This window comes from Sphingobium olei, assembly GCF_042678845.1.
Taxonomy (GTDB): Bacteria; Pseudomonadota; Alphaproteobacteria; order Sphingomonadales; family Sphingomonadaceae; genus Sphingobium; species Sphingobium olei.
The window spans coordinates 1-53641 of sequence record NZ_JBHTLS010000006.1 but is presented as its reverse complement, the minus strand read 5'-3'; the positions used below and the strand labels follow the sequence as shown (position 1 = coordinate 53641).

General features: G+C 64.3%; 63 protein-coding genes (1 of these 63 cut by a window edge). 18 read left to right on the top strand and 45 right to left on the bottom strand.

Going from position 1 to position 53641, the window contains the following annotated elements:
- Positions 1–898 carry the 5' portion of a GGDEF domain-containing protein gene (locus ACFQ24_RS01575; RefSeq protein ID WP_185707285.1) on the bottom strand. 524 nt of this gene lie to the left of the window's left edge, so the window shows 898 of its 1422 coding nt (coding positions 1–898); the start codon lies at positions 896–898; the stop codon falls past the left edge of the window.
- 241 nt (positions 899–1139) lie between these two features.
- On the opposite strand from ACFQ24_RS01575, the gene ACFQ24_RS01570 reads away from it, so the two are divergent.
- Positions 1140–2168 (top strand): magnesium transporter, encoded by a 1029-nt coding sequence (locus ACFQ24_RS01570; protein WP_185707287.1) that lies wholly within the window; start codon positions 1140–1142, stop codon positions 2166–2168.
- 80 nt (positions 2169–2248) lie between these two features.
- On the opposite strand, the gene ACFQ24_RS01565 is transcribed toward ACFQ24_RS01570, so the two are convergent.
- The 5 genes from ACFQ24_RS01565 to ACFQ24_RS01545 all read right to left on the bottom strand — a co-directional run bounded on the left by ACFQ24_RS01565 (position 2249) and on the right by ACFQ24_RS01545 (position 6035).
- A complete protein-coding gene (locus tag ACFQ24_RS01565; RefSeq protein ID WP_185707289.1) occupies positions 2249–2422 on the bottom strand; it encodes a hypothetical protein in 174 nt (57 codons plus the stop codon).
- Positions 2423–2429: 7 nt separating this feature from the next.
- Positions 2430–2999, bottom strand: coding sequence for a hypothetical protein (locus tag ACFQ24_RS01560; protein WP_185707291.1), 570 nt, complete (start codon positions 2997–2999; stop codon positions 2430–2432).
- Between the two features lie 119 nt (positions 3000–3118).
- Positions 3119–3901, bottom strand: a complete 783-nt coding sequence (locus ACFQ24_RS01555; RefSeq protein ID WP_380908636.1) for a universal stress protein — start codon at positions 3899–3901, stop codon at positions 3119–3121.
- A gap of 165 nt (positions 3902–4066) precedes the next feature.
- Complete coding sequence (locus ACFQ24_RS01550; protein ID WP_185707295.1) at positions 4067–4888, bottom strand: universal stress protein; 822 nt, start codon at positions 4886–4888, stop codon at positions 4067–4069.
- Between the two features lie 109 nt (positions 4889–4997).
- On the bottom strand, positions 4998–6035 hold the full coding sequence (locus ACFQ24_RS01545; protein ID WP_185707297.1) for a zinc-dependent alcohol dehydrogenase family protein: 1038 nt from the start codon (positions 6033–6035) through the stop codon (positions 4998–5000).
- A gap of 222 nt (positions 6036–6257) precedes the next feature.
- On the opposite strand from ACFQ24_RS01545, the gene ACFQ24_RS01540 reads away from it, so the two are divergent.
- Entirely contained in the window at positions 6258–6812 is a 555-nt protein-coding gene (locus ACFQ24_RS01540) for an NAD(P)H-dependent oxidoreductase (RefSeq protein WP_279606770.1), read from the top strand.
- A gap of 77 nt (positions 6813–6889) precedes the next feature.
- On the opposite strand, the gene ACFQ24_RS01535 is transcribed toward ACFQ24_RS01540, so the two are convergent.
- Both ACFQ24_RS01535 and ACFQ24_RS01530 read right to left on the bottom strand, forming a co-directional pair.
- A complete protein-coding gene (locus ACFQ24_RS01535) occupies positions 6890–7876 on the bottom strand; it encodes a zinc-dependent alcohol dehydrogenase family protein (protein ID WP_185707620.1) in 987 nt (328 codons plus the stop codon).
- 46 nt (positions 7877–7922) lie between these two features.
- Entirely contained in the window at positions 7923–8435 is a 513-nt protein-coding gene (locus ACFQ24_RS01530) for a GNAT family N-acetyltransferase (protein WP_185707299.1), read from the bottom strand.
- 302 nt (positions 8436–8737) lie between these two features.
- Between ACFQ24_RS01530 and ACFQ24_RS01525 the strand changes: the two genes are divergently transcribed.
- A complete protein-coding gene (locus ACFQ24_RS01525; protein ID WP_185707301.1) occupies positions 8738–10114 on the top strand; it encodes a bifunctional enoyl-CoA hydratase/phosphate acetyltransferase in 1377 nt (458 codons plus the stop codon).
- Positions 10111–11334, top strand: a complete 1224-nt coding sequence (locus ACFQ24_RS01520; RefSeq protein ID WP_185707303.1) for an acetate/propionate family kinase — start codon at positions 10111–10113, stop codon at positions 11332–11334. The genes ACFQ24_RS01525 and ACFQ24_RS01520 overlap by 4 nt, the downstream gene beginning before the upstream one ends.
- 71 nt (positions 11335–11405) lie before the next feature.
- Here ACFQ24_RS01520 and ACFQ24_RS01515 read toward each other — a convergent pair whose 3' ends face one another.
- The 7 genes from ACFQ24_RS01515 to ACFQ24_RS01485 form a co-directional block, all read right to left on the bottom strand.
- Positions 11406–12371: an alpha/beta fold hydrolase gene (locus tag ACFQ24_RS01515; RefSeq protein WP_185707305.1), complete on the bottom strand. Its 966-nt coding sequence runs from the start codon at positions 12369–12371 to the stop codon at positions 11406–11408.
- Positions 12364–13131 (bottom strand): DUF6544 family protein, encoded by a 768-nt coding sequence (locus ACFQ24_RS01510; protein ID WP_380908625.1) that lies wholly within the window; start codon positions 13129–13131, stop codon positions 12364–12366. Before ACFQ24_RS01510 ends, ACFQ24_RS01515 begins: the two co-directional genes overlap by 8 nt.
- A gap of 615 nt (positions 13132–13746) precedes the next feature.
- On the bottom strand, positions 13747–14160 hold the full coding sequence (locus tag ACFQ24_RS01505; RefSeq protein ID WP_185707318.1) for a group II truncated hemoglobin: 414 nt from the start codon (positions 14158–14160) through the stop codon (positions 13747–13749).
- Between the two features lie 176 nt (positions 14161–14336).
- Complete coding sequence (locus ACFQ24_RS01500) at positions 14337–14786, bottom strand: hypothetical protein (protein ID WP_380908623.1); 450 nt, start codon at positions 14784–14786, stop codon at positions 14337–14339.
- Positions 14786–15193: a response regulator gene (locus tag ACFQ24_RS01495; RefSeq protein ID WP_185707622.1), complete on the bottom strand. Its 408-nt coding sequence runs from the start codon at positions 15191–15193 to the stop codon at positions 14786–14788. The genes ACFQ24_RS01500 and ACFQ24_RS01495 overlap by 1 nt, the downstream gene beginning before the upstream one ends.
- Positions 15194–15280: 87 nt before the next feature.
- On the bottom strand, positions 15281–15895 hold the full coding sequence (locus ACFQ24_RS01490; protein ID WP_185707322.1) for a response regulator transcription factor: 615 nt from the start codon (positions 15893–15895) through the stop codon (positions 15281–15283).
- Entirely contained in the window at positions 15888–17384 is a 1497-nt protein-coding gene (locus ACFQ24_RS01485) for a PAS domain-containing sensor histidine kinase (RefSeq protein WP_185707324.1), read from the bottom strand. The genes ACFQ24_RS01490 and ACFQ24_RS01485 overlap by 8 nt, the downstream gene beginning before the upstream one ends.
- A gap of 440 nt (positions 17385–17824) precedes the next feature.
- Here ACFQ24_RS01485 and ACFQ24_RS01480 point away from each other — a divergent pair, with 440 nt between their 5' ends.
- From ACFQ24_RS01480 to ACFQ24_RS01465, 4 genes are all read left to right on the top strand, one after another.
- The gene (locus ACFQ24_RS01480; RefSeq protein WP_185707326.1) at positions 17825–19087 is read left to right on the top strand and encodes an MgtC/SapB family protein; all 1263 of its coding nucleotides are present in this window, start codon (positions 17825–17827) and stop codon (positions 19085–19087) included.
- A gap of 515 nt (positions 19088–19602) precedes the next feature.
- Positions 19603–20112 carry an Hsp20/alpha crystallin family protein gene (locus tag ACFQ24_RS01475; RefSeq protein ID WP_380908621.1) on the top strand — a complete coding sequence of 170 codons (510 nt, stop codon included), beginning with the start codon at positions 19603–19605 and terminating at the stop codon, positions 20110–20112.
- A 7-nt stretch (positions 20113–20119) separates the two neighbouring features.
- On the top strand, positions 20120–21667 hold the full coding sequence (locus ACFQ24_RS01470) for a bifunctional aminoglycoside phosphotransferase/ATP-binding protein (RefSeq protein ID WP_185707330.1): 1548 nt from the start codon (positions 20120–20122) through the stop codon (positions 21665–21667).
- A 43-nt stretch (positions 21668–21710) separates the two neighbouring features.
- Positions 21711–24533, top strand: a complete 2823-nt coding sequence (locus ACFQ24_RS01465) for a cation-translocating P-type ATPase (RefSeq protein ID WP_380908619.1) — start codon at positions 21711–21713, stop codon at positions 24531–24533.
- Positions 24534–24574: 41 nt separating this feature from the next.
- On the opposite strand, the gene ACFQ24_RS01460 is transcribed toward ACFQ24_RS01465, so the two are convergent.
- A complete protein-coding gene (locus ACFQ24_RS01460; protein WP_185707332.1) occupies positions 24575–24970 on the bottom strand; it encodes a cupin domain-containing protein in 396 nt (131 codons plus the stop codon).
- A gap of 224 nt (positions 24971–25194) precedes the next feature.
- Here ACFQ24_RS01460 and ACFQ24_RS01455 point away from each other — a divergent pair, with 224 nt between their 5' ends.
- A complete protein-coding gene (locus ACFQ24_RS01455) occupies positions 25195–25626 on the top strand; it encodes a nuclease (protein ID WP_185707334.1) in 432 nt (143 codons plus the stop codon).
- Positions 25627–25716: 90 nt separating this feature from the next.
- On the opposite strand, the gene ACFQ24_RS01450 is transcribed toward ACFQ24_RS01455, so the two are convergent.
- A complete protein-coding gene (locus tag ACFQ24_RS01450) occupies positions 25717–25890 on the bottom strand; it encodes a hypothetical protein (RefSeq protein ID WP_185707336.1) in 174 nt (57 codons plus the stop codon).
- A 542-nt stretch (positions 25891–26432) separates the two neighbouring features.
- Between ACFQ24_RS01450 and ACFQ24_RS01445 the strand changes: the two genes are divergently transcribed.
- Together ACFQ24_RS01445 and ACFQ24_RS01440 are read left to right on the top strand one after the other, a co-directional pair.
- Entirely contained in the window at positions 26433–27872 is a 1440-nt protein-coding gene (locus ACFQ24_RS01445; RefSeq protein WP_380908616.1) for a mechanosensitive ion channel domain-containing protein, read from the top strand.
- Positions 27873–28109: 237 nt separating this feature from the next.
- The gene (locus ACFQ24_RS01440; RefSeq protein WP_185707338.1) at positions 28110–28346 is read left to right on the top strand and encodes a hypothetical protein; all 237 of its coding nucleotides are present in this window, start codon (positions 28110–28112) and stop codon (positions 28344–28346) included.
- 235 nt (positions 28347–28581) lie between these two features.
- Here ACFQ24_RS01440 and ACFQ24_RS01435 read toward each other — a convergent pair whose 3' ends face one another.
- Positions 28582–29181, bottom strand: a complete 600-nt coding sequence (locus ACFQ24_RS01435; protein WP_185707340.1) for a retropepsin-like aspartic protease family protein — start codon at positions 29179–29181, stop codon at positions 28582–28584.
- A gap of 245 nt (positions 29182–29426) precedes the next feature.
- Between ACFQ24_RS01435 and ACFQ24_RS01430 the strand changes: the two genes are divergently transcribed.
- From ACFQ24_RS01430 to ACFQ24_RS01420, 3 genes are all read left to right on the top strand, one after another.
- Positions 29427–29564 carry a hypothetical protein gene (locus ACFQ24_RS01430; protein WP_185707342.1) on the top strand — a complete coding sequence of 46 codons (138 nt, stop codon included), beginning with the start codon at positions 29427–29429 and terminating at the stop codon, positions 29562–29564.
- A 125-nt stretch (positions 29565–29689) separates the two neighbouring features.
- A complete protein-coding gene (locus tag ACFQ24_RS01425; protein ID WP_185707344.1) occupies positions 29690–29938 on the top strand; it encodes a YdcH family protein in 249 nt (82 codons plus the stop codon).
- Positions 29938–30282, top strand: coding sequence for a TraR/DksA family transcriptional regulator (locus ACFQ24_RS01420; RefSeq protein ID WP_185707346.1), 345 nt, complete (start codon positions 29938–29940; stop codon positions 30280–30282). Before ACFQ24_RS01425 ends, ACFQ24_RS01420 begins: the two co-directional genes overlap by 1 nt.
- A gap of 59 nt (positions 30283–30341) precedes the next feature.
- Here the strand turns inward: ACFQ24_RS01420 and ACFQ24_RS01415 are convergent, their stop codons facing one another.
- From ACFQ24_RS01415 to ACFQ24_RS01390, 6 genes are read right to left on the bottom strand one after another with little or no spacing between them, the layout of a single operon-like run.
- The gene (locus tag ACFQ24_RS01415) at positions 30342–31001 is read right to left on the bottom strand and encodes a hypothetical protein (RefSeq protein ID WP_185707347.1); all 660 of its coding nucleotides are present in this window, start codon (positions 30999–31001) and stop codon (positions 30342–30344) included.
- A gap of 7 nt (positions 31002–31008) precedes the next feature.
- A complete protein-coding gene (locus tag ACFQ24_RS01410; RefSeq protein WP_380908634.1) occupies positions 31009–31530 on the bottom strand; it encodes a DUF2726 domain-containing protein in 522 nt (173 codons plus the stop codon).
- A gap of 19 nt (positions 31531–31549) precedes the next feature.
- Positions 31550–31750 carry a hypothetical protein gene (locus ACFQ24_RS01405; RefSeq protein ID WP_185707351.1) on the bottom strand — a complete coding sequence of 67 codons (201 nt, stop codon included), beginning with the start codon at positions 31748–31750 and terminating at the stop codon, positions 31550–31552.
- Positions 31751–31798: 48 nt separating this feature from the next.
- Positions 31799–34834 carry a MobF family relaxase gene (gene mobF, locus ACFQ24_RS01400; RefSeq protein WP_185707353.1) on the bottom strand — a complete coding sequence of 1012 codons (3036 nt, stop codon included), beginning with the start codon at positions 34832–34834 and terminating at the stop codon, positions 31799–31801.
- A 3-nt stretch (positions 34835–34837) separates the two neighbouring features.
- A complete protein-coding gene (locus tag ACFQ24_RS01395; protein ID WP_380908612.1) occupies positions 34838–37141 on the bottom strand; it encodes a type IV secretion system DNA-binding domain-containing protein in 2304 nt (767 codons plus the stop codon).
- Positions 37131–37421 carry a hypothetical protein gene (locus ACFQ24_RS01390; protein ID WP_185707357.1) on the bottom strand — a complete coding sequence of 97 codons (291 nt, stop codon included), beginning with the start codon at positions 37419–37421 and terminating at the stop codon, positions 37131–37133. Before ACFQ24_RS01390 ends, ACFQ24_RS01395 begins: the two co-directional genes overlap by 11 nt.
- Before the next feature lie 479 nt (positions 37422–37900).
- On the opposite strand from ACFQ24_RS01390, the gene ACFQ24_RS01385 reads away from it, so the two are divergent.
- Positions 37901–38119, top strand: coding sequence for a hypothetical protein (locus ACFQ24_RS01385; protein WP_185707359.1), 219 nt, complete (start codon positions 37901–37903; stop codon positions 38117–38119).
- Between the two features lie 118 nt (positions 38120–38237).
- On the opposite strand, the gene ACFQ24_RS01380 is transcribed toward ACFQ24_RS01385, so the two are convergent.
- Both ACFQ24_RS01380 and ACFQ24_RS01375 read right to left on the bottom strand, forming a co-directional pair.
- Positions 38238–38462, bottom strand: coding sequence for a hypothetical protein (locus tag ACFQ24_RS01380; RefSeq protein ID WP_185707361.1), 225 nt, complete (start codon positions 38460–38462; stop codon positions 38238–38240).
- Between the two features lie 365 nt (positions 38463–38827).
- Positions 38828–39319, bottom strand: coding sequence for a hypothetical protein (locus ACFQ24_RS01375; protein WP_279606775.1), 492 nt, complete (start codon positions 39317–39319; stop codon positions 38828–38830).
- A 624-nt stretch (positions 39320–39943) separates the two neighbouring features.
- Here ACFQ24_RS01375 and ACFQ24_RS01370 point away from each other — a divergent pair.
- On the top strand, positions 39944–40153 hold the full coding sequence (locus tag ACFQ24_RS01370; protein ID WP_185707871.1) for a hypothetical protein: 210 nt from the start codon (positions 39944–39946) through the stop codon (positions 40151–40153).
- 4 nt (positions 40154–40157) lie between these two features.
- Here the strand turns inward: ACFQ24_RS01370 and ACFQ24_RS01365 are convergent, their stop codons facing one another.
- The 18 genes from ACFQ24_RS01365 to ACFQ24_RS01280 form a co-directional block, all read right to left on the bottom strand.
- Entirely contained in the window at positions 40158–40724 is a 567-nt protein-coding gene (locus tag ACFQ24_RS01365; protein WP_185707365.1) for a hypothetical protein, read from the bottom strand.
- Between the two features lie 198 nt (positions 40725–40922).
- Positions 40923–42002 (bottom strand): DUF2493 domain-containing protein, encoded by a 1080-nt coding sequence (locus ACFQ24_RS01360; RefSeq protein WP_380908609.1) that lies wholly within the window; start codon positions 42000–42002, stop codon positions 40923–40925.
- Positions 42003–42777: 775 nt separating this feature from the next.
- On the bottom strand, positions 42778–43380 hold the full coding sequence (locus tag ACFQ24_RS01355; RefSeq protein ID WP_380908607.1) for a hypothetical protein: 603 nt from the start codon (positions 43378–43380) through the stop codon (positions 42778–42780).
- Positions 43381–43409: 29 nt separating this feature from the next.
- Positions 43410–43739 (bottom strand): hypothetical protein, encoded by a 330-nt coding sequence (locus ACFQ24_RS01350; RefSeq protein WP_380908605.1) that lies wholly within the window; start codon positions 43737–43739, stop codon positions 43410–43412.
- Between the two features lie 56 nt (positions 43740–43795).
- Entirely contained in the window at positions 43796–44125 is a 330-nt protein-coding gene (locus ACFQ24_RS01345; protein WP_125964385.1) for a single-stranded DNA-binding protein, read from the bottom strand.
- Positions 44126–44890: 765 nt separating this feature from the next.
- The gene (locus ACFQ24_RS01340) at positions 44891–45085 is read right to left on the bottom strand and encodes a DoxX family membrane protein (RefSeq protein WP_380908603.1); all 195 of its coding nucleotides are present in this window, start codon (positions 45083–45085) and stop codon (positions 44891–44893) included.
- A 639-nt stretch (positions 45086–45724) separates the two neighbouring features.
- Positions 45725–46273 (bottom strand): DUF736 domain-containing protein, encoded by a 549-nt coding sequence (locus ACFQ24_RS01335; protein ID WP_296625956.1) that lies wholly within the window; start codon positions 46271–46273, stop codon positions 45725–45727.
- 215 nt (positions 46274–46488) lie between these two features.
- Positions 46489–47064 carry a hypothetical protein gene (locus tag ACFQ24_RS01330; RefSeq protein ID WP_380908601.1) on the bottom strand — a complete coding sequence of 192 codons (576 nt, stop codon included), beginning with the start codon at positions 47062–47064 and terminating at the stop codon, positions 46489–46491.
- A 57-nt stretch (positions 47065–47121) separates the two neighbouring features.
- A complete protein-coding gene (locus ACFQ24_RS01325; RefSeq protein ID WP_380908599.1) occupies positions 47122–47361 on the bottom strand; it encodes a hypothetical protein in 240 nt (79 codons plus the stop codon).
- A 136-nt stretch (positions 47362–47497) separates the two neighbouring features.
- Positions 47498–47896, bottom strand: coding sequence for a type II toxin-antitoxin system VapC family toxin (locus tag ACFQ24_RS01320; RefSeq protein WP_380908633.1), 399 nt, complete (start codon positions 47894–47896; stop codon positions 47498–47500).
- 11 nt (positions 47897–47907) lie between these two features.
- Positions 47908–48168: an antitoxin gene (locus ACFQ24_RS01315; RefSeq protein WP_380908597.1), complete on the bottom strand. Its 261-nt coding sequence runs from the start codon at positions 48166–48168 to the stop codon at positions 47908–47910.
- Positions 48169–48255: 87 nt separating this feature from the next.
- Positions 48256–49194 (bottom strand): hypothetical protein, encoded by a 939-nt coding sequence (locus tag ACFQ24_RS01310; RefSeq protein ID WP_380908596.1) that lies wholly within the window; start codon positions 49192–49194, stop codon positions 48256–48258.
- Positions 49195–49254: 60 nt separating this feature from the next.
- A complete protein-coding gene (locus ACFQ24_RS01305; protein WP_380908594.1) occupies positions 49255–49950 on the bottom strand; it encodes a hypothetical protein in 696 nt (231 codons plus the stop codon).
- A gap of 192 nt (positions 49951–50142) precedes the next feature.
- Complete coding sequence (locus ACFQ24_RS01300) at positions 50143–50340, bottom strand: hypothetical protein (RefSeq protein ID WP_380908592.1); 198 nt, start codon at positions 50338–50340, stop codon at positions 50143–50145.
- 41 nt (positions 50341–50381) lie between these two features.
- On the bottom strand, positions 50382–50693 hold the full coding sequence (locus tag ACFQ24_RS01295; protein WP_380908590.1) for a DUF7673 family protein: 312 nt from the start codon (positions 50691–50693) through the stop codon (positions 50382–50384).
- Positions 50694–50697: 4 nt separating this feature from the next.
- Entirely contained in the window at positions 50698–51099 is a 402-nt protein-coding gene (locus tag ACFQ24_RS01290) for a DUF6915 family protein (protein ID WP_380908588.1), read from the bottom strand.
- Positions 51100–51101: 2 nt separating this feature from the next.
- Complete coding sequence (locus ACFQ24_RS01285) at positions 51102–51572, bottom strand: DUF6878 family protein (RefSeq protein WP_380908586.1); 471 nt, start codon at positions 51570–51572, stop codon at positions 51102–51104.
- Positions 51569–52087 carry a hypothetical protein gene (locus tag ACFQ24_RS01280; protein ID WP_380908584.1) on the bottom strand — a complete coding sequence of 173 codons (519 nt, stop codon included), beginning with the start codon at positions 52085–52087 and terminating at the stop codon, positions 51569–51571. Before ACFQ24_RS01280 ends, ACFQ24_RS01285 begins: the two co-directional genes overlap by 4 nt.
- 168 nt (positions 52088–52255) lie before the next feature.
- On the opposite strand from ACFQ24_RS01280, the gene ACFQ24_RS01275 reads away from it, so the two are divergent.
- Together ACFQ24_RS01275 and ACFQ24_RS01270 are read left to right on the top strand one after the other, a co-directional pair.
- Positions 52256–52603, top strand: coding sequence for a hypothetical protein (locus tag ACFQ24_RS01275; protein WP_237367238.1), 348 nt, complete (start codon positions 52256–52258; stop codon positions 52601–52603).
- A gap of 1 nt (position 52604) precedes the next feature.
- Positions 52605–53171, top strand: a complete 567-nt coding sequence (locus ACFQ24_RS01270; RefSeq protein ID WP_380908582.1) for a type II toxin-antitoxin system VapC family toxin — start codon at positions 52605–52607, stop codon at positions 53169–53171.
- Between the two features lie 96 nt (positions 53172–53267).
- On the opposite strand, the gene ACFQ24_RS01265 is transcribed toward ACFQ24_RS01270, so the two are convergent.
- Positions 53268–53641 (bottom strand): DUF736 domain-containing protein (locus ACFQ24_RS01265; RefSeq protein WP_380908580.1); only part of this gene is annotated, 374 nt, incomplete at its 5' end.

The window sequence follows — 53641 nt, the reverse complement described above, 5'->3', positions numbered from 1 at the left end:
GTTCCTCGACCAAATCACTTGCGAGGGCGTTGCGAGCCCCCAGGCCCGCCGTGACCGGCAAACAGGTGAAGAGAAGGACCGCAAGGAAGAATTGAAGATAGAGCACCTGCTGATCCTGCGCATTCGCGAACATCACGATAGGGCCGTGTCCGGTGAGCGTCGCCGACGCGCCGATCAGGGCGATGAGGAGAACCGAGAGCTTGGTTCCCAGCCTGCCGGACCTGAAGCTCACGAGCATGACGAAGGGGAAGAGTACGAACAGAAGGGGCTTGTGGCCGGCGAAGAAGACAGCAGCCGCGCTCAGGACGACCAGGGATTGAAGAACCGCAAATTCCAGGCTCCGTTTCAGCGAGGCGGCGGCGAAGCAGCGGATGAGTTCACCTCGCAGGACGGCCACGATGGCGGGGGTGAAGATGAGCAATCCGAGCGCGTCCGCCAGGTACCAGGTCATCGCCGCGTCGGAGAAGCTCTGTTCGAAGACCAGAGCGGCGGTAATCCCTCCTCCAGCCGCGCTCGCTGCGGGCGCGATCAGCCCCGCCCAAAGCATGAATGTGCCGAGCGCACGGGGCTGGCCGATCAGGCTCGCGATACCGAGTTTACTTCGTAGCGCGATGGCGGCAAGTGCGACTTCAAGAAGGTTCATCGCTCCATAGAGCAGGCCGCCCAGAAACACGCCTCTGGTCACGAGATTGGCAGCGAGGTTCGCGATGAGCCCTGCCACCAACACCGAGGTCCAGCGCGGCTTGTCGTCGACCAGGAGAAGCGCCAGGAGCGCGGCATTTGCTGGCCAGAAAACAGCGATGCCCGTTCCGTTGGCGGTAAGGGTAATGGTGGCCGTCGCAAGCAGAAAATAGAGGACGCCCGCGAGGAGCGCGCGGTCCCAACCGCGATCATGCATGGTGTTTAAGAAACTCTGATTTGGCACAAACCGGCAGTTGCCGAAAAATGGTTATCGACTCATTGCCGCGGCCCCGCCGAGCGGAGATTTTCAGGCAGTCGGTTCTGGATTGCGACGCCAGTCGAGGGCATCGGCCCCGAGCCGTTCCGGGGCGGTGAACATCACCGCCGTAGTGCTTGCCGCGCACGACGCCATATGACCAGAGTGGCTTCCCCTCTCCATGGGCAATCGGAGCGACTTGATGGCAGACGCAAATGCCCAAAGCTCGGCAGCGCCGACCGCCTCGCGCGAGGCAACGAGCGCGGTGAGATCGGCGCGCCGCATCCACGACCTCATCGCGCGCAAGGTACCGACTGCCGCGCCGGATGATCCGATTTGCCAGGTTCGCTCGGGCATGGTGGGCGGCGCTTGGGATCTCGTCGAGGTTGTGGCGATCACAGGTGAGGACGGGCGGTTAGCAGGTGTCGTCGACACCCGCGATCTGTTGGCCGCGGCCGATTCGGCGCAAGCAGTGGGCGCCCTGATGTGTCCATGGCCTGTCGTCGACATCGAGAGCACGCCCGAACGGACGGCGCTTGCCGCCCACCGCCACAATGTCCCGGCACTTCCGGTGGTCGACAGCGGCGGCGTTTTCCTCGGATGCCTGCGCGCGGAAATCCTGATGGACATCCTGTGGCAGGAACACGCAGAGGACCTCCACCGCTTCGCAGGATTGCAGCGCGAGACACGGGGCGCACGCCGAGCCTTTCTCCTCGACTCGCCGTTGCAGCGCTTGCGCGAGCGCGCTCCCTGGCTTCTGGCCGGAGCGTTAGGGAGCATGCTCGCGACATCTCTGATGGCGAGCTTCGAGGCGGCGCTTGCCGTCAACGTCAGCATAGCCTTCTTCATTCCCGCGATCGTCTATTTGGCGGACGCAGTCGGCACGCAAACCGAGGCCATCGCAGTGCGCGGGCTTACGCTTGAGCATCGCGCGCTTGGCCATGTCGTCGTTCGGGAGGCGGCTACCGGGCTGCTCATCGGCATCCTGCTGGGGCTGATCGCTTTGCTGGGCATCACTTTCGCATTCGGAAGCAGTGAACTCGCGTTGGCGGTCGCGCTTGCCTTGGTCGCGGCCAGCGCCTTTGCCAGTGTCTTTGGCGTCACGCTCCCATGGCTGCTCGATCGCGCCGGTTTCGATCCCGCCTTTGGCGCAGGACCACTGGCGACGATCGTCCAGGATCTGGCAAGCATTCTACTTTACCTGTCGATGGTTCAATGGCTGGTGCTGTGAGCATCGGATATGCCACTGGAATGCCGCGGCCGATAAAGGCGCTTCTTCCATCGTCGTCGGCCGCGCCTGGGTGTCGAGCGCTACGCGTCGAGCACGAGGACGAGTTTATCGCGGCTCAGGATGATGCGCTCCGCGGCCTGCGCGGTTAGGCGCTGGCCGATCCGGAATTGCCCCAGCCGTTCGAGCGGCGACCAAGGCGGCTGCGAGCCGCCGGCGCTCGGCAACCGAAGTTCTTCAGGCCTGAGAGCATCCATCCACTGCTCAGCGGGCAAAGCGCGCAGGCCGACTGTCGCTGACTTGCGCCGGGCTTTCGTCACGGAGAAGCTGGCGAGCGATTGGCGTGAGCGTATAGACCGCCTGTCGCTGGCCACCGCGATTGTGATGATCGACGCAATAGCCTTGATAGTGACGGACGATAAGACCTGCGCGAACGAGGTCGGATACCGCCCGGCTGACGTTGGTCTTGCCGGAAGCGCGAAGTCGCTCACGAATTTCGCTGTCGATCGCTATCACCGCTGCCGCGGGGTCGTCAGGCAGGGCAGCAGCGCGGGCAAGCTCTTCCCGTATGCGCGAGGCGAGCGCGACCCGCTTTGGCTCGCGGTGCCCCATCGGCATCAGCGCGTCACACAGCCAGTCGCGGATCGAGACAGCACGGCCTTCCCGCTGAACGGTCGGCCCCGCGCTTCCTCCTGGGCCCGCGACCTTGGCGATGAGGTTGAGGACCATGAAGGCGTAGCGCGGTCGCGCCGAGTTGCGGGCGAGGACCTCGAGCAAGCCCGGCATGTCCAGGCGGGGCGCTTCGGCGCAGGCGTGGATCGGTGACTGGTACATGCCGCGAATCATGCACAACCAGAACGAAAAGTGAATCGCTTCTCGTCCGAGGCACGCGACTTTGTCGTCTATGACACTTTGCCCGAGGGTAAAGTGTCATGCAGGGCTCTTTGCGGGCGTTACCGGGCGAGGAAAAGCGGCACCGGGCTTTGCCTCAGCAGACTACGTGTCACTCCCCCGAACAGGGTCTCGATCAGGCGACCACGGCCATAACCGCCCATGACCATGTAATCGGCGCGGCGGTCGCGGATTTCGGAGACCAGGATGTCGGAGACCGAGCGGCCAAGAAGCTTTTCGAAGCGGATCAGCGGATGAATGTCGTGCCTGGACAGGTAAGCGGCTGCGTCGCGCGCCGAGGTTTCGAGCGCGCCATCATCGACCTCGAGCAGGATGACCGATTCAGCAAGCTGCAGCAGCGGCACCGCGGCGCGTAGCGCCGCAGTGCAGGCTGCGGAACCGTCCCATGCCACGATCGCCCGTCCGCTCGGCCGGAAACACGGCGAGGCTTCAGGCACGGCGAGGATCGGCTTGCCCGAGCGCATGATGAGCTCGCTTGCGAGCTCTCTCAGGTCATGGCGCGATGAGCCCGTCAGGGTGCGATTGACCACGATGACATCGGCGAGCGCGGCTGAATCCTCGATCGCCGGAGCAAGATCTCCGACAACCGAACTCAGATCCCACGAGGCATCCTCGCGGCCGAGCCGGTCGCGAAGACTTGCGACATTCACGTCCTCCCGCTCACGCTCGTCCTGCAGCAGCATCGCGCTTGCGTTAGCCGCCAGCGGATCTCCGACCAGCGCCGGCATCGCAACGACGTCGAGACAGATCAGATGTCCTTCGATCGCGCGCGTCAGATCGAGGGCGGCCTGCAGCCGACTCTCCTGGCCGCCGTCGTCATGCACCAGCAACAGAACATTCTTCATGGGGGCTCTCCATCGCGCCACGATCGCGGCAGAGTGCTGATTGCGCCGGCCGCGTGCCATCAGGAACTATACGGATGCGAGCACGGGTTAGTTTACGCCCAGATCCCTGCGCTCCCCCGCGATGTCTTTTCCGCCAAGGCCACTCTAATGAGCAAAGAGGAGCGGCAAAGCCGCGCCGCCGAGGAGGTCACGCGTCACGCCGCCCAGGATCATCTCGCGCAGGCGCGAATGACCATAGGCACCCAGCGCGAGCATCTGGGCGCCATGCTGGCGCGCCGCCCGGACCAGCATCTCCGCGTCCGAATCCCCGCCGCCACTAATGGCCCGGACCGTGGCGCCAAAGCCATGCCGCGCGAGATGATGCGCGATGTCGGCTCCGGGCTCCGACCCGTGCCCCTTGGTCGAAGGCCGCCCATCGAGAACGAGCACATCGGCCTTGGCGTTCACCGCTGCGATCGTCATCGCCTCCCGCAAGGCATGGGTGGCCTCGCGCGTCGCGTTCCAGCCAAGGGCGAACTGATCGATCGCCCGAGGCTTGTGGCCGCTCGGCAAGATCAGGACCGGGCGCCCCGACTCGAACAAGATGCTTTCGATGATCTGCCTTCTGATCAGCGGATAGCCATAGGCTTCCTCAGGACCAAAAAGCACGAGATCGGCGTAGCGTGCCTGAACGCTGGCGCTGGTGTAGATGCCTTCCGGCAGATCGGAGATCGTTCTGATCTCGATGCGAGCGCGCGATGCCCATTGCGCGATCCGCTGCTGCTTGGCGTCCACTGCGCCCAGGAAGTCCCGCAGGACGATGAAGGGCGGACCATACATGTACCCGTATTCGGGCGAGGGTATCACCGATAACACCAGGAGCGTGAGCCTTGCGTCGTGAAACTCCGCGAAGCTCAGCGCATCTTGCACGAACTGTTCGTCACTGTCGCTCGTGTCCACGACGGCGAGAAGATCCTTGATCGCCATGCCTGCCTCCGTTCATCAAGTTTCGTTGTGCTGAAGCCGCCCGGACTCTTCACGGCTCAGATCGGTCGTTGCATTCCAGCCGATGGACGCGCCGATAGGAAACTGTCGCTCACGGCGTGATGATCACCTTGAGCGCCTGGGTCTGCGCCGCCTCCGCGAACGTGTCATAGGCGTCGAGGATCTGCGCGAGCGCAAATCTGTGCGTGATCATCTGTTCGGGCCGCAGCCGCTGCGCCGCGACCGTCTTGAGGAGCATCGGCGTACTGACGGTATCGACAAGCCGGGTCGTGATCGTGATGTTGCGCGACCAAAGCTCTTCCAGGTGCAGATCCGCCTTGGCTCCGTGCACGCCGACATTGGCGACGACGCCGCCGGGCGCCACAAGCCGGGTGCATAATTCGAATGTCGCAGGAATACCGACCGCCTCGACCACTGTGTCGGCACCCCGGCCGTCGGTGAGTTCCATGACGCGGGTCACAGCCGCCTCGGCGGCGCCATTGATCGTGCCGGTCGCCCCAAAAGCCCTGGCGACGGCGAGCCGGCTTTCGTCGAGGTCAATCATGATGATCTGCGCCGGCGAGTAGAATTGGGCAGTAAGCAAGGTTGCAAGACCGATCGGCCCCGCCCCCACGATCGCGACGCTGCTGCCGGGCGCCACCTTGCCGTTGAGGACGCCGCACTCGAAGCCGGTCGGAAAAATGTCGCTGAGCATGACGAGCGCTTCCTCGTCCGCCGCTGCGGGGATCGGATGAAGGCTGTTGTCGGCATGCGGGATCCGCACGAACTCAGCCTGAGTGCCGTCGATCGCATTGCCGAGGACCCATCCCCCGTCGAGACAATGCGAGTACATGCCGCGCCGGCAATAGTCGCAGCGCGAGCAAGAGGTGATGCAGGAAATCAGGACGCGGTCGCCTGGCTTGAAGCGGGTGACGCCCTCTCCCACCGCCTCTACGATGCCGACGCCTTCATGGCCGAGGATCCGGCCAGGCTGGCATGTCGGAACGTCCCCCTTCAAAATGTGGAGATCCGTGCCGCAGATCGTCGTCTTCGTGACCCGAACGATGGCATCGGAGGCCGCCGCCAATTCTGGCCTGGGCCTCTCATCCAGGCTCTTGCGACCTGGACCATGATAGACGAGCGCTTTCATCCTGCTCTCCGCTGCTGACTGCCTCATCGAGTGCGACTGTAGCCGGGAACATCCCTCCGGACCTCGTCGTCCCCGTTCCAAGCGATGCCTGCAACCGCCCGCCAGATCATTCAGTAATGTTACGGTGCCGAGGCCCTCGATGATCGCTATCATGCTACATCCATCTTATGCGTCGCTTGAAGATCGCGAAGACGAACCGGCGCCAGATCAAGGCAGGGTGCGATGACACGAATAGCCATCATCGACGGACATCCCGACGCGTCCTCCGAGCGCTTCGTTCACGGGCTCGCCCGGACATATGCGGACGCAGCCGCCGATGCGGGGCACGACGTCGAACGAATCAATGTGGCCGAGCTCGAGTTCCCCGTTCTGCGCTCACAGGCTGAATGGCAGGATGGATTGGTTCCGGCCGACATCGAGCACGCGCAGCAGGCGATCATGCGCGCGGAGCATCTGGTCATTCTCTACCCGCTCTGGCTCGGCGACATGCCAGCCTTGCTCAAGGCTTTCCTGGAGCAGGTCGCAAGGCCAAGCTTTGCATTTCGCTACAAGGAACATGGCCTGCCTGAGAAACTACTTGGCGGACGGTCCGCGCGGGTGATTGTCACCATGGGTATGCCCGGCTTGTTCTATCGGTTCTTCTATCGCGCGCACCAGCCTCAAGAGCCTCGAGCGCAACATCCTCGCCTTCACCGGGATTGGACCGGTCCGCCACTCGGTGATCGGTGCGGTAGAGAATGCCGATCGTCGCAGCCGCTGGCTTTCGCGCATCCATGATCTCGGCCGGCGCGCCGCCTGAGGCGGCCGTGATCCGCTGGAGGCGATCGGCGGTCACCGAGGCTCGCATAATCGATTCACGCGGGAGCAATGAGCACGGCAGCGCCGGCGAGCCTGCCGCTCCGCAGGTCATCAAGCGCCGTGTTCGCCTCTTCTAGCGGGTAGCCCGTCGTGACCGTCTTCACGCCTGCTTTCTCGGCGATCTCGAAGAATGTCGCGCCATCGTCGCGCGTGAGATTGGCGATCGACTGGATCGACCGCTCGCCCCACAGGTCTGTATACGGGAAAGCAGGAATATCGCTCATATGAATGCCGGCGCAGATGACGCTGCCACCCTTGCGGACTGCTCGAAGCGCGGCCGGCACCAGTGCGCCCACCGGCGCGAAGATGATCGCGGCATCGAGCTCGGCCGGCGGCAGCTCCTCGGATGATCCTGCCCACAGGCAGCCGAGCGATCGAGCGAAATCCTGCCCTGAACGGTCACCGGATTTCGTGAACGCATAGACCGCCCGCTGCTGCCAAACCGCGATCTGCGCGATGATATGCGCCGCTGCGCCGAAGCCATAGAGCCCGATACGTTTCCCCTCGCCCGCTGCGCGCAGCGCGCGCCATCCTATCAGACCCGCGCAGAGCAGCGGCGCCGCCTCGGCATCGGAGAAGGTCGCGGGAAGCGGGAAACAGTAGCGCGCGTCCGCTAGGGTGTGCGTCGCATAGCCGCCATCGCGCGTGCAGCCGGTGAAATCCGGCGCATCGCAGAGGTTTTCGGCTCCCGAGCGGCAATATGTGCAAGCGCCGCAGCTATGCCCGAGCCAGGGGATACCGACACGTTCGCCGATCTGGAATGACGCTACCCCTTCGCCCAGCGCCTCCACTCTGCCCACAATTTCGTGACCGGGTACGATCGGCAGATGGGCTAGAACCTCCCCGTCGACAATATGAAGGTCGGTCCGGCAGACCCCGCAGGCCGAGACCTTGATCCGTATTTCGCCCGGCCCAGGCTCAGGCACGGTGCGTGTCACGCTTCGGAGCGGCGCGCCGACGCTGTCGAGCTGCATGGCCGTCATCGCGTCCGATCCGGAAGATAAGCCCTGCGTCACCATGCCTGACCTATCACAGCTCTTTGGTGACGATCACCAGGGTCGAGTCGTCGTCATAGGGCTTGACCGAGAAGCCGAAGTCACGTTCGACCCCGATCGCAGGTTCGTTCTGGCGGCTTTCCACGGCTTCCAACGTCTCCACGCCCGTTGCCCTGGCGTACTCAGCGGCGTGATTGAGCATGGTCCAGCCGACGCCTTTCTGCTTGTAATCGCCCCTGACCACGATCGCGACTTCCGCGCGTCTGCCCGCCTGATCCTTGGCGATCATGGCGGTGGCGACCAGCGTGTCATCATCGGTGAACGCGAGGAAATCCTCGGTTTGTTTATGATCCACATTGGTCATCATGGCGATCTGATCGTCAGAAACCTGATTGATTCCCGACAGAAAGCGAAATCGCAGATCATCGGTCGTAACCTTTGCGAAAAACGACTTGAGCAAGTCTCCGTCCTCCCGGCCGACGGGTCGTACCCGGAGCGACAGACCGGATCGGGTTTCGAGCGAGGTCGATTGCGCATTCGCTTCCATGATCGATGCTCCTTGTTTGAATTTGCAGCTGCTCGGATGCCTTCCTTGCCCTAGCGAACGCCAAGGCGACAAACCGGTTTCACGTGAGTTCGATCTTCCCGGGCAAGTCGTACCGGCGCGCGCCGCCTCGTCCACTCTAACCGATCGGCAGGTAGCCCGCTATGAGGGCGACAAGGCTTATGTGTTACGACAAACGTGCCGGCCGTTCGCCTGAGCCGATCAGGATGGATCTTCATGCGGTTGCGGCGAATTGAACGAAGATACGAATTGGAGGCCGTGAACGGCCGTCGGAGCGATCGCGCATGAACAATGAAGACCAGATCGAAAACCGTACGTATGACGAAATCCGGCTCGGTGACACGGCAAGCCTGACCCGCACGCTGACCGCCCACGACGTCCAGCTTTTCGCGCTGTCGTCGGGAGACAGCGGCGATGGGATCGCTCATGGGGCTTGGACATGCGGCTTGATCTCGGCCCTGATCGGGACCGAGCTTCCCGGGGCGGGAACGGCCTATCTCAGCCAGTCCTTTGACTTCGCAAGACCGGTGGCGATCGGCGATGCGATCACCGCCACGCTCGTCGTTACCGAGAAACGCGATAACTTCGGCTCGGTTCTCCTGGACTGTCAGTGCCGCAATGCGGTGGGGGAAACTGTTCTCGCGGGGCGTGTCGAAGTTCAGGCGCCGCGGGAAAAGATAAGGCGCGCCCGCATGGCGCCGCCCGATATCGTCATCCCCTCCCATGATCGATATCGGCACCTGATCGAGCAGACGCACAGCCAGTCTCCTTTGGCGACGGCTGTCGCGCATCCCTGCAGCCCTCAGGCGATCGCGGCCGCCGCAGAAGCCGCAGAAGCCGGGCTGATCGCGCCGATCCTGATCGGTCCCGAGAAGAAGCTGCGTTCGGCTGCCGAGGAGGCAGGATGCGACATTTCCGCTTTCCGGCTGGTTGCCGCCGATCACAGCCACGATGCCGCCGCGAGGGCCGTAGAGCTGGTCCGCTGCGGCGAGGCCGGCTTGTTGATGAAAGGCTCGCTGCATACCGATGAACTCATGTCGGCGGTCATCAACGCGGCGAGCGGCCTTAGAACCGAGCGGCGCATCAGCCATGCCTATGTGATGGACGTTCCCGGTCATCCAGTGCCGCTCATCATAACGGACGCGGCGGTCAACATCATGCCTTCGCTCAAGGACAAGGCCGACATCATTCGCAATGCGATCGACCTTGCCCATGTAATCGGGCTTGCCGAACCGCGGGTAGCGATCCTGTCGGCGGTCGAAACGGTCAATCCCGATCTCCCCTCGACGCTGGATGCCGCGGCTTTGTGCAAGATGGCGGATCGCGGTCAGATCGTCGGCGGGGTACTCGACGGGCCGCTCGCCTTCGACAACGCCATCAGTGAAGCAGCCGCCCGAGAAAAGGGCATTGCCTCCTCCGTCGCCGGGAAGGCCGAGATCCTCGTGGTTCCGAACATCGAGGCGGGCAACATGCTTGCCAAGCAGCTGACATTCCTCGGCGGCGCCGATGCCGCTGGCGTGGTCCTCGGCGCCCGCGTGCCGATCGTGCTGACGAGCCGGGCGGATTCGCTGCGCACGCGTCTGGCATCATGCGCGATCGCGGTGCTGCTTGCCCGCGCCGCGCCCAAGGCGGCGCCCGGGCCCTTGCGGGCAAACCCATGAAGGCGATCGTCAGCCTCAATGCCGGATCGTCGAGCATCAAGTTCGCCCTGTTCACGCTCGAGGACCCGGCCGCTCCGCATATGGTCGCGGGAGGAAAGGTAGAGAAGATCGGGATCAGCCCGTCTTTGACCATCCGAGCGGCGGACGGCACATTGCTTCATCAGCACGACTGGCGTGGGGGTGAAAGGCTGACGCACGCAATCCTGCTCGAGGAATTGAGCGGCTGGTTGCTTGGCCACCTCGCAGGTCACGAGCTCGTCGGGATCGGGCATCGCATCGTCCATGGCGGCACGCGTTTTGCTGAACCGCGCATTCTCGACCAAACCCTGCTGGCCGACCTCGAGGCGCTTTGCGCGCTTGCGCCGCTCCACCAGCCCCATAACCTCGCGGCGGTCCGGGCGATGATGAAGATCCATCCCGCGCTACCGCAGATCGCCTGTTTCGACACCGCCTTCCATCGCCAAATGCCTGAAACCGCTTCCCGCTTCGCCCTGCCTCGTGCGTTGCACGACGCAGGTATCCGCCGATACGGCTTCCATGGTCTCTCCTACGAGTTCATCGCCCGGCAGCTGCGAGAGGTGGAGACGAACTTGGCCGATGGGCGCGTCATCGCTGCTCATCTCGGGAATGGGGCGAGCCTTTGCGCGATGCGCGGCGGGAGGAGCATCGACACCACAATGGGGTTCACCGCGCTCGACGGTCTGATGATGGGTACGCGCTGCGGCACGCTCGATCCGGGCGTTGTGCTCCATCTACAGACCGAACTCGGCATGGGCGTTGGGGAGGTCGAGGAGCTCCTGTACCGTAAGTCCGGCCTGCTGGGCGTCTCGGGCATCTCCAGCGACATGCGCGCGCTCCACGATGCCGAAAGTCCGGCGGCTGGGGAGGCTATAGAGCTGTTTGTCTGGCGCGCGGCGCGGGAATGCGGAGCCATGGCCGCATCGCTGGGCGGGGTCGATGGCGTCGTCTTCACAGCCGGAATCGGCGAGAACCATGCCGGCATCCGCCGCCAACTATGCGAGCGCCTCGAATGGCTCGGCATTCGGCTGGACCAGCAGGCGAATGAAGAGAGCCAACAAATTATAAGCAGCGGGGATAGTGCTGTCCGTGTTCTGGTAATCCCGACCAATGAGGAGCTGATGATTGCGCTTCATACAGCGACGCTGCTCCGCAGACTGCGCGGCTCAGTTTCGCCTCAGCGCGGGGGTCGCTGCATCTAAACTTAGGCCGCGGGTCTGAGTTCGAGCACTCGCCACGTTTATGCGAAACGCTATCTTCAAGGCAGGGGCGCTCAGGTTTGATGAGCGCGGATGAACTTGGCTGTCTCGGCCGAGAAATCTCTCTGATGGCCGACAAAGATATGTCCGCCGGTTGCATAGACCACTAGCTTGGAGCCAGGAACCTGTCGCGCAATGGCTCTAGCGGTTGCCGCTGTCCCGAATCGATCGTCGTTCGCCGAAAGGACGAGCAAAGGTACCCGCAGCTGTCCCAGGTTGATCGATGCCGGATGTCCTGCCAGCTTGGCGTCGTTCAGCATTCCGCGCCATCTGCGGCTGATCGGCTGAATCTGGTCGAGAATGGCATGGGCTCGCTGCCGCTCGGCAATTGGGGCCTGCGCAACCAACTCCGGGTCGGTGGCAAGCAGGAAGCCGATCATCTGCTGGGCGAGCGCTTCCTTCGCAGCCCAGAACAGAAAATCGGAGGTCACCAACCGCTTCACCATCCAGCTCCTCAATGCGCCCATTTCGTTTGGGTCGTGCCCTTCGACGTTCGCCGCAGGAACGAAGAGAATGACACCGCTGGTCCGCTCGGGATGGCGAAGCGCGAACTGAACGGCCGGCAAGGCGCCTGCCGAGCCACCCGCGACTGCCACCTTCTCAAGTCTCAGATGATCGAGAAGTTCGACGAATGCGTCCGCCTGCCGCTCTGAGGATGGATCGCTCGGCCAGCTGCTCCGCAGATAACCAAACCTGGAAGGTGCAATGACCCGGACGCCATTGCCAATAAGGTTTTCGGAAAACGTCAGCCCCTGATCGAAACCGCCCCCGGTCCCATGAATCATAAGGAGCGGCGCGCCTTCTCCACGAACCGCGTACTCAAGCTGGCCGAACTGCGTGGAAATCGTTTGACTGCGGTTCGCGAGCCGCTGTTCGTGCCGTCGCATGTCGGCACGAAAATTGCTGAAGGCGAGCGCTCCCGCAACTGCGGCGACTCCCGCCACTCCGACGGCAATCATACGCAGCTTCGACTTACCCATAGACAGCTCCAGTAATGCGCGCTTGGAAGAATGCCAGGTAATCGTCAGTTCCAAAGTGATTGCCCACAGCAACTCCGGTTGGGATCGTGAAACCGTCGAACGTCGCTACAGCCAAGATCGTCCCGCCGAACGGCTGCAGCCTGAATACCTTGTCTGGGTTGGCGTTGGACCACCTCTGTCCGACAACCTCCTTTACCGCGCCCTCCTCGTCGAGCGTCATCCGTAGGACGATTGCAGGATCAATGCGCTCGAAGGTGACCTGCGCCTCGTCCGCTCCGACCTGCTCCCACTTCACCCCGCTATCGGGCAGCAGGCTCGCCGGCACCCAAAGGCTGCTCTCTATCGCTGCCCTGAACCGGGCCGAGCGCACCAGATCGGGCGAGCAACGCTCCTGCGCAACCGGTACCAACCCCATCCGCCAGAACCGAGTCCAGGCCTCCCCCGCAACCAGCGCGTCGGAGCCGACGATCGATATCGGGCCAGACCTCAGCTTCGGAAGCCAGACGAACTGGTCCGGCGCCCGCAGCACCTGCCGGGCGGCCATTCGATAGCTCTGCAAGTCTTCCTTGTCGCCGAGCAGAAACCTGCCAGTCATCTCAAGCTGCACGCTCGTATGCAGCGCTGTTCCTGGGGCAATGGCGCGTCGGAAGTAGCGCCGGACGATCTCCGGAAGTCGCTCGACGTGCGCCGGATCGAACCGCACGGGCGATGGCGACGGCGTTGCCGCGACGCGGATATAGGCTTCGTCGGCCTTGGTCATCGCCGCTCGCTGCAAGATGTATCCGACAGCTGCGCCGACGCTCCCAAGCGCAAAGGCGCCAATCCCGAACTTGGAAAGCAATCTCACGACACTGAACCATCCGCGAAGAACTTCGTATAAGGACGAAGGCGGTCAACCCGGCAACAACGCCCGACGTTTCCCAAATCTGCGATCGTCCCGGAGCGTCGGATATCCGAGGCTAATCGCGACAGCCGATTGCACGCCCAGCAAGAGCAGATAGGGCTCAAAGGCGCTACAATCCTATATGCTGTCTGTGCTGTTTCAACCCGGCCGACGCGACTTGCTGCTGCAAAAACTCAGGACCAAATTTGACGCCGATCAAAGTTTCCAAGCTTGTCGCACGCCACCTTGAGCAAAGAGGTCCAAAGAGAGGAGGCTCTCATGCTGAGTGCGATCGGCGCGAATTTCGAATATCTGGTGATCGGTGTTTTCGCCCTGTTCACCGTCGTCGTGGGCTATTTCTCGATCGAGGACGCGCTGACGCGTCGCTGATCAGCCGCTTTCGGGCGCCCTGGCTGGGCTGGGGCCCTTGTGCGGCGGAGGCGAGGCACTCGGCTGCCTCAGACCAGCGGGCAGCGCTCCGACGCGCCCGCGTCACCCTACCGAGGCGGGTCGCCTCACCATGCCCTGCGCCATGCCGGACAGAGCCTCCATCATCCTTGTTCCAAGTTCTGAATCGATCGGAGCTTCGGTCACCGCGCGGCGCATGGCGTCTACCCACTGATCTGCGCTTTCCCGATCGATTGCAAGCTTCGCATGGGCGGACATGACGCAGACGCCCGGGTGCTCGGAGAACCAGTCGCGAGGACCGCCCAGCCATGCGATTAGAAAACCTGAGAGCGATGTTCGCATCGGTGCGAGATCCTCGGCGTGCATCGCCCGAAGCGCCGCATAGTCACGCTCGCTGTCCATGAGATCGTAGAATCTGTCGACCACCTGGCGCACGACGGGAGCGCCGCCGATCATGTCGAAGGGGGTTTGCTTCACCTGGTTTGCAGCTGCGGTCATCTGTCACTCCGCGTCTATTTCCGCGCTGTGCGGCGGTCTCCGAACAGACCGAAGGAGGAAGTATCGTAGATTGGGATCACCCTTCGCGGGTTTGATCCGCGTCAAAGCGCGAGAATATTTTTGCTCAGAGTGCGCACGTCCCAGGCGACCGGCGTGGCGGTGAACAGGCTGCAAAGTCAAAGCCGCCCGCGCGTTGGGCGTCCGGGTCCAGTCGGCGATGGCGCAAGCCCGCGAAAACGCGTGCGCGCGTCCAGCACCGCGCCCGTGAGGCGCGCCGGCGTATAGGGTTTGGAGAGAACATCCACCACGCCGCGTTTCATGGCGGATACCACGAGACGAACATCAGCCCGGCTGGTCTGCAAGATCGGAAGCGCGCCGCGTCGTAGCTCTGCATTCTGATCGAGCACATCGATGGTGTCGGGCGAGGCCGTGTCTCCGTCGAGCAGGAGGATGCAGCCGTTATCGATATTCACATCAGCGATACCGGCGACACAGGCATAGGTGCCAAGCCACTGCAGCGCGCCGGTGCATGCTTCGCGGGCGATCGCAAACTGCTCGTCGGCGCCGATTCCGATGACCGAAATTTTCGGTTCGGCCTGTCGCGTTGCGGAAGACCGAGCTTCCATCACACCCGGCGCTCCTGATCTGCGAGCTTTGTCACCGTGTCGACAAGCACATGATCGCGAAACGGCTTTTCGAGCACGATGTCGAAACCCTTGGCGCGTGCGCGGGCATCGAGCGCTGGCGAGGGATAAGCGGTGATGAGAACCGCAGGTCCCGTCCATCCGCGTGCGCGCAGCCGCGACAGGACCTCGATGCCGTCGAGGTCGTCCATGCTGTAGTCGGCGACAAACAGGCGGGCGCCATCGGCGGAGGCATCGGCCAGCAGAGCAGCGCCGGTCGCGTAGGCGCGCACGTCGAAGCCCTTCGCCTGCAGCAGCAACTGCAACGAGCGCCGGACGCCGGCGTCGTCTTCCACGAGCAGCAAGCGCGGCCGACCTTTTTCGGAACCTGAACGTAAATCGCCAGCCATGAGAGACATCACCAAATCCAGCACCATTGCGGGAGCGCCGGGAATGTCATCAATGGGCCGGGACGTCGCTACGTAATCGTCCTGATCTCAGCCGCCGACCCCTGCGGCGAAGGCGATGCGCAGTGCGTCGGAGAGGCTTCTGACGTTAAGCTTGGTCATGAGATTGGCTCGGTGGACCTCGACCGTTCGCGGGGAAATGCCAAGATCATAGGCGATCGTCTTGTTCGGCAGCCCCTGAGCCAGGCCTTTGAGGACATCCTGCTCGCGCGATGTGAGGCCTGCGATAAGCACGCTGGCCTCAGAGGCTCGGCTCGCGCGGCCTTCGGTGTCGCTCAGCCGCTCGAAGGCACGTTCGATCGCGGACAAAAGCACCGCCTTCTCGAATGGCTTTTCGATGAAGTCGATGGCTCCCGCTTTCATGGCGCGCACGGCGATCGATACGTCGCCGTGCCCCGTCAGGATCACGACGGGCATGGCGACACCCCGTTCGCTGAGCGCCTGCTGCACCTCGAGACCATCCATCTCGGGCATGCGCACGTCGAGGAGAATGCAGCCGGGCTCCACGGTCTTCACGTTCTTCAGGAACTCGACGCCCGAGGCCCATGTCGTCACTGCGAAGCCGGACGTCTTGAGCATGAAGCTGGCCGATCGGCGAATAGCGTCCTCATCGTCAACAATGTGGATTGTACGCTTATCAACCATCCAGCTTCTCCGGCTCCGCTCTTACCAAAGTGAAATGGAATAGGGTACCGCCCGCGGGACGGGGCTCCATCCAGATTCGTCCGCCGTTTGCTTCGACTATTGTACGGCAGATCGAAAGTCCAAGGCCCATGCCTTCGCTTTTCGTACTCACAAAAGCCGTGAAGAGCTGCGCGGCTACTTCGGGCGCCACGCCTGGACCCGTGTCGGCGATCGTGACCCGCACGAAGCCAGCCTGATCGGGTCCCGTGCTCACGGTCAGCACTCGTTCTTCCGAACCGCCCATCGCCTCGACCGCGTTGCGGATCAAATTGACCAGCACCTGCTGGATCTGGATCTTGTCGACTAGCACATCGGCCGCATCGTGATCGATGTCGAACCGCGCATCGATCGACTTCTCGCTTGCGCCCATCAGGCCGAAAGCCGCCGCCTCATTGATGAGCAGAGGGAGCTTCTCGACGGTTTTCTCGACCTCGCCCCGCGCGACAAAATCGCGCAGGCGGCGCACGATATGCCCAGCGCGCATGGCTTCCCCGGCCGCATCGTCGAGCGCCTCGCGGATCATCGGCAGATCTTCCGGATCGAGTTCGGCGAGAAGATCGCGCACCGCCTCGACATAGTTGGCCACCGCCGTGATTGGCTGGTTGAGCTCATGTGCGAGCGTCGAGGCCATCGTCCCCATCGCGCTGACGCGGGCCACGTGAATCAGCTCGGATTGCAACTCCTCAAGCTGCTCTTGCGTCCGCTGCCGTTCGGTGATGTCGCGGATGAAGCCGGTAAACAGCCGCTGGTCCTCGCCGGTGGCCTCCCCCACCGAGAGTTCCATCGGGAAGGTCGATCCGTCCTTACGCTGGGCGAAAACCACGCGGCCGATGCCGATGATCCGTCTTTCGCCCGTCCTTAGATACCGCTCGATATAGCCGTCGTGGCGCTCCCGGTCGGGCGAGGGCATCAGCATGCTGACGTTCTTACCGACGACCTCGCTCTCGTCATAGCCGAACAGCCGTTCGGCTGCGGCGCTGAATGAGAGAATGACGCCGTGCTCGTCGATGACGATCATCGCGTCGGGAACGGTCGAAAGGATCGAGCGGAGGTGGTTCTCGCTGTTCCTGAGAGCCGCGTCATTGGCGCGCTGGTCGGTGATGTCGCGTACGACGACCGCGAGGCCGTGCAAGGCGCCGGCCTGGTCGCGCAGCGCCGTCATCGATACATGCGCTAGGAATTCGGTGCCGTCCTTGCGCACCCGCCAGGCATCGAACTCGGCCCTTCCCTGCTCCAGCGCAGCCGCCATATCGGCCACGGGCTTGCCCTGCGCCACGGCGTCGTCGGGATAGCAGAAAGAGGCGTCGTTCCCCGCGATCTCCGCCTCGCTCCAGCCGAAGAGCTGCCGCGCGCCCTCGTTCCAGATGACGACCTTGCCGTCCGCATCGAGCATGGAAAGGGCGAGGTCCTGAACCCCGTTGATGAGCAAGGTGAGATCTTCGGCGGTCATGCAGGCATCGCCTCGCCAGCATCACCTGCTCCCGCCTGCGGGTTCCGAGCACAGGTCTCTGCCCTAATCGCCTGCTCCGCAGGTGGGCATAATGACAGGCAAGCCCGCCGCATATATCCGCCGAGCAGCAAAACGTTTGTTCGCGTGTTCGTCATTGCGCTCAAGCGTTGAGCCACTCCATCTTGGTTTCCTGGCAGGCATAGCAAGGCTGAAGCCTTCAAGCCACCGGCGCGCGCCACAGCTTTTCATCTCTTCGCGCGCCCGTTACGATCCTTCTGGGAAGCGGCACTTTGGCCCTCCCGTCCCGGCGCTCTTCAGAATGGTTCGTGGGTCACGGGTAATGCGGCTTGCCGTATCTTGTGAAGGTTTGAAGAGGCTACCGGAGTGAACAGCAAGGAGTTCCAAGACGATTCCATTCACAGGCTGCAGGCCCTCAGCGCATGATATTCCTTGACGCTGCGATCCTGCGCAGTCTCGCGGCATCGCTTGCCGTGGGCGTGTTGATCGGCATCGAACGCGGGTGGCGACAACGCGACGCATCGGACGGAGGGCGGGTCAGCGGCCTTCGTACCTTCGCGCTGCTGGGGCTGGCAGGCGGCATCGCCGGGCTACTGCCCGACCTGGTTGCTGGTGCGGTGAGCCTCGCCATCCTGTTCAGCCTGGTGCTCGGTTATCGCAGCACGCTCGACCGTCAGGCAAGTCTCTCGGTCACCAACACGATCGTAGGGGTGATCACCTTCGCGCTAGGGCTTTTGGCAACCAAGGGTTTGGTGACCGAGGCGCTTGCGCTGGCGGCGGTCACCACGCTCGTTCTCTCCATGCGCAGTCAGGCGCACGCGATGCTCAAGGGCCTGAGCGAAGCCGAGATCGAGTCGATCGCGCGCTTCGCGCTCGTCGCACTGGTCGTGCTGCCGCTTCTGCCGGATGCGAGCTACGGCCCTTATGGAGCATGGAATCCCCGGCAGATCTGGATGGTGGTCGTGATCGTCCTCGGCCTTTCCTTCGTCGGCTATGTCGCGTCGCGCCGGCTCGGGCCCGCGCGCGGCATCATGGTGACGGCGCTGTGCGGCGCGCTGGTCTCATCGACAGCCGTGACTGCCGCTTACGCGCGGCGTCTTCGCGAGGAGAACGCACCGGCGGCGCCTTTGGTCGCCGGGATCGCGCTCGCCTCGCTCGTCATGTTCGTGCGTGTTCAGGTCCTGACCATGATGCTGGTGCCCGCAGCCGGCCGGTCGCTCGCCGTCGCCATGATCCCCGCCTTTCTGGTCGGATCGTTGACAACGCTGCTTGCGGTGCGATCGGGACGCAAGAGCCCGGAGGGAGCAGAGATAGCGCTTGGCAATCCGCTCGATTTTCGGCCGGCTCTGATCCTGGCGGGGCTTGTCGGCCTGATGACGGTGGTCGCGCGATGGGCGCTGGCCCGCTTCGGAGACGAAGGTGTCGTTGTTGCCTTGGGATTGACCGGCCTCATGGATGTCGATGCGGCTGTCCTCACGCTGTCGAACATGCCGAAAGGCCTTGTCGACCCGCAGACGGCCGGCCTGGTGCTGGCGGTGCCGGTGCTTGCCAACACCGCGTTCAAAGCTGTGCTGGCCTTCGCGCTGGCCGGCGTGCGAGGCCGGGGCTGGCAGGCTGCCGGCCCGCTGGTCGCTTCCGTGATCGCATCAGGCATCGGCCTCGCGACCGCGGCTTCGTTCCTTTGAGCTATGGCGCCGGCGGCAGCTCTTGAGGAGCCTGGCCCGGATTGTCCAGGTCGGGTTGCCCGGGAAGGATCGTCGGATCGTTTGGCAAGGGTGTCTCGTCAGGCCTGTTCGGCGCGGGCGTTTCGGGCGGCGATTGGGGCCGGATGATGTCGGGTTCGGGAGCGCCGGGTTGCGTAGCCATTTCTTCCTCCAATGGAGAAAAGGTCAATCATGCACAGATTAGCGGCCGGCGCCATAGCCGCCGCGCCCCCTCGGGTGACGCCACTTCACAAAGCGCCTGAAGCAGATGCTTCCCGAGTACCAATGAAACGGGACAATCCTCGAAGGACAGTGAACAGGGATCAGCTCGGCCCCAAATACGTTCCCTTCGTAGACTCCCTGATAGCATGGGATAATGGCCCGACTTAGGAGTTCCTTTGTCCGAGCGCTGGAACGGGCAAGTGCCGCATTACCCTTGCTGGGAAGACGCGAAACGCCTCGCTTTCATCTCGGACCCGCTTCGAAGGAGATGTGCAGTGAACGATACGACCTCTGTTCCCACCAGGAAAGCAGCGTCACCGACACCCATCCGGAACGCTTCGCCGTTTGGAGCCCCCATGGATTGGCTCCGCTCCGAGATCGACCAGCTGTTTGAGAATTTCGGTCAGCCCGGCCAGAGCATCTTCAATTTCGGCAGGCAAGGCGGATCCATGCCCGTCCCCGCCGTCGAACTCGTCGAGGATGAGAAGGGCTATAAGCTCACCGCTGAGTTGCCCGGCCTTACCGAGCAGGACATCGAGGTGAGCGTGGCAGGCGACGTTCTCACCATTACCGGAGAAAAGAAGGAAGACAGCAAGCGCGAGGAGAAAGGCGTGTTGATCAGCGAGCGGCGCTACGGCTCGTTCCACCGCCAGGTTCCGCTGCCCCCTGACGTGGATCAGGAGGCGATCACCGCCGAATTCAAGGACGGCGTTCTCAATGTCGTGCTCGGCAAGGATCAGAATGTTGCTGCGCGGAGCCGTAAGATCGAGATCGGCAAGGGCTGACGCAGCTATGACGGAACCGGTCGACATCTCCGATATGCAGGCCGGTTCCGTCGCGTTTCTGGAGACTGAGAGTTCCTTGGTGCCTGGCGAGCGAGCGCGCCGCATCGACACGCACGCGGCGCGGATCTTTCTTGCGGGAGATCGCGCCTTCAAGCTCAAGCGGGCGGTTCGCCTCGGCTATCTCGATTTTTCCACGCTTGCGCGGCGCAAGGCCGCGCTCGAGACCGAACTTCTCCTGAACCGCCGCACGGCTCCGGACCTCTATCTGAGGGTACGACCGCTCTGCCGCACCAAGGACGGCGCCTTCAACTTGGCGGGCCAGGGCGAGGTCATCGATTGGCTGCTCGAAATGCGGCGGTTTCCCGACGACGCTCTGCTCGAACGCTTGGTCGAAGAAGGCCGGCTGACCCAGGATCTGGTCTTTCGGCTGGCGGATCAGATCCGCGCGTTTCACCACGTTGCCAAGCCCAGTAGCGATACGCAGGGCCATGCGCGGATCGCCGCCGTGATTACTGGCAATGAGGCGAGCATCGCACGATATCCGCACGTGCTTCCGCCCCGCGACGCGCATAAACTTGTCGCGAGGCAAAAGGAGATCGCCACACGGCTTGCAGACCTACTGAACGAGCGCGCGACCAAGGGCCGGGTGAGGCACTGCCATGGCGACCTGCACCTTGCTAACATCGCTGTCATCGACGGCGCGCCCCTGCTCTTCGACTGTCTCGAGTTTGATGAGGAATTGGCGACGACCGACGTCCTCTATGATCTTGCATTCCTGCTGATGGACCTGTGGAGCCGGAGATTGCGCCTTGAGGCCAACATCGTGTTCAACCGCTACCTCGATATAGCGGAGGACGACGAAGCCGGCATCGCTCTCTTGCCGCTGTTCATGTCGATCCGGGCGACGATCCGGGCTCACGCGCTGGCGGCCCAGGTCGATGATCGCGACCGGTCTTCGACACTCGCGTCACGCGCGCGCGGCTATCTGGAGATCGCGGAAGCGTTTCTGGCGCCATCGGACGGCAGGTTGATCGCAATCGGGGGATTGTCCGGTACGGGCAAGTCGACGGTTGCGCGCATGATCGGCCATGAAGTGGGCAGCCCCCCCGGCGCGCGGATCATCCGCTCGGATGTGCTTCGCAAGCGCTTGGCCGGCGTGAGGCCGGAAGCGCCGCTCTCCAGGGAAGCATACAATGAAGAGGCCAGTGCCCGGGTCTACGGCGAGCTTGAGCGCCTGGCGGGCGACGCTCTGGACGCCGGATACGCCGTCATTGCCGATGCGGTCTTTGCGCGCGAGGCGGAGCGCACCTCGATCGGCAGGCTCGCCGCGCGGCGCGGAACGACCTTCGACGGCATATGGCTTGAGGCATCTCCGTCGCAGCTTGAGCGGCGCGTCGAGACGAGACGCGGCGATGCTTCCGATGCCGATGTGACCGTGGTGCGTCAGCAGGCCAGCTATGCCATCGGTGAACTCGACGGTTGGCTGCGGGTTGATGCTGGCGGTCAGCGAGCGGCCAGCGCCGCAAACGTCAGGAATGCGCTTGGCCTGTCATGACCGGTCGTTAGTCGCGATTGGGACGAATGATCGGGAAGATTCGATGGAAGTTGCGAAGACGACAGGCCTGCCGCACACGCAAGACGTCGCAGCGATTGTAAGGACGGTCGAAGCCGATGCCGTGAGCGGGCTGAGCAGCAGTGAGGCTCGCCAGCGGCTCGCCCTCTACGGCCTTAACGAACTGGCACGCCGCAAACCCGTCCCGGGCTACAGGAAGTTTCTCGCCCAGTTCGCCAGCGGACTCGTGCTGTTGCTCATCGTCGCCGCGGCCATTTCCGCGGTTCTATGGTGGCTCGAGCGCGACGCGCCTGTCCCTTTCGAGGCGCTCGCCATTCTCGCGATCGTCGTCCTTAACGCGCTCATGGGCTATGTGCAGCAAGAACGTGCCGACCGCGCGGCTGCAGCGCTACGGCAGTTGACCGCCAAATCGGCTAGCGTGGTGCGGGACGGACGATTGGTGCAGGTGCCCGCCGAAGAGCTTGTCCCCGGCGATCTTCTGTCGGTGGAAGAGGGCGAGACCATCGCCGCCGACGCAAGGCTGCTCGAACTTGCCGGTTTGCAGGTCGCCGAAGCGCCGCTCACCGGCGAGAGTCTTCCCGTCGCAAAAACGCTCGAGGCCCTGCCTGCATCGGCTCAGCCTGCCGATCGCACCAACATGCTTTTCAGCGGCACCGCGGTGACCAGCGGCCATGGCCGGGCGATCGTGACGGCAACGGGGGCACGAACCGAGATCGGCAATATCGCCGGGCTGCTTGCCGCGACCCGCGAGACGCGCACGCCGCTTCAACTCGAGCTCGATCGGATAGGCAAGCTCCTGGGCATCGCGGTCCTCGCGATCGCCGCGATCATGATCGCGACGCTTTTTCTGACGCGCGAGATCGCCGGAATGGCGGCAGTCTTCGAGATCTTCATTCTCGGCGTCGCTCTCGCGGTCGCCGCCGTTCCGGAAGGCCTGCCCGCGATCGTGACCGTCGTGCTATCGATCGGCGTGCAGCGCATGGCGAAGCGCAAGGCGATCGTGCGGTCGCTTGCCGCAGTTGAAACGTTGGGTTCGGCGGATGTGATCGCCACTGACAAAACGGGCACGCTCACTCGCAATGAAATGACGGTCCGCCAGGTCGTCACCGCCAGCGGGACCGCGATGATCTCGGGTGTCGGCTACGCGCCTTCGGGCGAGATCCTCACGAGTGACGGTCGACCGATCAGCGGCGGGCTGCGCCATGAGGTCGATGATTTGCTCGCCTCGGGCAGCTGCGCGAACAATGCCGGACTGCGGCAGGACGCGGGCCAGTGGATCATCAAGGGCGACCCGACCGAGGCAGCCCTGCTGGTGGCTGCCGCCAAGGCGGGTCTGCGGCATGAAGATCTGCAAAGCCGGCTGCCGCGAGTTGGCGAGGTGCCCTTCACGTCGGACCGCAAGCTGATGAGCACCGTTCACGAAGGATCGGAGCTTGGCCGCCAGACATGCGTCTTCACCAAGGGCGCGCCGGATGTGCTCCTTGCCCTTTGCGATCGCGAATTCGTCGAGGACCGGGAAAGCAGGCTGACCGAGGATCGCCGGCGCGACATCCTTGAAACCGTCGAGCAGCTTGCGGCACAAGGGCTGCGCCCTTTGGGATTTGCCAGGCGCAACGACGCCGGCAATGGCGAGCAGGCCGCAACATGCGACATCGAACGCGACCTCGTCTTCCTCGGACTCGTCGGAATCATGGATCCCCCACGGGAGGAAGCCAGGCTTGCTGTCACAGCCGCGCATCGTGCCGGAATCCGGGTGATCATGATCACCGGCGACCATCCGGCAACTGCGCGGGCAATCGGCGCCGAACTCGGCATCGGCACAGCCGGTGCTGTCGCGACCGGAGGGCAAGTCGGAGCGTTGCGGGATGCCGAGCTTGATGAACTTGTCCTCAGGACGTCGATCTTTGCGCGTGTGGCGCCAGAACATAAGCTCAGGATCGTCGAGGCGCTGCGCCGACAAGCACATATCGTCGGCATGACCGGCGACGGCGTGAATGACGCCCCTGCGCTCAAGACGGCGGACATCGGGATCGCCATGGGGATCACCGGCACCGATGTCGCCAAGGAAGCCGCCGACATCGTGCTGGCCGACGACAATTTCGCGACGATCGTGGCCGCCGTCGAGGAAGGTCGCGCGATTTTTGCCAATATCCGCAAGTTCCTGTCCTATCTGCTCTCCTCGAACATCGCCGAAGTCATGACGATGTTTCTCGGCGTCCTGCTGTCTGGCATCATTGGTCTTGCCGGCCATGCGCAGGACACACTCGCGTTGCCGCTGCTCGCAGTGCATATCCTGTGGATCAATCTGATCACCGACGGCGCGCCGGCGCTGGCGCTGGGCCTCGATCGCGTCGACCCGTCCGTCATGGACCGGCCGCCCCGTGCGCCCGCCGAAAAGGTCGTCACGCCCGGCATGTGGACAAGGATCGGCGCGACCGGAGCGCTCATGGCGCTGGGAACCCTGGCGGTATTCGACGGCGCGCTGCCGGGCGGAGTGATCGAAGGAAGCGGGTCGATCGCCTATGCCCAGACGATGGCCTTCACCACGCTCGTTTTCTTCCAGCTCCTCAACGCCGCCGCGACGCACGCGGACGACAACAGCATTTTCAGCCGCCAGATCTTCTCCAACAAGTGGCTTTGGCTCGCCCTGTCGCTGTCGCTGCTGCTCCAACTCTGCGTGGTGGAGCTTGGCCCCTTTCAGGCGGCATTCTCGACCGTTTCGCTGAGCCTCTTCGATTGGCTGACCTGCGCGGTCGCAGCGAGTTCGATCCTTTGGGGACGTGAGTTCCTGCTGCTGACGCGCAGGAGCATGCGACCCGCTCCCGCCAACTTGCGGAGCAGGTCGTGAGTGCCGCGTCAGCCGCGCCACTCAGCGACTTGCCTCGCTTGCTATTCGGTCGTGCGGCCGTCGAAATGTTCGTGAGCCGCTTGCGCGTCCGCGCAGGTCCCGTGAACCGTCCCATCGACATGCTCCGGCGGCCCATAGATCGTATATAGCTTGAGCGCTTCCTTGCCCACGCTCCTGACGTTGTGGCGCGCGCCTTGCGGCACGACGATGCCATCGTCCGCTTCGACCCGGTGGGTCACGCCGTCGATCAGGATTTCGCCTTCTCCGGCCTCGATTCGAAAGAACTGGTCACGATCATCGTGCACTTCCTCGCCGATCTCTTCGCCAGGTTCGATCGACATCAACACCAGTTGCAGATTATGGCCGGTATAGAGAACGCGCCGGAAGTCGGTGTTTTCCTCTGTCAGCTCCTCGATATCGCCGACGAAACCCTTCATGATGGTGTCTCCCTTCAAGAAATCTGAATGAAGCTGCCGAACGGGCGGCTCAAGCGATGACGATCATGCCCGGTGGGAGTTCCTGAAGCATTGCGGAAAGCTACTTAGCCGGTTGCTCGCCCAAGAGCAGGCGAAGGCTTGCCGCCCACTCGAGACCGATGCGCTGCGGTATGGTGAGTAGCGACCTCTCGCCGCCAGTCCGGCAACGCGCTAGAGCTGACTGCATGCTGACGTCCACGACCATCTGGGCAAGAAAAATCCTGCCATACCTTGCAGCAGGATTTCTGAGCCTGGCCTGGGTATCTCCGGCGCGGGCCGATCCATGCGAAGGCGCGCTGCCGGCCAGGGGCTCGGTCTTCAGCGGAGAGGTCCGCTACGTGGGTGACGGAGACGGGCTTTGTCTCGGACCCGAGGGTCGTCCCGACCGCTGGATAGAAGTCCGGCTTGGCGATTTCTTCGCGCCCGAGCTTCAGGAACGTGGCGGCGCGCAGGCCAAAAGCCGGCTCGCTCAGCTTGTCATGGGACGAGTCCTGGTCTGCAGAGCCGGGCGGCGCAGCTACGATCGGGTGATCGGCTTCTGCACGCTGGCGGGCAAGCCAGTCGGCGACTTGCTGCGATCGCGGGGCGGCGTTGAAGCGGGGCGCGGTTGGCGCTGACGGCTGTTCGCTCGTCGGCGGTCCCGACCAATTGCAAAACGGTTTCACCAGACGAGCGGATTACAAGCGGATGAACGCTCGCCCGCTCCGTTAAGATGTTTTTTCGGAATGCGGCATTTGATCGCGCTGTTCTTGCAGGATCGCGATCAGCTGGTCCAGCTCACTTCGGTCCAGCATGGCTTGAGCCAGAAGGATGCCATCGCGTTTGATCTCAAGTGCAAGCTTTGCACCATCTTCAACAAGCGTCGTCAGGATTTGCGCCACCTGTACCCTCCAAGCAGAGCCGTCGCCGCAGGATACAGAAACGCTGCCAGAAAGTCGATCTATCTCGCAGCTCTTCGTGCCATCTGCCCCTAGCTGCCAGCCCTTCGTTTTGAGGCATGCAGCCGAGGATCAAAGACGACCCTCAGCCTGAGCTCGATGAGTCTCCATCCGGCGGGGTTCGGAAGTGCCTGAATGGTTCGTCAACCGTGCCAGAGAGGTATCGCGGCTGCCTGCGCCGGCAGAGCTGCACGATGGTCAGCACCTAGCGCTGTCGGCCTCCAGCGCCGTGATCGCTCTTACACGGTCGCGGATCCGGTTCACCGCGGGCACCCGATCGTGCGCAGCCGTGAGCCCCCACCGGACGATCGCCTGTCACGGAGCAATCATGCGGCTGCGGCGTTCAGTCAAGCAGACGGTGGTTTGGGGAAGCGGTTTCGTTCTGATCTGACGCCTTCCGCTGCACTGACCCGTGGTTGCACGAGCGATCTGACGGAAGGTGTCATCAAGCGCGCGCCGCTTGTCGAGCGCAAGGGGAGTCAAGCTTGGTCGATGAGAAGCAAAGGAACGTCGTGCAATCGACCCTGACAGATCTTGGATACCGTCGATGCAATTTCGCAGCGCGCGTGGCTTTCGGCATTTTGATGATGCTGTCGGTTCCATCAGCCCTCGCCCAAGAGAACGCCACCGTTGAAGAGAGTCGGGCCACTTCAGAACCGGCCGCTTCGAGCGGAATCGAGCTTCGGACGGAGGATACCGCGGACGCGGATATCGCGAGGCGGATCACCAGCATTTTCGCGCAGATCGATGCTCTGACGCAGGTGCGGGCGCGCGTCTCTGCCGGCGTGGTGACCCTGTCGGGTACGGTACCTACGCCCAAGGACATAGAACGAGCCGAAGCGATCGCCGCACGCGTTGCCGGAGTCGTGACGGTCGAAAACGATCTTGAGCGCGATCTCCAGGTCGAGACCAACCTTGCTCCCGCTCTGGGGAATTTTGGTGAGGTCATGCGCGGCTTCCTGCGTGCGCTGCCGCTGATTGCCATCGCGCTGGGGCTTGCGGTGATCATCGGCTTTGCTGGCCATATCCTGGCCTCGTTCCACGGCCTTTGGCGGAAGATCACGCCCAATGCATTCCTTGCCGACCTAATCGCTAGCTTGGTCCGCTTCGTTTTCATCATCCTGGGCATCATCGCCGGATTGGAACTGCTCGGGGCTACGGCGCTGCTGGGCGCGGTCCTCGGCGGTGCCGGAGTGCTCGGTATCGCTGTAGGTTTCGCCGTCCGCGACACGGTCGACAACTACGTCTCCAGTCTCATGCTCAGCTTGCGCCAGCCGTTCCGCGCCAACGATCATGTCGTCATCGAAGGAAACGAAGGCCGGGTCGTGCGGCTGACCAGCCGCGCGACGATCCTGGTAACCTTGGATGGCAACCACCTTCGCATCCCCAATTCCACCGTCTTTAAGGCTGTCATTCTCAATTATACGCGCAATCCCGAACGTCGCTTCGAATTCGACCTGGGCATCGATGCGGCGGACGATCCGGTCAGGGGCATGTCCACCGGCTTGAACGCTATGCAAGAGCTCGACTTCGTGCTGGACACGCCCTGCGCGACCGCTGTCATTCACGAGGTCGGCGATTCAAACATCGTCCTGCGGTTCTTCGGATGGGTCGATCAGAGACGTACCGACTTCCTGCGCGGCCGGAGCTTCGCGCTACAAGCGGTCAAGAATGCTCTGGAGCAGGCGGGCTTCGCCCTTCCCGAGCCGATCTATCGTCTGCGGTTTGACGAGACCGCGCCGCTCCCTCTCAAGTCGGTCGGTTCCGCGAAGGAGCAAACCCGTTCGAAGCGCGCCACTGCCGAGACAGCGGCGCCCACGGCACCCGATGCTTCAGCCGATCAACACATCGCCAGGCTGGTAGACGATGAGCGCGCAGACATGATAGACGAAGATCTGCTCGACAGTCGTCGCCCCATCGAGTGAACACGGCTGCATAACAAGGAGGGGCGGTCCATCCCCGAATCCTCCACGTGCTTCACACTTACTTCGCGCCATTGCGCCAACCCTCGAGACTGAGCTTCGCAGCCGCGGAAATGTCTGCCACGCGGCCGGCTTCGCACCGCGTGCTCAGCGGAAGGACGCATGCCCCCGACGGTTGTCAAGTCCGCAGCGCAGGCATAGCCTTGACGGCCTGAACGTCGTCATCACGGAGTCGTTTCCATGTCGCTCGTCGCGCCTTTCGTTCCGTTTCGCATCGCCCTGCTTGTGCCATTCTTGTCGCTCGCGGCTTGCGGGGATGGCACTCGCGAAGCGGACGAGGCGGCGGTGTCGGCCGAACCGACCGCTCCCTCGAGCGAGTGGGTCGCAGCCAACCCGACCGAGCCCGCCGTGCCCGTGACGCTGCCGACGACGCCGATGACCAATGTTCCGGTCGGGGAAGCGACGCCCGACCAGTGAGGCTATGCGCCGCGCTTGTTGCTTAGGCAGTTTCTGGAGCCGCCATATGCCCGGCTAGCTGGTCGCATGGCCGGTCACCGACCTGCCGTTCGGTTCGCCCGCCGAGAAGGTTGTCACGTGGGAAATGCGGGCGAAGATTCTCGCGGCCGGAGTGCCCCGGCGGGGCACCTGGCGGTCGGCCCCTGTCCGGAAGAATGCCCAACCACGCGATCGGATCACCCACTTTTCGCGATCGTCATGTCTTCGTCCCTTGCTGCTGCGCGGGGCTCTGGCAGGTTTCTGCGGCAACCGGCGCGGGCTCTCTGTCCTCCTTCATAAGGTAGAGCATCGGGCGCGCGACATCGATGATCGCGCGGTGTTCGTCGAGCACATCCTGGCCGATGATGCCCGACACCGTCTCTCCCGTGGCCCGCCCGAGCACGTCGAGGAGCGAATCGAGGTTCGCGATCATAACGCGCTCTTGTCGGATGGCGATGGAGCCGATTTGAAGCCGCTCAACCTTGGCCAGCTGCGCGCGTTCTCCGGCCGGCGCCCGGATCGATGCACCGAGCCCGGCGATGCCGCTCTGGCCAGAAAGGCCGAACCGTTCAGCCTGCCCCTGGTTGACGACCGTCAAGTTGGCACCGGTGTCGAGGACAAAGCTGCCGCTTTTCCCGTTAATGCTTACCTGTACCAACTGATGGCCCGTGCTGACCGTTCGGACGGCAACGGCGGTGAAACCCAGCAAGCATAACGCATGATCCACGGTCCCCGCTTCAGCCGGCCGATATTCCGGCAAGGGATCCGATTCCTGCTTGCAGGCGGCGAGAAGGAGCAGCGCTGCGGCCGTGATCATCCGACAGATCATGCCAATGGAATGACAACTGACGTCCTCGGTTCCCGCCGAAAAGCGCCTTGGGGGCTTTCTGAACCACGGATGGCTGTGCCAGCAAGGCACTGGTCCAAAACGCCACCGCTTCTTCTTTGCAGGATGCAGCGAGCAGCTCCCCTTTGAGCACCCCACGGGCACTTCCGTAATATTCCCAATAGGGGCTGCGGCCCGCACAATGCCAATACTGCCGCACACGATGGAGGAAGGACATGCAAACTCGAACGCTCAAGATCGATCATGCGCGACGCACGGCGCTCAGCGAGGCGCATATCCGCGCCAGTGTCGGTCTCGGCATGTTGAGCCTCGTGCTCGGAACACAACTCGTCTGGTCGCTGCTAGCGCACTAGGAGCGGCTACTTTTCGTCTGGCACGGCCAGTCCGCGTCGCGGCGGCATACTGCGGGATATCCCGTAAGGACAAAGGCCGGGCAGCTCTGCAATCTGCCATCGGCAACAATGAAGAAGGGCTGAAGATGAGCGAAAACGGGCATGACCTGCACGCCGAGTTTCCACAGCATCACGATGTGCTGCACACCCTGAAGGTGGAGAGTACCGCATTCCGTGAGCTGTCGGAGCGCTACCACGCGGTCGCGCAAGAGATCCATCGCATCGAGCATGGCATCGAAGCGGCCTCCGACCAGCGGCTCGAGGACCTCAAGAAGCGCAGGCTCCAGATGCTGGATCAGGTCTCGACCATGATTCTCGAGAAGAAGGCCGCCTGATGCCAGTGCCCTCAGCCGTACGCGAAACCCTCACTGCTCGGCTTGAGGAACTGCGCGCCAGGGTCGAGCGATTGGAGGACGACCTTCGCCAGCCGCTCGATGATGATTTCGGGGAGCAGGCAGTCGATCGGGAAGACGATGAGGTTCTGGATGCTGTCGAGGCGGCCGCGCTCGCGGAAATCGAATTGATCGAAGAGGCGCTCGTGCGCCTCGACACCGGAACATACGGCCTGTGCACGGCGTGCGGCGAGGAGATCGCGCCCAAGCGGCTCGAAGCTCTCCCGGCCTGTCGCTTCTGCATCAGCTGCGCCGAGCAGGCAGATGAGGCCGACGCGTCGGCATAAACGCAACAGGCGGCGCCGATCACGCGTCGGCGCCGGAAAGCGCTCGACACGCCTTGCCTTCACAGCGGTTCGGGGCCGAACCAGTCCGGACGGGTCGGCATGTTGCCGTCCGGGCGGCGTCGCAAGTTGATCAGCTGACCAGACGATCGCGTGAAGGTCATGAGATCGGCAACGGTCCTAAAAGAGGTATTGGGCCCGAAGAACTTGCGAGTCCCATGCCATTTCTGCCCCTCGACCAGCTTCATGCGGTAGGTTCCTTCGGGGACGGGCACCTTGATGCGGTGATTTGCGGCGACATAGATCGACATGAGGTGGCGTTCGGTCGCGGGATCGAACAGCTGCACGACGGCATTGGCGTGACTGGCCACGATCGTCAGCGCGCTGGTTATCGAGCGCCGGTCGATCGCCTTTGAGATCGTGACCGACCCCGTCTCCGGGAAAGACACGCCTGGCCTCAAATCAGGAATGAGACCATCGCGCTGCGCCATCCCATAGAGCGGGATGACGGTCAGAAGGACGCTCAAGCCGTAGATTAAGAGCTGACGCCGACTCTGTCGAACACCCATGCCCGCTCGAAACCGTCCTTTCAGGCCGTCACGGCCGCGATTGACGGGATCGAACCAGGCTCCCTCGACCCGTCCGGCACGATCGTTCCAGTTGGTTGCTCCGGCGCGGGCGCGGTGGCGCTCGCGCATATAGTCCCTGTCGTCGATGCCCATGACCTGCCTATCCTCCGATCACGGCCTGTGCCGCCTCGTCGCGCAAGCGCCCGACCACGCCGAGGACACCCGTTAAGGTTGGGCGGGCAGACGCGGGAACGCGGAACGTGCGATAACCGGCGGCAGAGGTCATCGCGTCCCTCACCCGGTCCCTTGCTCGATTGTGGCTATGGTCGTCGACCTCGACGAGCGCGACCACCTTTCCGGTCGTTGGATCCTCGATCACGAAATCGACGATCTTCTGCGAGAATGCATTGCGGTCGGCAGGGCTCGCCCGTCGCCCAGGATGCGCTGGCGCCTTGAGCAGGGCGCCCATCGCCACCTGCGCGTGAATACGGTACATCGGCAGGATCTGTTCAAGAGCGGCCAAAACCGCGTGTTCGCGCCGCGTCATGAACGGCTTGGCGACAGGACTGGGCGGTCCGAAGATATTCGGCAAGCCGCGCAGCAAGGCAAGCAGGATGGCCAATGATCCTGCGAGGATAAGCACCGGCACAAGTGCGCCGGTCAGGCGCTCGAAGATGTCCATGGGATTCATGATGCCCTCCTTAGCCCCAGCCGTCCCGGCGCCCTTCGCCATTGTCGCGCAGGCCGCGCCGGTTGAGCGCGGAGCGGTGGATGCTGAGCTCCACCTCCTCGCCCTTGCGGTGGATCTGGACATCGCGTGGGTCGAGATTGTTGCGGCGCGCATAGTCGTCCGCCGCCTTCTCGCTGCCGAACTTGCCGGCCTCCTCGAATTCCCAGCCCATCTTTGCTTCTCCTCTGCTTGACCGCGGCGCCATGCCGACGGCATCTCGTCACAAGTCCAGTCCGAGACTGCGCTCGGGCAGCGGCGGCAACACGTCGCCGCGTTCGGGATCAAGGTCTGGCGGCTTGGCGCCAGGCGCGCGCTGTGCCGGCCCCGCACCGTCAGCAAAGGGTGGCAGGTCCGCCGGGAGGGGCGGCAGGTCGGAGACGTCGACTCCGTCAATCGGCCCGGGATCGGATTTGTCGCGCGGACCCGGCCCTTTCCTTCCGTCGATGTCGAGCCGGCCGAGCGTTTCGAGCGCGGATGTCTTGTCGCCCGGGTTCAAGTCGAGTTGGCGCGAAAGCTTGTCCCTGTCGTCGACGACCATGGTGAGCTGATCGCGCACGCGCGTGACGCCGACATTGAACAGCCGCTGGTTGGAGAGTTGGCGCTCCTGCGAGGACATCACGGTGATCGCCTTGTCGGTCGTGATCCCCTGGGCCATGTGCATGTTGAGGCTGTAGGCAAGGTCGAGCCGCGACAGCATCGGATCGCCCAGATTGAGCGTGTGGCGGCTCTTGTCGGCCGCTTCCACCGTCACGCCGGCTGCATCGATACCGACCACGCGGGCGAGCGCGGCATTTAGGAGTCCGCGTTCCTTGTCGTTCGCCGTCCACCGGATGCGGTCTCCTTCGCGCAGCTGCAGCTCCTTCTTTTCGGAAAGCTGTAGCCGGTCGCGCTTTTCGGTCGGCGAGAGCTTCTGCGGATCGAAGCGAACCTTCCTCCGGCCGTCGGCGAGCTCGACCTTGCCGTTGCCATGCACTTTGACGATTTCGTAACGGCCAGCGGCGAGGCCGGCATCCCGCGCCCCGCCGCGGCCGATCTCGAGCGTCTGGCCCGGCCGATAGGTCGAAGCATAGCGCAGTTCCTCGCGGGCCGTGTTGACGCGGTCGTAGACGGTGAGGCGGATCGCCTCACCCTTCACGCTGCCCTGCGCGAGCAGGCCCTGCTGGATAGCCGAGTTGATCGTCGCGCGCGTCTCGCGCCCCGAGGCAAACACGGCCGTCGCGTCCCGCTCGCTGTCGCTCAATGCCAGCCACATGTTGGCGGCTGCAGCGGCGGGATTGGTGGCTTCGACGACGCGGTCGCCCAGCACCTTGAGCGCCGCGCCCGCCTTGCCGATATTAGCGAGCGCAGCGACGGTGCGTAGTTCGTCGGTGCGCTGCCGGATGTTCTCGTCCATGCGCGCAATCGTGCCGCCGCCCGCCTGAATCATGGCGAAGGCCTTGCCGGCATCGATGGAGGAGAGTTGCTGGCGGTCTCCCACCAGCACCAGCTTGTCGATCCCCAGCACGGCGCTGATCTGATGCAGCTTCAGCATGTCGTCCGAGGAGACCATCGAGGTCTCGTCGACTACCAGCATGGTGCCGGCGAGCTTTTCACGGGCTGCTGCGTAGTGCTCGGTTGTGGGTTGATGCACGAAGCGTTCGTTGGCGAGCACGAACGAGGCGATGGTCTGCGCATCTATTCCTGCGCCGTCGCGCAGGTCGGCGACCATCTTGTTCTGGAAGGCGAGTCCCGTCAGCGTACGCCCCTCCGCCTGCGCGACCCGCGCCACCGCTTGCAGCATCGTGGACTTACCGGCGCCGGCGACCCCCTGGACGGTCACGGTTCGGTCGCTTGAGCTCAGGATCATCGTCGCCGCGGCAAGCTGGCCCGGATTGAGCGGGCGTTCGGCCGCGCCCTGCAGCCGGGTCGGCGCAGCGTCTGCGGGCACGATCGGGATTGCTTGCCCGCGCCCGTGCTCCACCGCGGCAAGGATGGATTCCTCGGTGCGCAGCGCTTCGGGCGTGGTGACCATCCGGCCGGTCTTGTCCGCGGATGTGGCGATGCCTGGGATGAGCCGCTCGGCCTGCACGAGCTGGCCGATGCGGCGCTCGATGCTCTCGATCGCCACGCCTTTGAGGCCGAGATCGAGCGCCGTCTTGGCCAGCAGGTGGACCGGATAGGCAGCCTCGCGCTCTGAGAGGATGCGCACCGCCGAAGCGACCGCGAGCTGTGCTCGCGCTTCGGCGGGCGAGCGCACGGCACGCGCAAGGGCGTGGTCGACCAGCGGATCATGCGGGCGCAGCAGACCGGCAAGACGAGCGCCGGCGGATTCGATCGCTGCGGTGATGGCCCGGTAACCTTGTCCAAGCGCGCTCGTACCTTGAATGCGCCCTGCGCGCGCTTCCGCCGCTCCGATCAGGAGCCTGCCGTCGAAGCCGAGCGCGTCGGCGCGATCGATCCAGCTCTGCTTCAGCGCATCGCGATCTTCGACATTGAGCTTGGGATCGCGCGAGCGCTTGGTGATTTCGCGCAGGCCCTCGGGCGACGTGATGCCGAGTTTGGTCGCGCGCTCGAGGATCTGCTCGCGGCGCTGGCTGAACTCGCCGATGACCGCCTTGGGCACGCCGGAGATCTCGAAGGTGCCGTGCTTCCCCTTGAGATCGACCTGATAACCGAGCTTCTCCAGCCCCTCGCGCAGATGGGCGTGGTAGATCGAGCCGATGATGCTGTTGTGGCTCCAGATCTTGTCGGCGTGGAGCGCCTGCCATTTGCCGTCCGGCATGCGGGTGAGATTGGCGATGACCGCATGGATGTGCGCCTGCGGATCGAGCGCGCGGCTGGTGTCGTGCTGGAAGAGGGCATAGACGAGATTGCCGGTCTGCACCGGCACCTTGCGACCCTCCACATCTCGGCGACCTTCGGCAAGGTTCTTCTCGACCCAGGCCATGGTCTTCTGAACCGCTGCCATATTGGCGGCGAGCACGCGCTTGTCACCGGCGACGTAGGCCATGACCGAGGCGGACTTCGGCATCGAGAAGGTGAGATCATAACCGGCCCGGCGATTTTCGACCTGGGCGACCGCTTCGCCGCTGGGCAGGATCCCGTTCAGAATCGCTTCGAACGCATCCCTGGAAACCTCGCCGGCCAAGCCAATATCCTCGGCCCCCTCCCCTGCCCAGGTGGTCGCCTCGGAGGAGCCCTCGACGGTGTAGTAATCATCCTTCGCGAAATAGTTCGCGGCGCCGGAGGCGGAACGGACGGCGGCGACCGACAGCATCGATCAGATGCCCATGTCCACGTCATCGGCGCCACGGCCGGGATGAAAGGCCTGACGCAGTTCGACGAGCGTCAGATCCTCGACCTGCGGCGCGCGCGCGGCATCGCTCCTATTCTCGCGGCGATCCTCACGGTCGGGGTGTGCCGGCTGTCCCTCCTGCGCCGAGCGCGCCGCCTGCGCCTTGTCCGCGGCATGGTCTTGGGAAGCGGAATGGTCACCGCGATCGTCGGATCGCTCGGCCGTCCGGCGCGTGGCATCCTCCTCCTGCTCGACCTCGGCGGACAGGATGCGGGCGGCGAGATCCTTGGCGAGATTGCCGGTTTCGGCGACCTCCTCGATCACCTGCCCCGCCCCGTCCCGCCCGCCGGCCTCGCTCCCCTCGCCTTCCTCGAACACCTCCTCTCCGCGCTTTGATCGCACCGGTTGAACATCGGGTCGCGGCAGGAAGCCTTCGGCGACCTGTGGATGGTCTTTCCAGACGAGCTGGATACGGGCCGCAGGAAAGCCGTCGGGGAACTTCACGAAGCCGTGAAGCGAGGGCAGATTGGTGATGTCGTCGGCTATGACCAGCGGCTCGACCTGCTTGCGCGGGGTCAGCGTCGAGGCGTCGCGCGTGTTGTTGTAGCCGTAGCTATAGGCCTCGTCCATTTGCCGGACTTCGCGATTGCCGATGTAGCGCGCGCATTGCTCGGCGGTATCGAGATCGGCGGTCGCGAGGATCAGTTTGGAGCGGGCGAGCGACGCGAGATTGCGCGCGCCCTGCTCGCCGTAAACCTCGACCAGCTTCTCGAAGCTGTGAATGCCGAGGATCATGGCGCCGCCGAACGCCCGGGCGGTCTGCAGGCCGTTCTCGATCGCTGGCAGCCGATGCAATGCGCCGAGCTCGTCGAACATGAACCAGGTGCGCAAATGCCGGGTGCGCGGCAGGGTCATGAGCCGGGTGATGCAAAGGTCCATCCAGAGCGTGAGCAGCGCCCGGTTCATCGGCAGATCGACATAATGCGACGTCACGAACAGGATCGAACCGGGCTTCTTTTCCCGGCAAATCCACTCGCGGATGGAAAAGGGTTCGCCTTCGTCCGGAAGGAAGCGAAGCGCCTGCGCATTGGTGTTGAACACCGCGCGAATGGACTCGGCCATGCGGGCCGCTTCGGGCGCGGTCAGTGGGTCGGCAATGGTGTTGGCGAGGAAGCGGTGGACGCGCTTCAGGTCGGCCGTCATCAGGTTCTCCGAAAGGGCGAGATTGGAGGTCTGGCCGCGCTCCTGAAGCCGAATGCACATCTCGATGAACAGGGTGCGCGCCGCGAGCGCCCAGAAGGGCTCGGACGAGCCGCCATCGGATGGGATCAAGGCGGCAGCCGCGGCGGTGAACTCGCTATGGGTTCGGCAGTCGTTGAAGATCGACCAGGCCGGGCACCGCGCGTCCATGGGGTTGAGGATCGTGTCGCGCGAGGGATCGTAGAAGGTTTCGACATAGGCGCCCGTGAGATCGAAGATCACTGCGCTGTCCTGGCGCTCGCGCATCTGCGCAACGAGGCTCCGGAGCTCGGTAGTCTTGCCCGAGCCGGTGGTGCCGATGAGCATGGTGTGAGACTGCTCGGTTCGGTGCGGATAGGGGACACCGGCAAGGGTGTAGGGATGGTGGATCCCCGCTTCCTTTCGAACGCGGAACGGCAGCGCCAACACCTGCCGGGATGACATGCCGGGAAATAGCGATCTTGCGTCCTCTTCGAACTTCGCGCGGTTATGCTCGCTGATCTCCGATTGCAGGATGGAACGATCGACCAGCATCGCTCCCCGTTCGTGCCGTTCCTGCAGGATCGAACGGCCACGCCGATGCGAGAGATCGACGAACCAGATCGCGACCGGAATGGTGACCAAGATCGAGATGAGAAAAGCGCCGGCTAGACCGCGCATGGCAACGGACCAGGCCTTGATGACCTCGGGAATGTAGGGGACCGCGGCCATGACGGTGCGAGTGATTTCGCCGCTCGGCAGCGTCACGTTGACGCGCTTGTTCGGGTCGAAGTCGACCCAGTCCCAGAGCGCAGAAAAGACCTTCATGCAAACGAGCTGGAAGCCGTGCTCGTCGAGCTTGATCGAGAGTATCGCGAACCAGGCGAGAAGGAAGGCGACGAACCAGAGGATGAGGGGCAGCCGGGCGCCCGAGAACCACATGAGCATTTCATGGGTGATGAGCTGCGAGCCGCGCGTGAAATTGCCGGCGTTGCGCTGCACGTTGCCGCGCGCGCTGTGGTGCGTGAGGGGGATCGCGCGGCCGTCGGAGCGGATGTCTTCACGCGCCATGGTACTGCTCCAGGCGCTTGTCGGTCTCGGCGATGATGCGGTCGCGATATTCGGGAAACTGCTCGCGAATGATGATGTCGAGCGCGAGTTGCTGGAATTCGCTGATCCGGGCGATCCGGCGCTGGCTCGATGATAGCAAGTGGCTGGCCGACAGGAAGCTGTCGACGGCAAGGCGCAGCAGATCCGTTGGCGTGCAGCCTCGTTCAGCAGCAAGCGCGACGAGACGGTCATATTTGCTCCGGTCGATGCGGACCGTGCAATGCTTGTTGGGGGTGGTCAAACCGAGCCTCCTAGCAGGGAGGCTGGTGGGGTCTCAGAAACCGGGCCGATCTATAGCGCAGATGCTCGGACGCGGCAAGAATGTTGCGTGCTCCGCCTGGCCCGTGTTCGGCCCGAACACAGCAAAACCCCAGTTTTCGCTATTCTAAAGGAGGCGCCGGGAATGTCCCACAGGAGCACACAGCCTCCAAGCTGCTTAAGTCGCTGAATAGGCTGCCCGTTTTCCTGCACCGTGGTGCGTTCGGTGTGCTAATCTGTAGCAGGATTGATCCAGTCTCCGGGGCGTCTTGTGACGCGATCGATGTGGGGGGGATAGCGCTTCCGGCGGGGCACTGAGCCGGCCTGTGGACGGAACGGAATGCCGGCTGGCGATTGATGGACCACGCGATCGCAGGTGCATATCAGCGCTTTCGGCAGGCTCGATGAGCGCCTATAGTAGGAGCGTTCATAGCCCGATCAGCGTGAACCAAGAGGCCCATCATGGCACGCACATTGGAACAGGAAAGAGCCGCGCTTGAAGAAGAAGGCCGCAAGCTGGAAGAGCGGCGGCAACGACTGGAAGAGAAGGAACGCGAGGCCGCGATACAGGCGATCGAGAAGACCGGTCTTCTCAAGCTCGACGGCAAGCGATTGAGTGGGCTGGTCGCCCGCATAAAGTCGCTGGGAATCGAGGAAGTGGAAAAGCGGCTGAGGGCCTGAGCAGCCCCCGCCGCGACCCTTGTCGCGGCACGGGCAGGGGGGGGCTCGATGCCCCTCATGCCCGTAACATCGCCACATAAAAAAGGGGGAGAGGCGCCCGCGCCCCTCCCCGTCTGTCTCAGAATTCGTCAAGCCGTCCGGCCGGCACGCTGTGGACGATCCGGTCGATGATCGTCATCGGCAGCGCGCCGTAATCCCCCTCGTCGATGGTGATGTAGCCGGCCTCCTCGTCCGCCACGACATGCTGGTCGAAGTAGCTGTGACGCGCGCGGCTTGTCGCATTCGCGATGGCGGCGAAGAAGGCGGCGTTGTCGGCGGCGGCGCTGGTCGAGATCATCTGCATGATAGGCTCCTGTCTGTCTTGAATGACAGGAGCGGCGCGTCGGGCGGCCGAGGCCGGGTCAAGGATCGCGAAGCGACCGCGAAGCGGCGGTGGGGGTCACGATTTTCTTCGGCGGCCGCGCACGCCGAAGGAGAAGCGCAGCGCCTGATCCGCCGAAGAAAATGGTGGGGCCCCGCCGTCCTTGAGGCGGTCTCGGGCGTCCGACATAATGGGAAGTCTGTGAGAGATGTTTCCTCTCGTCGGGAGACCACGGCAAGGCGTAGCGGCGTGCGGACCGACGGGTCCGCGCGGCCGCGAGCGAGCCGGGACTTGATGCCAGCGGCAAAAGAAATGGGACCGAGCACGAGGCCCGGTCCCGGATGCCGTCAGGGATGACGACCGCAGTGGCAGTAGTTCTCGTCGATGCCGCTGATCGGGCAGAGGCCTGGTCCGAAACCAGCGGCCATGACCTCGGGATCGTCGATAAAGCCAAGCTCGGTGGCGATCGCGATTGCCTGTGACCGGAGCGCCGGATCGAGCTTGTCGATGGTGGGCTCCAGCGCTTCGGTGAACCAGCGCGCATACATCTCGTAGCTGCCGCCGGCGGTCTGGCGCATCATCGCTTTCGAGACGCGGTCCGCCTCCTTCCGAAACTGCGCCAGACTATCCGATTGGGCGGCTGCGGACAGCGGGTCATCCGGCGGAATGTGCGGCTGTTGCGGGTGGTGTTCGGCGGCGACCTGGTATGCCCTGCCGCAGTTCGAACAGCGGGCGCAGTCATCGACCTCGTCATAATGCTCAGGATCGTAGAGCGTCGCGCAGTACGGGCAGATCGCAGCGTTGAACAGTGCCCGGAGATCGTCGGAAAGATTGTCCATAAGAGCCTCCATCAGAATGATGCCGTGCTCCCCATCTCTCATCGATGAGGATGGGCGCATCGGGACGCGGTGTTGAGGCGGTCAGGGACGGCATGGCCGCCGCGGAGCGGGCAGCGGGGGAACCGATTTTGTTGCCGGGTAGCGCAGCGAAGCGGCGGCAAAATTGGGGGGACCGCTGATCCTTGACGGCCGAGGGACACCCAGCGTCATGCTGTGGCGATGAAGCCCGGTCTGATGCCGAGATGTGAGAGTGGTTTGGCTTTGCCCCCGAGTGCCGTGTGGGCATTTCGGATGGATCGCATGGCACCGCGAGGAGCGGCTCGCACAGAGGCAACTTGGTGTCGTTCCATCTCTGTGATAGGCGAGCGCTTGCGCCACCAAGGCCGTGGCGCCGGGACTGGTAATCCCGTCGAGAAAGGCAGCTCGGTGTGGTTTCACGCCGGGGTGCCTGCGCATATGTCCAGGTGCCTCGGTGCTAAAAGCGTAGGCGCATGTCTCGACGTGTTACCAGCCCCGGCTCCCGCGCCCAGAGCGCGGGAGTTTCGGCAAGGGTTTGGCCCTTGCGCATCCGGGGAGCGTGGGATGAGCAAGTGTGGGCAGAAGGTGGAGTCTTGTCCGCCGGAGATGGCATCGCGAAAGGCAGAAGGATCGGAGGCGATCGACCATCTGAGAAATGACCCGGAGATCCGGCGCGCGCTGGCGCTTGTCCTGATGCGGCAGGCGATAAAGGCGCTCGAAGAGGCCGAGGAAGATAGGGCCTGTCGTCATCTGCAGGCCGCGATCGACAGCCTTCTTGAGCGTTATGTCGATGGCGTTCCGTCGGCGACGAACTGATCGTTCAGGCCCACGCAAAGCGAACGTCATCATGCGCCGGAGCGCTGGCGACGAGACGCTCGAGCCGGGGCAGATAATGGTCGACGCCGCGCAGTGCCGCCCGGCTCGGCGTGGCCGGATCGGACAGCCGGGCGCGGAGAAGCTCGACGGGAATTTCGCCGACGCTTTCTGCCTCGATCGCCAGCGCTTCGAGCAGCGCATAGGCATTGCCATAGGCGAGATCGAGTTCGACGGCCTGATCCGACGTGAGGGCGACGCGCAGCGTGATCTCGGCGCTGGCGGGGCAGTGATGGATCGCGATGCGCCGTCCCCTGAACTGGGCTTCCTCGATGACCGCGATCACGGCGGCGTCATGGTCGAAGATGCTGGTGATGGCGGCGAGCGCGAGCGGACAGACGCGTGCCTCGAAGCTGTCGCCGAGATACTCGTCGGGTTCGAGCAGCGCGACGCCGATGCGGTCTCCTTCCGAGCGGAGCAACCGCCGGAGCGCCGCGAGTTTCCGCGCCGTGATGATGGCGCTGGGCGAGAGAGCATCGTCGGCCGGTTCGGTGATGCGGAACAGGATGGACACGGGCTTGGTCTCCTCGACTGAAGGCGCTTTGTCCCCCCCTCTCCTCTTTCTGGCGGCCGCCCACGGTCAGCTTGTCGGGCTCGTCTTGGCGGACCGCTCCAGTGGCGGCGCACGGGGTTCGATGCCCGCGTGCGCCGCTTCCTCGCAGCAAGAAAGAAGAGAGGCTCCGGGCGGATGCCGGAGCCTCTCGAGGGTGCGTCAGCGACGACGCTGGCGACCACCGTTCACCATGTCGCGGTAGTAGTCGTCCTGCGTCCAGGGATCGAACTCGTCGCGTGATTTCGCAAGGCCGGTCTTGGGCTGGGCGAGCCGCGCCTTCACGGTCTCATCGAGCTTCACGACATGCAGCGGCACGCCTGCCTGTCGCAGCTTCTGGGCGAGGTTCATCTGGATGCCCGAACCTTCGCAGACGACGGCTTCCACCGGCTTCAGGGCCAGCAGCCGGTCGTTGCGGACGAAAGCGGCCTTGGCGCCCAACCGGCGGTCGAGCTTGAAGAGGATGACCTTCACGCCGCGCGCTGCGGCCCATGCCTGCGCAATCGCATCGCAGCCCTTGGTCTGGGCGGTCGTTGCGAGGATCATTTCCGGAATGCGGGCCTTGATCGAGTCGAGCCCGCGCCAGAGAACCTCGTGGTCTTCCCAGACCTGCCCGCCGGAGAATGCGACAACCGGACCTTCGGGCGCGAACTGCTCACGGCGCTCCCGGATGCGGGAGGCGAGATAATCGCGGGCGTCGATCATCGACGCGGTGACGCCTCGGGATACCCGGCTACCGCGTGTCGGCGAATAGGGCCGTCCGGTCTCGACGCGATAGACTTCGGAGGCGTGGTCGCGCATGCACTCCATCGCATCGCGGCACCCTTGCAGCGTCTGGCAGAGAAGCTGGGCGTCTTCGAGCTGCGCGGCGTAGATCTCGCTCGGGTCGAAGCTGCGGGCGAGTTCGCCAAGCTCCTTGGCGGCATCGTCTTCGCGGTCGTTGATGCGCTTCGCGACGACGTGGAAGCTGTTCACGAAGCCCCAGGCGAGATCGGCTGCATAGGGTTCGAGACGCGTGTCGCGGAACACATCGAACAGCGTCGCCATCACCATCTCGACGGCCACGCGGGCCTGCTCCGGGTCGGGCATGTCGAGCTGCTCGGGCACGTCGACCGGCGAGAGCTTCGCGCGGTCGTCATGCTCGATGAAAGCGTGTTCGTAAGTGGCGGCGCGGTCGTGGCTGTCCGTCTCGCTGGCGATGAAGCTGGCGAGATCTGCGAAGTTCGAGAAAGACTTGGTCATGTGAGCCTCCATGGCTTTTTGGATGTCTCATCCTCACAGATGAGGCCTGGCTCAGGGCATGCGGTGGTCAGGGAGGTCGGGCACGTTAACCGGGAAGCCGGCCGCTCGCGGCCGGACCCGGGTTAACGCCGCCGCGCGGGGAGCGGGGGAACCGATTTTTTCGGGGGGCCGCGGTAGCGGGCGCACGCAAAAATTGGGGGGACCGCTCATGCTCGACGGACCGCCAGCCCCGCATGCCACACTAGGCAGACACAAGAGAGGAATAGGAATGGAAACCCTTCCTCGCTCGCCAACCGCAAGTGGGATCGTGACCCGGCAGGGCGGAGACGAAGCTGCGCTTCGGCTCCGTGAGCTTAGCCGGGGCTCGCGCGGCACGTGCGGGCGGCGGCTTAGCGAATAGAGCCCCGGTCCCGTCCTTCGCCCGAGCGAAGGGCGGGATGCGCCAACACTTCTTGGTCAGCCCTATCGCAGGACCGATGACCTGGACCTCGCCGGCCCCACACACCCCGGTTTTCAGACGAAGTCTGATCGATCGGTGAGATCCCGCAGCACAAGCAACTTACGCCGCAGCCAGGACGCAGCAACGCGCGGCACGCAGATGTGACGCGAGGCGCCATTCACCTTGAACCCGATCCGACCAGAGGCGGGCGAGCACGGCAAATGCCCGCGCCGACGTCGAAGGCGCCGCGCTGCGGGTTTCAGGGGATGCTGGGCGGGCGGCAAGCTCACCCTCGGCACGGGGCGAGGCCGGTGTGTGCCTACCTCGCCGCCGGCATCAGGTCGGCCTGATCCAGTCGGCGGCGAGCTGCCATCCAAGGATATCGCTGCCGCTGTCGCCGACGGCATCGCCGGAGATGACGCGCCAGGGTGAACGCGGCCGGTAGGTCGGCATATGGCATGCGGTCATCAGCTCGAACGTCGCGCAGATATAGCCGCTCAGCCGGATCGCGAGCACCGGCTGGTTCTCCGGTGGTAGGCCGGTGAAGACCGAGACGAAGCCCGAGGGGATCGGGTGCAGTGTCGTATCGATCATCGCGCGCGCGAGCCGGGTCTCCAGTTCGCTGGCGTCGCTGCCCCAGGGATGGGCATCGATGTCGAACAGATCGGCGGCGTTGGCCGTGGGCACATAGGAGAATTCGCCGGACCAGCAGCGGCTGTCGGGATTGAGCGCGGCGACATCGTCGCCGAGGCGCGCATCGCCGGTCTCGCGGCGCAGCCAGTCGGCAAGGGCCGGCGTGAGCCGGCCCGAAAGCTTGCGGGCGCGCAGCGGGGTCGCATCCTGGTCGGGAAATTCGACCAGCCACCAGGCGAGGCGGTGGTGCATGATGATGCCGAAGCAGTGGTCGGCGGACCGGGCGGGCATGGATTGTGCGTGCATGAGTGTTGTCCTGTTGGAAAGCCGACGGGTCAGTGGACCGAGCCGTCGTGCGCGAAGATGGAATGGGGGATGATCAGCTGGTGCTCGCTGGCGACCAGTGACCAGGCCGCGGCGAGATCGTCATAATATTCGCAATCGACGATTGCGTCGGCGCTGGCTTCGCCGAACTGCGCCTGCTCGAAGTCGCGGGCGTGGGCGGCATCGGTCGCCTCGGTGATCGCCTGGCCAAGGCGGGCGGCGATCTCGTGGCGGCCCAGGCTATCGGCCGCGCGGCGGATGCGCTCGACCATGCAGGGGTTGGTGGTCTCGATGCCGTCGGCGATGCCGGCGATGTCGTCGAAGCTGGTGAGGGTGAACATCTGTGCTCTCCATCGAAAAGTGGAGGGCGGCCGCGCGCGACCGCCCGGAAGGACGGTCAGAGGAACTCGATTTCCTCGGCGACGATGTCGGTATTGTAGTAGGTGCGCCCGTCGCGCTCGTTGCGGCTGTAGCGGATCTCGCCGACCACCAGGAGCTTGTCGCCCTTCTTCTTGTGGTTGGCGACCGACTTGCCGAGGCCGTTGAAGGCCTTGACCGTATGGAACTCGTCGTAGGTCTCGGTGTAGCCGTTGTCGTCCTTCTGGACCTGGCCGTCCTTGATGACCGGCTTGGAGGTGACGAGGCTGAAGCTGACGCCGCCCTTGCTGTCCGTGCCGAAGCGGGTGATGTCCGAGGTGATGCGGCCCGAGAGAAAAACCTTGTTCATGGCCTGATGCCTTTCGCGTCTCACGCCAGCGGGCCGATCCCGCTGGGATGAACAATTGCGAAGGCCCGTGATCGAGGGGACGCCGCACCCGAGCGCCAGTGAGGGGAAACCCCCATTTTTCGAGTGGTGCGGGCAGAGGCCGCCAGGCCTCAACACGGTCGGAAAATGGCGGGTTGCGGGGGCCCCGCACGGGCGTAGCGTTCATCCACTCAAGCGGGTGGCCCACCGGCGATATCGCAAAGGCCCGCGCCATGGACGGTTTCACTCGGAGTCAGCCGAAGCGAGACACCTGCCCTGCACGGCTGCGGCGCGTCTGACTTTCGACCGCGCCCAAGGGGTCTGGGGACGGCCTCGCGTGCGGGACCGACTTGGCTCGGCGTCCGGGACGGCGAGATGCCATCAGGTCATACCCGGCAGCGGTCGGCGAGTGCCAGGCACGAGGAAGGGCACGGCGCTGGATCGTCCGGCAAGAGGACAGCGCGCCGCGGAACGGCGACAGGTGCGCCGGCTCGAGCGATATCAGCGGTTGGCGGGCAGAGACCTCGGCGACGCTTCCTGCGGTCGGGGCGAGCTGCCTGTCGCCAAGATGGCGGGTCGATAGGGGCCTATCAGCACGAGGAAAGCCCGGCAGAAACGGTGAGCGCTATCTACCTCAGACGGGCGAGTGCGCCGGGCGGTGTCCCGCGGAACAGGGAGATCGAGCCAGCGCCGGTCGCGGCGACCAGGAAGAGCCGCCCGCCATGGTCGCGTTCTTCAGGATTTCGATCACATTGCCATGTGCGCTTGCTTCGCCGTCGCGAGACACCAGAGCCCGAGCAGGATGCCAACCGTGCGGACGGGATAGCCGAGGACGATCGCGAGGCGGCCGATGAGTTCGCAAAGGCCGACCAGATAGGCGAAGAACAGGGGGTCGGGCGCAAGTCCGGGAACGAGCGCGGCCGCGCCGCCCATGAGCTTCATTGTGCCGCAGACGATGAAGGGGATGCCGAGGAACAGGGGAAGTGGCTTGCCGACAGAACAAAAACAGGGCCTGCCTCGCGGGGAATGTGCGAGGCAGGCCCTCAAGGGCCGTGCCCGGCCGGGAGGCGGGGACCGGGCACGTCGGGAGCATGTTGGAGGCGAAAAGAGGCGGTGGGACCAGGTTCGGGCCGTGATCCGCATTGAGCGACCGCGCCGCAGTCAGAGGGTTCAATCGGTCAATGCGGAAAGCATGCGCGGCGCCGAGGCGGATCCGATCGCGCTTGTGAGACGCGTCGCATCGGAAATGGAGGACGCCGTTCCGAGCCATTCCAGGGAGCCATCGTGGCGTTCGGCATAGATGGCGTAGGAGGCGGGGACTTCGTCAGCGTCCTGCACGAGTGAATGTTCGCCGGGCGCGTGACGCAGGCCCGCGATTGCGATCTGGCGGCAGCATGCGAGAGGAACGGGACGAAGCTCGCCGCCAGAGGGCGACGTGGAAAGCCCTCGGACCATCCTCGCCGATGGTCGGTGCACGGGCGCGTTGTCAAAAGAAACAGGGCCCGCCTCGCGGCGTGCGAAGCGGACCCTGCAAGGGGCCGCGCCCGGAGGCTGGGCGCGGCGTGGGGGAGATGGATCGCGTCAGGCGGTCGCGTCGGCGGTTTCGGCCGGATCGGCCGCCTCGGAACCGCGCTGCTTGCGCTGGCGGCGACCGCCTTCCTGGGGCTCGCCACCGAAGGCGTGTTCGGCGGAGGACTGTCCGAGGCCGGCCTCGGTGCCCTGGGTGGCGGGGCCGGCGGTCTCGTCGGCGCCGGGCAGCGGCGGCAGGCCCTCGTCGGCCTTGGGCGCCATCTCCGCGGCGAGATCGCGGCGACGCGTCGGGCGCGACCAGACGACGTTGTAGCTGCCGTCCTCCTGACGGAACGCCGACACGTAGAGCGGCGCGGCCAGGCTCGGATCCTCGATCTTGCCATTGAGGAACGCCTCGCCCGTGCCGTTCGAGAACAGCTCGAACAGCGCACCCACCTGCACCCACGCCCGCGACGCCGACAGCGCCAGCACCTCGAACTTGGGCGCCTTGGGATTGGCCGAATGCACCTCGCGCAGCGCAACCGTCATGGCGATCGCCAGCGTCGCGATCTTGCCGACGAAAATGCCGGCGTCATTCTGCTTGATCGAACCGATGTTCATGGGAAAGTCTCCTGAAAGCGGTCTCGAACACCGTGTCCGAGCCACCTCCTCCTTCCCCACTCCCCTCCTCGGCCGTTCGGCCGAGCAGGCGCGCAAGCGCCCATCCGAGCGCCGCAAAAGCGGCCTCGGGACGAAACGCGTTGGGCGCTGGATGGCGCTGACCGCCTTCTGGCGGTCAGGCCGTGTGGCTCACGGCACAGGCTGGCCGACGCTGGCTATGAGGACGCGGGAGGCTCGCGCGTTTTCAGACCGCGGTCGAAGGCTTCGACATGGCGGCGGGCGAGCTCTCGCCGGGCGATGCCATGCCAGTCATGCCAGTAATATGCATCACGCTCCTCATGGCGGCCTCGACGCTCGGGCCGGATGCTGCCGCCATTTGGCTCGATGCGCTGACCGTCATAGATAAGCACCACCTCCATCTGGGTGGCGCTGATGCGCTTGCGTTCGACGACCAGCTTGGCGGGATCATACGGCGGCGGCTGGCGCAGATAGTCGGCGCGCTGCCTGTTGGCGGCGATCGCGGTGCAGAGCCGTTCGACATGATGCGCGTCGTTCGAGACGATGTCGAAGACATGGGATCTGTCGAAGAAATTGCCGAAGAAGCTGACGGCGTTCTCGACCCCTTCGAGCCATTCGCCGCGCAGGTTGCGGGCGTCGCGTTCGACGAAGTTGCCATATTTTTCGAACAGGCGGTTGAGCGGATGATCGCGAAGGATCTCGATCAGCACGTCGATCGCGGCTTCGATGGTCTCGGTGCGCAGATGGCCGTTGCTCAGGACGATGGTCGTCATGGTCGGTCCTCATGAGTTTGGAGTTTATCGAGCGGGGCGGCAACCGCCGCGCGTCTATCAGCGGCGTCGACCTACCGGCTTGGCCCGGTCGGCCGCGCGGCGGTCGAAGACGTCGGCGAGCTGGGCGGGATCACTGCCGGGCCTTGCTTCGATGATGTCGTCGCGGAAGCTCAGGTCGATGCCGACCCTCAAGATGTTGCAATGGTCGACGGCTTCGCGGCAGACGTCCGCCAGGTCGCAGCAGGACGGGGCGGTGGCGGCCAGGATCTTCCACCGCAGACCGGAAAATACGATCATGGGACCCTCCATAGCGCGAGCGACAGGTAAGTTGGCCGCGCGCGGTGGCATGGCGGCCTCGCCAGGCTTGCGGCGCAGTCCGGCGATTATCGTCTGCTGCAGGTTGGCATGGCTGTAATGGTCGAGGGACAGGCCGTCAGTTGGGCTCGTCGAGCCAGTTCTCGATTTTAAGGGCGCGGATGCGCGAGAATTCGCCGTCGTTGGCGGTCACAAGCACCGCGTCCAGGGCATAGGCATGGGCTGCGATGAACAGGTCGTTCGGGCCGATCGGTTTGCCCGCGGCCTCGAGCTCGGCGCGAATTCCGCCATATTCGGTGTCGGCCGGAATATCGAGGGCGAGAACCTGGATGCTGTCGAGGATCGCTTCGATCTGGGCCAGGAGACGCGGCGATCCCTTCTTGGCGCACCCGTAGCGGAGTTCGGCGGCCACGATAATGCTGACGCAGATGCTGTCAGGGCCGACCTCGGCGATCCGCTTCGCGATGGGACCGTGCGGATTGCGTGCAAGCTCGGACACGATGTTCGTGTCGAGCATGTAGAGGGTGCTCAAAGGTCTATGGCCTTGGCCGGCAGCAGCGTATTGTCGACGTCCGGGAACTCGTCATCGGGTCCGAGCGGGTCGAGGCTCGCAAGGACTTCGAGAATATTCCGCCGACGGATCGGTACGAGAATGAGCCGCTCGCCGTCGCGGTGGATCATGACGCTCGTTCCGGGAAGCTCGAAGTCGGCCGGGATACGCACGGCCTGGCTCTTGTTGTTGCGAAACAGTTTGGCTTCCCGCGAGGCTATCGGTTCGGATCGTGCCATGCGGTCCTCCTTGCATATACATAGACATATACATTGCGGTCGGCCATTTCAATGACGGACAGCAACAGGGACCTCGGCCCTGGCGTCTCACACCTCGAGATAGCAGTCATGGGCCAGCAGGAAGGCCTCGGCGACGGATTCGCCGTCGGCGAGCAGGCGCGGCTCGCGGGAGCCGGCCCAGATGGGACGGGGCAGATCGTCGCCCATGGCAAAGCGCCAGCGGGTGAGGCCGTTGGCGGCCTCCAGAACGAACCCGGCCTCGGTAGTCTTAAAGCGCTCTATGGTCGCCTTCTCGTCGCCGAAGTCGGGCATGTCGGCTATGCGCTCATGGCCGGCATAGCGATGCTCCCACGGCGTGAAATCCGCAATCTGGTCGGGATGCACGCCAAGGATGCGCTGGTCGATGGCAGCCCGGAGCGACCGGAAATCCTCGGCCGGGGTGATCTCCTCACGGGTCAGCCAGATCCACCCGTCAGACCCGGTGAGCGGCAGAACGATCCACGAGCCGCGATTGCACTGCCAGCCCGAGAGGCCGACGCCCCCTTGTCCATAGCTGCCGAGATGGCTCGAATAGTCGGTGAGCATGCGGCCTTCCGGCCAGTCCGGCGGCATGGGACCGATGACGCTGTTTCCCCTGACGGCGCTAAACGAGCCCCGATCCCATATACTGTCTCGGTTGAAGACCCGGCGCTTGGTTCTGCCGGTGCGAGGAAGGTCGAGCACGCGGCGTGCCTTCTCGACTGGATCCTCGCCCTGACGGAGGGTGACGCAGAGGCGGAGGGTGAGCGCTCCCGAGGCAGGGCTGGCGCTGTCCTCACAATCGAGCGCGAGAACAGCTTCGTGCTGGACCGGAGACTGGCTGCTTTCCGGCACGATAGTCCGCTTGGCGGCCCAGTCCATGCGCCGGCGCTCGTACCAGCTTTGGGAAAGAAGCCAGCTGCGCGCGCGGCGCGCATCCTCGGCCTCGGCTTTGGCGAGGATCCAGTCGGGGATGGGCGCCGTGAAGACGACGTCACAGGTCGGCATGGCGAGATACTCCGGCTTGGGCGTCTGTGCGCCGCGCTTGATGGCGGCGGTCCGGCGCGTTCAGGCGAGCGGCTCCGGCAGGGCCAGCCATTCCGGCTGGTCGTTTGCGATCGGCAGGTCGGTGTTCGAGGCCTCGGCCTCGGAGAAGACGGTCGCGGTTTCGAGCGAACCGAAGCCCGCTTCGCTGTTCCAGAAGAGCAGGCCCTCCTCGGCATCCCGCGTGGCGATGACGAGGCCGTGCTCGGCCTCGCCGGGACGGCGGGCCAGCGCCTTTTCGAGGCCTCGGCCCGAGCCGCCGAATTCGATGTCGTCCTCGCGGATCACGACGAAGCCGCCGCCGAATTCGCCCGGACGCATGCGATCGCAGTCGAGGGCATATTCGAAGCCAAAGGGAAGCGCGGAGCGTGCCGTGGCCTGGATGAGCGCCGCGGCGGCCTCGATGTCGACCTGCTCGCCGTAAATCCAGACGCCGACCGTGTCGCCGCTATCGGTAGGATCGACCTGCAGGGTGAAGCCGAGGCGGGGATAGTCGGGATCGGAGAAGATCTCGAGAAAGCCCGAGAACGGGTCGGCATCGGCCGCCGGAAAGCAGGCCGCGAAAGCCGGGCCCAGCGCGGAGAAGCGCGCGGCGCGCCGATCGGCTTCGAGCGAAGGATCGTCAAGGACTTCGATGGCATCGTCGATCAGGCGGAGGATGTCCGCCTCGGCGGGCGTGACGACGAACGTGAAGCTCGCCTTGGTGAAGTGGTTGGCCATGCCGGCTCCTTGGGAAAAAGGATGCGGTGCCAGGCGTGTCCCCGGCCTCGGAGACAGGCCCGGCCCCTCCCCCTGCCCCGCTCCCCTTTCCGTGCGCGGAGCGCGAGGCGCAGCAGACGCGCGGAGGATATCCGCGGCCTTGGTCAGCGATGGTCGGAAGGTGCGGGCGGCGTTACCGCCCTACGGGCAAGTCTAGGCCTTGCGCTTGCGGCGGCGGGGAGGCCCGACATGGTCGGCGGACACTTCGAGGTCCACCGCGAGTTGGGTGAGCGTGCGCTGCGCGCCCAAGCGCTGCAGGCCGTCCATACGGCCGTCGAGCTTGAGCGTCTTGATCCGCGATCGAACGAGCGAAGCGGCGACGCGCAGCGTGTGGGGATCGAGCTCGGTCATGGGACTCGATCATAGCGCGGAAGGCGCGTCGAGGCGAGCGCTCAGCCGTCCTCTGCGAAGTCGCGCCAGCGTCCAACCAGCTCGATCATCTCGGCCTTGCGGCCGAAGGCATCGGGATAGATCGCGCCTTCATGCTGGCCGAGAAACCCGATGATGGTTGTCATGTGGGTCGCGATCGTCGCGTCGACGCCGAACAGATCTGTGATAGGGAAATGACCGCAATCCTCGCCATTCCACCAGGCAAGCAGGAAGTTCGCGACCCGCCGCGCCTGGCCGGTGTCGGACCGAGCGATTTCGATCAGCCGGTCGAGGGCATGGCGTGCGGCGGCTTGACTGAATGGCCCCTTGTCCATGGCATCAGGCTATAGCAGGGATAGGGTCACGTGAACCGGGAACTGGAGCGCCAAGCTCGGGATCGAAACCCGGCGAGCCCGCAGGGTTGCCGCGCAGGATCCAGGGCATCGGCTGGATGAGCCGCGCCCAGTCGGCAAAGGACGGTATCCGCCCAAGATCCTCTGCAACATGCTGCTCTCCGACGAGCCGGACCGGAATGTCCCGGCCGTCGCTGTTGCGGATCGTCACGCCGAAGATCGTCTCGAGGAGAAAAATGCCTTCGGCATGATGCCTCAAGGCGCGATGCCGCGGATCGGCGATGATCTTCTTGGACTCGTCGAACCACTGGTGAAGCGGCAGATAGTCGTCGGGATTACCGCCCCACCGGCGGACCGAACTCAACGCATGATAATGGCAATGCGACATCGCTAGAGCTCCGTCTCGCTGGTGTCATAGTCGATGAAGCGGGTGTTGTGCGTCAGCGTCACCGAGCCGGACGCGACGTCGATGCCGATGATCCCGTGGGCCCCTTCGCCATTTTCCCAACCGCAATGATGAGCGCAGACCGCATTCTCGGCGAACGCGCTCAGAGCATCTTCGAGGTCGATCGTCCGCGTCGTGACAGAGCCATTAAATTCGAGCGCGAAATGGTCGCACAGGATGGCCGGTAGCTCTGCGCTGGCATCGTCGCGATAGGCGAAGACATCGCCCACGCTGCCTTCGTCGCCGCCTCCGTCATAGTGGATTTCCACGCGCGCGATGCCGTGTTCGCGCAGCAATGGAAGCAAGGCGGCCTTGCAGCGCGCCTCGACGGCCTGGACCGCGGTGAGACCGGTCTCGATCTCCGCGACGATCGCGGCCTCGGTAGCCGGCTGGTCGGAAGTGGATTGCTGGGTCATGCGTCGATCTCCTGGATCAGAATCTTCGCGGCCTCGGCGCTGGCCGGGTAGGCGGCGGCGAGGTTACGGTTAAGGGTTTCGAAGTCCGGGATCGCGAACTGTCCGTCGGCATTGGGCCGGGTCGCCAAAAGCGCGCCGGTGACGATATCGTCGATCCGGTCCCGATCGACGGTCGGCGCAGCGCCGTCCTCATAGCGGACCGGCGGCGCGAACCCGGCCTCGACCCAGCTTTCGAGGCCATCCTGCGCGGCCTCGGAATAGGCGGCAACCGCGGGATTGCGCCGATAGGCAGCGGCATCGATCTTGAGGCCAAGCGAATAGTAGACGCCGAAGTCGTGGCGGTTGGTGACCGACACCAGCGTGCAGCCATCGGGCGGCGGGCCGAAGCGGGCAATGATGGCGGCGCGATAGGCGGCGACTTCGAGGCGGTTCAGCCGCTCGAAATCTTGCGTGTGCCCAAGCTGGGCGCAGTCCTCGTTGGCTGGGGCACCTCCGAGGTCGATGATGTCGCACATGATTGTCTCCTGTCACGATTGGACAGGAGCCACGCTCCCCCTCCTCTCTACGGCCGCAGGCCGGTCGGGCGGGGATCGAAGGCTGACAGGAAAACTGGTGAGCAAACTTGAAGACTTGGACCAAGTACGGTATGTTGAACGAAATCGGATTTTGTTGGACAAAAGACAATGGCTAAGAATAGCGGAGCGCGCCGTACTGACGGCGGGAAACACCAAGGCGGCTGGTCGGGCAAGCGCAGTGTCGGGACGGGCCATATCCTGACGGTTCATGGTACCCAAGTCGAAGCGGTGATGGCCGCCGCGCAGCGGTCGGGCCTGCTACATGAGAAGAGCGGCCGGATCGGCGGCCGGGTTAGCCCTGCTCTCGTCGAAAAGGCGAAGGCTCGAACCGGCATCGAGACGGACACCGATCTGATCGAGTTCGCCCTCGCCAACATCGCTCTTGAGGACAAGTTCGCCGAGAAATTCAAAGCTGCGCGCGGCAAGGTGGATCCGGATCTGAAGCTCGGCTTCTAATATGGCGGGCTTCGATGTTTCAGCAGCGATGCGCTGGGCGCGTTTCGACCCGCGCCGTACCTTGGCGCGGCGGCCAGACGACATCCTCCCGTTCGCGGAGCGGGATGAACTGGGCGGACAAGCGCTGCTGCTCGACACATGTGTCTATATCGATCAGATGCAGGGTCGCGCCCCGACACTGGTTGAGCAGCTCGTCGATGGACGGCAAGTCAACCATTCGACCGTGGCTATTCAAGAGCTGATGCATACTATCGGCGTGCTCGATCCGGGTGATCCCCGCACGGCTGGCGTGGTGAAAGTGATCAGGGCGCAAATCGAGGCCATGCCTGATCACCGCGTCTTCACAACCGACGCGGAAGTGCTCGGGCGCGCAGCTCTTCTCGGCGGCGTTCTGTCGCGCATACAGGGTTATGCACGGGACGCACGGCTCAAGGCGCTGCACGACTGCGTACTTTTCCTTCAGGCGCAGAAACTCGGTTTCACGGTGCTGACCGCGAACATCGCCGACTTCGACTACCTGCTGCAGCTTGTGCCGACCGGTCGCGTTCTGCTCTATCGGGCTGGCTGAGGGTCGGAGAGCCAGGGCCTGGCCTGGGGCGGTGAAGCAAAATAGCCCCCGCTCGTTAGAGCGAGGGCCTGGGTGATTCACGAGAGTCGCGCAGCGTTAGCTAGCGAAGGCGTGTTCGGCGGAGGACTGTCCGAGGCCGGCCTCGGTGCCCTGGGTGGCGGGGCCGGCGGTCTCGTCGGCGCCGGGCAGCGGCGGCAGGCCCTCGTCGGCCTTGGGCGCCATCTCCGCGGCGAGATCGCGGCGACGCGTCGGGCGCGACCAGACGACGTTGTAGCTGCCGTCCTCCTGGCGGAACGCCGACACGTAGAGCGGCGCGGCCAGGCTCGGATCCTCGATCTTGCCGTTGAGGAACGCCTCGCCCGTGCCGTTCGAGAACAGCTCGAACAGCGCACCCACCTGCACCCACGCCCGCGACGCCGACAGCGCCAGCACCTCGAACTTGGGCGCCTTGGGATTGGCCGAATGCACCT

Bases quoted from the DNA above. Each gene is read 5' to 3' on its own strand.
- ACFQ24_RS01540 (WP_279606770.1), top strand. From the start codon at position 6,258: ATGACACGAATAGCCATCATCGACGGACATCCCGACGCGTCCTCCGAG.
- ACFQ24_RS01485 (WP_185707324.1), bottom strand. From the start codon at position 17,384: ATGACCGCCGAAGATCTCACCTTGCTCATCAACGGGGTTCAGGACCTC.
- ACFQ24_RS01510 (WP_380908625.1), bottom strand. From the start codon at position 13,131: ATGACCAAGGCCGACGAAGCCTATATCCGCGTCGCGGCAACGCCGTCG.
- ACFQ24_RS01520 (WP_185707303.1), top strand. From the start codon at position 10,111: ATGAAGGCGATCGTCAGCCTCAATGCCGGATCGTCGAGCATCAAGTTC.
- ACFQ24_RS01500 (WP_380908623.1), bottom strand. From the start codon at position 14,786: ATGGAAGCTCGGTCTTCCGCAACGCGACAGGCCGAACCGAAAATTTCG.
- ACFQ24_RS01565 (WP_185707289.1), bottom strand. From the start codon at position 2,422: ATGGATGCTCTCAGGCCTGAAGAACTTCGGTTGCCGAGCGCCGGCGGC.
- ACFQ24_RS01515 (WP_185707305.1), bottom strand. From the start codon at position 12,371: ATGGGTAAGTCGAAGCTGCGTATGATTGCCGTCGGAGTGGCGGGAGTC.
- ACFQ24_RS01360 (WP_380908609.1), bottom strand. From the start codon at position 42,002: ATGACCAAGTCTTTCTCGAACTTCGCAGATCTCGCCAGCTTCATCGCC.
- ACFQ24_RS01325 (WP_380908599.1), bottom strand. From the start codon at position 47,361: ATGATCGTATTTTCCGGTCTGCGGTGGAAGATCCTGGCCGCCACCGCC.
- ACFQ24_RS01415 (WP_185707347.1), bottom strand. From the start codon at position 31,001: ATGGGCATCGACGACAGGGACTATATGCGCGAGCGCCACCGCGCCCGC.
- ACFQ24_RS01430 (WP_185707342.1), top strand. From the start codon at position 29,427: ATGCAAACTCGAACGCTCAAGATCGATCATGCGCGACGCACGGCGCTC.
- ACFQ24_RS01420 (WP_185707346.1), top strand. From the start codon at position 29,938: ATGCCAGTGCCCTCAGCCGTACGCGAAACCCTCACTGCTCGGCTTGAG.
- ACFQ24_RS01320 (WP_380908633.1), bottom strand. From the start codon at position 47,896: ATGCTCGACACGAACATCGTGTCCGAGCTTGCACGCAATCCGCACGGT.
- ACFQ24_RS01380 (WP_185707361.1), bottom strand. From the start codon at position 38,462: ATGCAGATGATCTCGACCAGCGCCGCCGCCGACAACGCCGCCTTCTTC.
- ACFQ24_RS01290 (WP_380908588.1), bottom strand. From the start codon at position 51,099: ATGTCGCATTGCCATTATCATGCGTTGAGTTCGGTCCGCCGGTGGGGC.
- ACFQ24_RS01300 (WP_380908592.1), bottom strand. From the start codon at position 50,340: ATGACCGAGCTCGATCCCCACACGCTGCGCGTCGCCGCTTCGCTCGTT.
- ACFQ24_RS01465 (WP_380908619.1), top strand. From the start codon at position 21,711: ATGGAAGTTGCGAAGACGACAGGCCTGCCGCACACGCAAGACGTCGCA.
- ACFQ24_RS01385 (WP_185707359.1), top strand. From the start codon at position 37,901: ATGGCACGCACATTGGAACAGGAAAGAGCCGCGCTTGAAGAAGAAGGC.
- mobF (WP_185707353.1), bottom strand. From the start codon at position 34,834: ATGCTGTCGGTCGCCGCCGTCCGTTCCGCCTCCGGCGCCGCGAACTAT.
- ACFQ24_RS01535 (WP_185707620.1), bottom strand. From the start codon at position 7,876: ATGACGGCCATGCAGCTCGACAGCGTCGGCGCGCCGCTCCGAAGCGTG.
- ACFQ24_RS01495 (WP_185707622.1), bottom strand. From the start codon at position 15,193: ATGGCTGGCGATTTACGTTCAGGTTCCGAAAAAGGTCGGCCGCGCTTG.
- ACFQ24_RS01285 (WP_380908586.1), bottom strand. From the start codon at position 51,572: ATGACCCAGCAATCCACTTCCGACCAGCCGGCTACCGAGGCCGCGATC.
- ACFQ24_RS01505 (WP_185707318.1), bottom strand. From the start codon at position 14,160: ATGACCGCAGCTGCAAACCAGGTGAAGCAAACCCCCTTCGACATGATC.
- ACFQ24_RS01395 (WP_380908612.1), bottom strand. From the start codon at position 37,141: ATGGCGCGTGAAGACATCCGCTCCGACGGCCGCGCGATCCCCCTCACG.
- ACFQ24_RS01405 (WP_185707351.1), bottom strand. From the start codon at position 31,750: ATGGGCTGGGAATTCGAGGAGGCCGGCAAGTTCGGCAGCGAGAAGGCG.
- ACFQ24_RS01370 (WP_185707871.1), top strand. From the start codon at position 39,944: ATGGCATCGCGAAAGGCAGAAGGATCGGAGGCGATCGACCATCTGAGA.
- ACFQ24_RS01550 (WP_185707295.1), bottom strand. From the start codon at position 4,888: ATGGCGATCAAGGATCTTCTCGCCGTCGTGGACACGAGCGACAGTGAC.
- ACFQ24_RS01330 (WP_380908601.1), bottom strand. From the start codon at position 47,064: ATGACGACCATCGTCCTGAGCAACGGCCATCTGCGCACCGAGACCATC.
- ACFQ24_RS01560 (WP_185707291.1), bottom strand. From the start codon at position 2,999: ATGTACCAGTCACCGATCCACGCCTGCGCCGAAGCGCCCCGCCTGGAC.
- ACFQ24_RS01335 (WP_296625956.1), bottom strand. From the start codon at position 46,273: ATGAACATCGGTTCGATCAAGCAGAATGACGCCGGCATTTTCGTCGGC.
- ACFQ24_RS01310 (WP_380908596.1), bottom strand. From the start codon at position 49,194: ATGCCGACCTGTGACGTCGTCTTCACGGCGCCCATCCCCGACTGGATC.
- ACFQ24_RS01440 (WP_185707338.1), top strand. From the start codon at position 28,110: ATGTCGCTCGTCGCGCCTTTCGTTCCGTTTCGCATCGCCCTGCTTGTG.
- ACFQ24_RS01295 (WP_380908590.1), bottom strand. From the start codon at position 50,693: ATGGACAAGGGGCCATTCAGTCAAGCCGCCGCACGCCATGCCCTCGAC.
- ACFQ24_RS01530 (WP_185707299.1), bottom strand. From the start codon at position 8,435: ATGGAAGCGAATGCGCAATCGACCTCGCTCGAAACCCGATCCGGTCTG.
- ACFQ24_RS01280 (WP_380908584.1), bottom strand. From the start codon at position 52,087: ATGTGCGACATCATCGACCTCGGAGGTGCCCCAGCCAACGAGGACTGC.
- ACFQ24_RS01455 (WP_185707334.1), top strand. From the start codon at position 25,195: ATGCTGACGTCCACGACCATCTGGGCAAGAAAAATCCTGCCATACCTT.
- ACFQ24_RS01410 (WP_380908634.1), bottom strand. From the start codon at position 31,530: ATGGACATCTTCGAGCGCCTGACCGGCGCACTTGTGCCGGTGCTTATC.
- ACFQ24_RS01340 (WP_380908603.1), bottom strand. From the start codon at position 45,085: ATGAAGCTCATGGGCGGCGCGGCCGCGCTCGTTCCCGGACTTGCGCCC.
- ACFQ24_RS01480 (WP_185707326.1), top strand. From the start codon at position 17,825: ATGATATTCCTTGACGCTGCGATCCTGCGCAGTCTCGCGGCATCGCTT.
- ACFQ24_RS01375 (WP_279606775.1), bottom strand. From the start codon at position 39,319: ATGGACAATCTTTCCGACGATCTCCGGGCACTGTTCAACGCTGCGATC.
- ACFQ24_RS01525 (WP_185707301.1), top strand. From the start codon at position 8,738: ATGAACAATGAAGACCAGATCGAAAACCGTACGTATGACGAAATCCGG.
- ACFQ24_RS01460 (WP_185707332.1), bottom strand. From the start codon at position 24,970: ATGAAGGGTTTCGTCGGCGATATCGAGGAGCTGACAGAGGAAAACACC.
- ACFQ24_RS01270 (WP_380908582.1), top strand. From the start codon at position 52,605: ATGGCGGGCTTCGATGTTTCAGCAGCGATGCGCTGGGCGCGTTTCGAC.
- ACFQ24_RS01305 (WP_380908594.1), bottom strand. From the start codon at position 49,950: ATGGCCAACCACTTCACCAAGGCGAGCTTCACGTTCGTCGTCACGCCC.
- ACFQ24_RS01355 (WP_380908607.1), bottom strand. From the start codon at position 43,380: ATGCACGCACAATCCATGCCCGCCCGGTCCGCCGACCACTGCTTCGGC.
- ACFQ24_RS01345 (WP_125964385.1), bottom strand. From the start codon at position 44,125: ATGAACAAGGTTTTTCTCTCGGGCCGCATCACCTCGGACATCACCCGC.
- ACFQ24_RS01425 (WP_185707344.1), top strand. From the start codon at position 29,690: ATGAGCGAAAACGGGCATGACCTGCACGCCGAGTTTCCACAGCATCAC.
- ACFQ24_RS01490 (WP_185707322.1), bottom strand. From the start codon at position 15,895: ATGGTTGATAAGCGTACAATCCACATTGTTGACGATGAGGACGCTATT.
- ACFQ24_RS01275 (WP_237367238.1), top strand. From the start codon at position 52,256: ATGGCTAAGAATAGCGGAGCGCGCCGTACTGACGGCGGGAAACACCAA.
- ACFQ24_RS01545 (WP_185707297.1), bottom strand. From the start codon at position 6,035: ATGAAAGCGCTCGTCTATCATGGTCCAGGTCGCAAGAGCCTGGATGAG.
- ACFQ24_RS01435 (WP_185707340.1), bottom strand. From the start codon at position 29,181: ATGATCACGGCCGCAGCGCTGCTCCTTCTCGCCGCCTGCAAGCAGGAA.
- ACFQ24_RS01315 (WP_380908597.1), bottom strand. From the start codon at position 48,168: ATGGCACGATCCGAACCGATAGCCTCGCGGGAAGCCAAACTGTTTCGC.
- ACFQ24_RS01470 (WP_185707330.1), top strand. From the start codon at position 20,120: ATGACGGAACCGGTCGACATCTCCGATATGCAGGCCGGTTCCGTCGCG.
- ACFQ24_RS01350 (WP_380908605.1), bottom strand. From the start codon at position 43,739: ATGTTCACCCTCACCAGCTTCGACGACATCGCCGGCATCGCCGACGGC.
- ACFQ24_RS01570 (WP_185707287.1), top strand. From the start codon at position 1,140: ATGGCAGACGCAAATGCCCAAAGCTCGGCAGCGCCGACCGCCTCGCGC.